We start from the raw sequence: 57,671 nt of genomic DNA, 5'->3' as shown, positions 1-57,671 counted from the left end.
GTCTGTGGCGATGTCCTGCGTAAAGGCGCTGCCTGCGCCGATAATCGATATTTTAGTCATGCAGTTTCTCCTCCTCATGGTCTCTTCTCTTTTTATTTCATGCCTGTCATCGTAAGTCCTTTAATAAACTGCTTCTGGAAAATCAGGAACACCACAATCACCGGCAGGGTGATGAGCACAGCCGCCGACATGACGACGTTATAGTTGACCATATGGGTTCCGTTAAAATAAACAAGGGCGAGCGGCACGGTCATTTTGCTCTCGTCGTTCAAAATAATGAGCGGCCATAAATAGTTGTTCCACGCATTCATAAACGTAAAAATACCAAGCGCCGACAGCATCGGCAGAATCAGAGGCGCAATGATCCGGACCATCAGCCGCATCTCGCCCGCCCCGTCGATCCTTGCGGCATCGAGCAGATCCTGGGGAATGTCCTCGATGAACTGCTTCGCCAGAAACACTCCGTAGGAGCTGACCAGATTGGGCAGGATAATCGCCAGCAAATGATTGACCAGCCCCAGTTTGGCCGTAATCAGATACGTCGGAATCATGACCACCTGAAACGGAATCATCATCGTTGCCAAGATCAGGATGAACAGCAGCTTCTGTCCCTTGAATTGATGCTTGGCGAAAATATACCCTGCCAAGGCGCTCGTAAATAACGTCGCGGCCGTAATGACGACCGACGTCATCGCGCTGTTCAAAAACCACCTTCCGAACGGCGCGTCCTCAAGGACGGTCCGGTACCCCTCCAGGCTCGGATGCTGCGGCAGAAGCGCATGCGAGCCGGACACGATTTCCATGTTGCTTTTTAAAGAAGACAAAACCATCCACAAATACGGCAGCAGCATCAGGCATCCGGCTGCGATCAGCACGACCATGACGATGCCATCGAACCATCTATTCCTCCGGTGCATCGAAAGTCCCCCTTGTCAGTACTCCCACTCGGTGCGCCCCCACTTCAGCTGCAGTAGGGTCACCACTAAAATAATGATCAGAAACACCGTGGCCATCGCGGACGCATATCCCATGTTGGAATTGGAGAACGCCTGCTCATAAATATGGAGGGCCAGCACCCGGGTCTCGTTAAACGGCTCACCCTTGGTCATGATCTGGAATTGGGCGAAAGCCTGAAAATAGGAGACGACCGTCGTCACCGAAACAAACAGCATCGTGCGCCGGAGCAGCGGCAGCGTCACATGCCAGAACGAATGCCAGCGGCTCGCCCCGTCCAGAATGGCCGCTTCATAATACATATCCGGAATGGAATCCAGACCGGCGATAAAGAGCACGATGTTATACCCGATATCAGCCCACAGCGTCATCAGAATGACCGAGTACAGCGCATAATGAGGATCGCTCAGCCACTGCACGGGAGCCATGTGGAGCTGGGTCAGCACGATATTAAACAGACCGTGATTGTAATTGAACATCGTGCTCCATACGATCGCCGTTCCCGCCAGCGGCGCGATCGTCGGCAGAAAAAAGACGGTGCGCATCAGGTTCCGCAGCCACCCCGTACGGATCCGCTGGATCGCGACGGCAAACATCAAGGTGATAAGGATGTTGACCGCAACGGCAATGACGACGAACTTAAAGGTGACCCACAGCGACTTGATAAATATGGAATCGCCCAGCATGCGGATATAATTGTCCGCCCCGACGAACAGCGCGCTTGCGCTGAGCGGATTATACTTAAATACCGATAGTCCCAAACTCCATCCAATAGGAATGAAAGCGAATACACCGAAAAGCAGCAGGATCGGCGCCAGCGATAAATAGATGAACCAGCGGCCCCTTCCTTTCTCCCCTCTGCGGTTCGGGATACCGGGGACGATCCCTGGACTGCTGCTTGCTGCAGCATCATGCTTCATGCGAACACCACTCCGATCATTTATGTTGATCCTGACTGTCGTTGATGGTTTTTTCGATCTGCTGCAGACCGCTTTCCACCGATTCCTGGCCGGTCGCCATCAATTGGAAATGATCATTGATCGTTTTAAAGAAAAAGTCCCGGTCGGCAATGGGCCCGATCCACTGACCCAGCTCCAAAATATCCAGCGATGTTTTCATATAAGGATTCGCTTTGACGTAATCGGGATTTTGCGCCACCGCTTTTTTGGCCGGAACCGTAAACGTTCCCTGGTTCCACTCGAGCAGATTTTCGTCGGATGACATGAATTTGATAAAATCGACGGCCGCTTCCTGATGCTTGCCCTTCTGGGACGCTACAAGGCCCCAGCCAGATTCGGCTGCATAAGAAGGTGGATTCGTCGTAAAGGAAGGAACGGGCACATACTCAAAGTCTTTCACCTTGTATGTATTCAGCCCTGCAGCAATCGTCCATGGACCCCGGTAGGTCATCGCCGAGCTGCCTTGAAAGAAGTAGTCTGAGGTGTCAAGTTCACCGCCAAACGTGGTGAGGTCCGCCACTTTATCGGTAGCGATCAAAGAGGTTAAGGCGGTCATCGCCTTTTGTGCTTCAGGGGTTTGAAAGTTCACATGGTCGTTATCGCCCCAATACTTGCCGTTTTGCTGCAGAATCAAGGAAAGAAACGTGAAGGTGATGTTGTCGCTGGAGACGAAATCGAATCCCTTCACCTTGATGCCGTTCGCATCCCGCACCGTCAGTTTCTTGGCGTCTTCGACCAGTTCGTCCCATGTGGCCGGAGGGGCCGCGATGCCCTGATCCTTCAGCATTTGCGGGTGAATCAGCATTCCGCCGTTCTCGATGTTAAATTCGAGCGGCAGTCCATACAGCTTGTCGTTCAACGTGTATCCTCCGAGAGGGGCTTCGTAGTACTCCTGTCGCAGCTGCTCGCCCCCCGGGATCTCCACAAGCGCCCCGTTTTTCGAATATTCCGGTACCCAGGTGCCGAACATTTCCGCAATGTCGGGCGGATTTTTGGCGGAGAAGGATGCCTTGAGCTTCTGATTGTACACGTCGTAAGGGAAAGTCTGGTAGGCGATCTCAATGTCGGGATGCAGGGATTGATACTTGGCGATCAGTGCTTTATAAGCGTTCATAATGGCATCTTCCTGATGACTCCAAAACACAAGTTTGGTTTTGCCTGTTGAACCGGCAGAGGTGGCGGAAGCATCAGAGCCGTCATTCTTTGCGCAACCAATCAGCAAAAATAACATGCAAATTAGAGCAAAAATAGAGAAACTTTTGAAATATCGCAATGACATAACCCCTTTCCCTTTACTTTTTTGCTTATATCACCTCAATCTCATGAAAATCATACCTCTGATGAAAAAGTTAGTCAATCAATTTTTGCAATTATTTTGCAATAATTTTATTATAATTTGCAAAACATTATCACCGTTTTTCAGTTGACCTGTGATTTTATTTTACTTAACATATAGAGTAAGCAATCCAAAAGACAGGTTTTGCAGAATCCTCATCTGACATTAAAGGCAGGTCATGACATGCCCACATTAAAAGATATTGCCGAACGCGTCGGCGTCTCCATATCGACCGTTTCCCGAGTACTGGCCGACGATTCGAACCGCTCCTCAAGCAGCGGAACCAAGAGGAAGATCTGGGACGCGGCGCAGGAGCTCGGATACATGGCGAAGGTGCCGCCTCAGGACCAGGCCGCAGTCAAAAAAATAGGATGCGTCGTATCCACCATGCAGGGACGGCGCTACCATCCCTATTTCTCGGTTATTTTTGAGGGAATTGAGAAGGAACTGGCCCGTCACGGATACCAGATCGCTTTTACCTACACGCAAGAAGATTTGCAAAAAAATGAAATTTTGCAGCAAATCTCCGGCAAAGATTCAATCGACGGTTTAATCGTGATCGAGGGCATTGAGCCCAAATTATACAGCTATCTCAAAAAACACGTTCCGCATGTCGTCGGAATCGACGTTTCCGACCCGAGCATCCCGACCATTTCGTACGACCGCGTCGAAGCGGCGTCGATTGCCGTCAAGCATTTGACCGGACAGGGCCACCGCGAGATTATGTTTATCGGGGGTACGGGCTTGTCCGGCCAGTTCGACCGGGAGAAAAGGTACCGGGGGTACAAGCAGGCTCTGGAGCAGGCCGGCTTGCCGGTTCAGCCGGAGTATGTGCTGAATGCCGAATGGGAGCCCGACCGGGCCTACCGCCTTATGCTGACCTTTTTGGAGGAGCATCAGGGTAAGCTCCCGACGGCGGTCTTCGCGGCCAGTGACATCATGGCGATGGCCGCCATGCGGGCCATTTCCGAGAAAGGCTACCGCATGCCCCAGGACTTCGCCGTCGTCGGCTTCGACGACAACGAACCGTCACGCTATACCGTTCCTCCGCTCTCCACCATTCATATTCCGACGTTTGAGATCGGCGTCATGGCCGCGCGAACGATCCTGCAGATCACCGGGGATCCCTTCCCGCTGCCGGTCAAAATCGTGCTGCCGTATGAACCGATTTTCCGCCAGTCCAGCATCTGGCAGGTGTAGTCGCAGCGCAAAAGGCCCCTCTTTCCGCTCTGAAGAAATGAACTTCAAGCGGTAAGAGAGGCCTTTTTTCGGCTGCCGGGGCTTCTTTGCCAATATAAAAAACCCCAAGTCAACTGATCCATGTTCGCTGCACAAAATCACTCGGGGAAAACTTCCAATGTATTTTTGCCATACCTCTTGTCGACCACCTTCATTAATTTATGTACTAGTCGATCCAGAAGTTCTTGACAAGGGGCATGGTTCAACATAATATATGGAATGACTGATCTATAATTTGACTGAACTGGAAAACCGATGGTTTTTCTATTCTTCTGTAGGGGATGTGTCGACAGATGATAACCTTTAGAGACAAAACATATCGCTGTACCTCGGAAATTATACTAAGCTTAGTTAGCGGTAAATGGAAGATATCCATATTAAACGAATTAGCTAATGGCCCGGTACGGTTTAATCAGCTGCAGCGGCTGCTTCCCGAAGCGACCCAACGCATGCTTACGATGCAGCTGCGGATGCTGGAAAACGACGGACTCATTATTCGCAAGGTTTACCCGGTTTCGCCACCAAAAGTGGAATACGGTTTGTCCGAGCTGGGCGAACAATTTGCTCCCATGCTCACGATGTTATGCGATTTTGGCACTACCTATATCGAAAGTTATCCCGATGAAGTATCCTACACCAGCCAAAAGCATGCCTAAACAGCCGCTTCGAATGTGGAAAACAGAGGTACCCTGGTTGGGTACCTCTTCATCTTATAATACCTGATCACGAACTTCCTTCGTATTGGTGCGCAGCCCATTTTTCTCACTAGATACGCTGCGTGTTCCACGATCTAAACGATAGGTGATCCAAGCCAGCACGGCTGCTAAAACAGCCATCATTCCCCCGGACCAGGAAAGATCAATGAGCTCCATATTCTTCGTAACGAAACCTCCCAAAGCGGATCCCATCGCGATCCCGACATTGATGGATACGGAAGTTAAGGAGGAAGCCAAGTCTTTGGCCTCAGGAACGTGCCGATCGGCCCAATTCATGAAATACAGCTGCATCGTCGAGTTCATAAGGTATACTGCGAGGGCGATCAATGAGATGCTGACGAGCCCCCCGGCAAGCGAGCCGGAAGATACATAAAGCGACGCGAGAATGACAGCCTGGGCCAGGAAAATATAGCGAATTTTTCCCATCCCGCCACCGACAGCCAGCTTCCCCCCGATTAAAGTGCTAAAAATGGACACGATACCATACAGCAAAAAGACTAGGCTAATATACCGTGCCGGCACAAAAAGCACATCCTCGAGCATAGGGGCTAAATACGTATAGACGCTGTACGTTGCCGCAATGCTAAATGCAGGAATAAAGAAAGCAAGCACAATTCTGGGATAGGTAAATAATCGAAGTTGGTTTTGGAGTGAACTCCGCGCCCCCTTCAGGCCCGTGGGTATCGTTGCAAAGCTTGCTATCAGTGAAACAATCCCCAATAGCGTCGTAAACCAGTAAGACATGTGCCACCCGCCCCATTGCCCGATGAAAGTTCCAAGGGGGACGCCAAGAACGCTGGCCACGGTGAAGCCCGTAAAGATGATCGAAATCACAGGCCCTCTTTTTTCCGGTGGCAGCGCTTCACTGGCCACAGCCATCGCAAGTGCAATCAGGACGCCAGTAACCACGGCGGTAATCACTCTGGAAAACAGAAGCAAACCATAGGATCCGGATATCGCCGTGATCATATTCCCGATAATAAATACGCCGATCAAAGCAAGGATGAGCGGGCGCTTGGAGAATCGGCTGAATAACGCCGTGAAGATCGGGGTACCGATGGCAAAAGAAAGGGCAAAGGCCGACACCAAGGAGCCTGCGATCGATATGGCGATCTTCATATCCGAGGCCACTTCGGTTAACAATCCGACCATCACAAATTCACTGGTTCCCAGGACAAAAGTCAATAAAAATAAATTCAAAGTCAGAAGCTTATGTTGTCTAGTCAATATCAATCCCCTCCTACTCCTATCTCTATGGACAGTGACGTTCTTATCTTTCAAAGTAAGCTAATATTTCTGCATACCTTCGCACCTCACCTGTGATTTAAACGACCGTACCGCCCGGCGAAATCTGGATCGATCGTTCTATATGTAAGATTATCAAGTTCCACTACGCCTGAATAGTACGCACTTTTTTGTATGGTCCGATCATTTTTGTAAGGTAGGATACTTTTTGATACTGGATTATGGGAGTCATCAAAGGCCATCGGCGAGAAAAAGAAAAAGGCCCGTGACGTTAAACGCCACGAGCCTTCGGACTATCAATCATTACTTTATCTACTCAAACTCACCGCTTCCTATGTCAATTAGACAAAAGCATCGGTGTTTCCTGCGCTGCAAGCTATTGCTTGGATTTATAAAATTCATGGTACAGCTTCATCAGGGCACGCTTCTCGATCCGCGACACGTAGCTGCGGCTGATACCCAGCTCCCTGGCAATTTCGCGTTGCGTCCGTTCTTCTCCGCCGTGCTCCAGGCCGAAGCGGCCTTTGATGACCTCCTGCTCGCGCTCATCGAGAATGTCCAGGTTCCGGTAAATTTTGCTCTTCTCGATCTTGAGCTGGACCATGTCGGCCACGTCGTCCGCTTCACTGCCCAAAATATCAATCAACGTGATTTCATTTCCCTCTTTATCGGTTCCGATCGGATCGTGCAGGGAAACGTCCTTCCTCGTTTTCTTCAAGGAACGCAAATGCATCAGGATTTCATTTTCGATGCAGCGGGCTGCGAACGTGGCCAGCTTCGTGCCTTTATTTGCCTGAAAGCTCTCAATAGCTTTGATGAGCCCGATGGTACCGATCGAGATCAGATCCTCCAGATCCTCGCCGGTATTATCGAATTTTTTCACAATGTGCGCCACCAGCCGCAGATTATGCTCGATCAGCATATTGCGGGCGTGGGCGTCTCCTTCCGCCATCAATTGAAGGTACTTACTTTCCTCTTTCTCTGTCAGCGGCTGCGGAAAGGCGTTGTTTTTGACGTACGATACCAGCAGCGTTAATTCTTTAATGAAAAGGGCGATAAAGCTGAAAAGTCCGGGCAAAGATGACACCTCCTGCTGAATGACTGGGCACCGCGAAAACATGGCTGCTGCTTCCTGCTGTTAGGCTGCGGTCTGTTCATTCTATGTGGGCGAAGGCCCATCTGTGCCTGTACGTATAAAGAAAATCCTGCCGCTTTAAGCCTCCCTTGCATGCGAGGATATGTCCCCGGCGGCGCCCTCTGCGGCTTCGCGCAGCTTCTCGAGGGTAAACCGCTGGACAAAGCGGCGGTAGGACTCCTTCCTTTTTCCATGTTCCTGAAACTGGGCAATGAGCCGGGTGACGGCCGGAATCAGCTGTTCCGCCTGAAGTCCCGTCAAGAGCAGCTTGGCCAATTCAGCCTTGATCCCTTTCGGCTCACCTCCGACATAGAGATCGTAGCTGTCTTTCATCTTGACAACGGCGATATCCTTCAACAGCGGTTCGCTCGTTCCGAGTGCGCAGCCGGCGTACCCGATCCTCAGCGGACTCGGTACCGCTATGCCCGCGATCGCCAAATCCAGAGCTCTCGCCACATCCAAACCGGCCTCTTCCGCTCCGCGGCAAAATTGGCAGGCGATCAGGCTCTTGGTCACAAAACCCGCCGGGTGAATTTGAAGCCCGGCGGCCTTGAGTTCCTGCTGAACCTCACTCAGACGTTCTTCTTCTGCCGTGACGTACAGCTGTTTGAAGCCGGTCATTTCCACGTCGACGACTCTGTCGGCAATGCCGCCGATCGCTGCAAGCTGTTTCGGGGAGAACACGGTTCCCCCGACCCCGAAGCCGGGGGTAACCGCAAATTTGCGCTGACCCAACCTTCCTCACTCCTTATCGCTTCGATGAATATACCTGGTACCTGGTGACAGCCGGCAGCAGATTACGGCACGTCCACGACGAAGGGAACGGTAATGACACGTCCGTCGCGCTGGAACTGCCCCCATATTTTATAGATGCCGGCGTGCGGGAAGGTCGTCATAAACTCGGCCTTTGGCCCGGAGCCTTTTTCATCCATCGGATGGACATGCAGATACTGCTCCGCATCTTCAGACAGGATGACCACGTGTCCGACGGCGCCCAGGTACGGCTGCAGATCGGTGACCGGTGCGCCGGTCCCGGCATCCTCGATCGTATACGTGAGCATCAGCTCCTGGTCTGCCGCAAGTCGGTCAAAATCCAGGGTCACCCGCAGTCGGTCCACCGTTTTGACCCGCTCTCCGTCCGGCTTCACGGGAGCAGCCGGCAGCAGTGCACCCTTGACCTGCAGCCACGCCGATTTATTCATCGCGCCTCCGCCTTCCGGAACAAAGTCGGCGATGAGCTTGTAATCTCCCCCTGCGGGGAAGCGGTTGTTCACTTCAAACACGCCGCCGCCCTGGTACTCCGGATGAATATGGTGAAAGTATGACAGATCTTTGCTGACGATAATGAGATGCTCTTTTTGTTCATGCGTCGTCTCGAAGGATTCAATCGCCTTGCCGTCATGCGTAAATGCCATGGTGATCTTCGTATCTACGCCGGCTTCCGGCGCTTGGCCATCTGCGTACGTCCAGCTGACGTTCACGTCCTTATCCTGAAGCCCTCCTGTTTGGCCGCCGCCGTGGTTATGCGTACTACCTTCTGCGCCGTTCGTCTTTGCCGGCCCATGGGCCGAGTGATGATCATGCGACATGTTCATTTGTTCTCCATCTCCTTTTATCGCTTTTGTTTCGGACTCGCAGGCGGTCAGCACCGCGAGTCCGAGCAGTGCGGCGAGTCCCAATGAACGTTTCATGCGGTCCGCTCTCCTTTCGGGTTCGTTTGCAGTTTCATCCGCTGCAGTCTAAGTGCGTTCAGGACGACCGAGACCGAACTGAGCGCCATCGCCGCCCCTGCTATCCAGGGAGCGAGCAGCCCGAGGGCCGCGACCGGGATGCCCAGCGTGTTGTAGCCAAGCGCCCAGAACAGGTTTTGGCGGATATTGCGCATCGTTTTCCGGCTCATTTCGATGGAATCGGCAATGCTGTTCAAATCGCCGCGCATCAGCGTCACGTCCGCCGCTTCCATGGCGACGTCCGTCCCTGTTCCGATGGCCATGCCGATGTCGGCTTGCGCCAAGGCCGGTGCATCGTTGATGCCGTCGCCGACCATCGCTACTTTTTTGCCAAGCGACTGCAGCTTTTTGACTTCGGCGGCTTTCCCTTCCGGCAGAACCTCCGCAAGCACCTCGTCAATGCCCGCCTGCCGGGCGATCGCTTGGGCGGTGCGTTCATTGTCACCGGTGATCATGACCACTTGAATGCCTAAGCCCCTCAACCGGCCGACCGCCGCCTTGGAGCTTTCCTTGATCGTATCCGCAACGGCGATCAATCCGGCGTACTGGCCGTCTACTGCGACGAGCATCGCCGTTTTGCCCTCTTCCTCCAGCTTCGTCATGCTGCTCTCGGCATCCCGGGCAAGGATGCCATGCTTCTCCATCAGCTTGCGGGTTCCGGCGAGCACCTCACGGCCGTCCACGACGGCCCGGATGCCGTAACCCGGGATCGCCTCGAATTCCCCGGCTTCGGTAAGCGCAATGCCGCGGGCCTTGATGCCGTCTACGATGGCCTCAGCGAGCGGATGCTCCGAAGGCTTCTCCGCCGAGCCGGCCAACCGCAGAAACTCGCGCTCATTCATCGATGCGGTGAGCACATCGGTCAGCTCCGGCTTCCCTTTCGTGACCGTGCCCGTTTTGTCCAGGATGACCGTATTGATGCGGTGCGTCGACTCCAGATACTCGCCGCCCTTAAACAGGACGCCCAGCTCGGCGGCGCGGCCCGACCCGGCCATAATCGACGTCGGTGTCGCGAGTCCGAGGGCACATGGGCAGGCGATAACCAGAACCGCAATTGCCTTCTCCAACGCACCGGCAAAGTCATACGGGGCAACCCAAAAGTACCAGACGACGAACGTCAGGAGGGCAATGCCGACCACGATCGGGACGAAGATGCCGGAGATGACGTCGGCTACCCGCTGGATCGGCGCCTTCGAGCCCTGCGCTTCCTCCACCACTTTGATAATTTGCGCGAGGGCCGTGTCCCGGCCGACCTTCGTCGCCTGAATTTTGAGCCGCCCATTTTTGTTGACGGTCGCTCCGAATACGGAATCCCCGGCCTTTTTCTCAACCGGTATGCTCTCGCCGGTCAGCATCGATTCGTTGACGGCCGACGCCCCTTCGAGCACGAGTCCGTCCACCGGAATTTTTTCGCCCGGCTTCACAAGGACGATGTCCCCGGCCAGAACCTCTTCGACCGGAACGGTGAGCTCTTCACCGTTTCTGATGACGACGGCGTTCTTCGCCTGCAGCCCCATCAGCGTTTTGATCGCTTCGGACGTCCGTCCTTTCGCAAGCAGCTCGAACAGCTTACCCATAATGACCAGCGTGATCAGCACGGCGCTTGTTTCATAATACATTTCCGGGCCGTGATGAAGGCTCCCGCCTCCGGCAGCCCACTCGATGGTTAGATACAGGCTGTAAAAGTAGGCGGCCGACGTGCCCAGGCTGACCAGAACGTCCATGTTGGCGCTTTTGTTGCGGAGGGCGTTGAACGCTCCTTTATAGAACTGCCTTCCGATATAAAACTGTACCGGGGTGGCGAGTGCGAGCTGGAACCACGGGTTCATGAACAGCTCCGGCATCCAGATCCAGGACAGGAAGGAGAAGTGGCTGACCATGGACCACAGCAGCGGCAGAGACAGGAGAGCGGAGATCAGCAGCTTGCGCTTCTGCTGCGTGATTACCCGGCTGCGCTGCTCCGCCGGATCGGCGATCTGTTCCCGCTTGGGAGTCGCCTTGTATCCCAGCTTGTCGATCCGCTTCTCCATGTCACCCGCGTTGACTTCCAGCGGGTTAAATTCCACTCTGGCCGTCTCCATCGCAAAATTGACGTTCGCGCTCTTTACCCCAGGCATCTTGTTGAGCGTTTTTTCAATTTTGACCGCACAGGCCGCGCAGTACATCCCGGTAATATCCAGATCGACCACTTCTTTGGCCGTATCGTACCCCAGCTTCTTGACGGCTTCCTCCATATGATCCATGCTGGTCCGTTCCGGATCATACGTAACCGTGGCGCGCTCCATCGCAAAATTCACATTGGCCTCAGACACGCCATCCAGCTTTTTCAGCCCCTTCTCAATCCGGTTGGCACATGCGGCACAAGTCATGCCTGTGATCTGCAAAGACGCTTGCTCCTGCTGCTTCAGCTGCTCCTGCTCCCTACCGTAAGTTTCCATTGCAACGACACCCCGTTTCATTTATTCGTTAGGCGACCTCATAGCCTTGATCTTCAATGGCTTCCTTAATGGATTGAAGCGACAGCTTTCCGTTGTCATACGCGACCGTGACGGTCCCTTCGGCCAAGTTGACCTTGCCGTCCGCACCCAGCGCCTTCATCGCGCCTTCGATGGAATTGACGCAGTGCATGCAGGACATGCCGTTAACCTGTAATGTAACTTGGTTCATATATCATCTCTCCTCGGATCGTTTTAGTTGGAAGATGGTATTGGCATGAGCCCGAAGCATCGATCACCATCTCCTTGTCACAAAGTATACCCCCCTACCCTATAATAAGTCAACCTTTATTTTAGTGTACCCCCCTAATCTATATTTTTGCCTACAAAAAAAGGATTCTTTCGAATCCTTAGGTCATCCGAGCCGTATCCGATTATTTCATCAATTTATTAATCGTGATGAGCAGCTCATCTATTACTTCATTCTCCCCGTCTTGAATGCGTTCGATCAGGCAGCTCTTCATATGATGCTCGAGCAGCAGCTTGCTGACCCCGTTCAAAGCGGATTGGACCGACGAAATCTGGTTCAGCACGTCGTCGCAGTACGTATCCTTTTCGATTAAGCCTTTAATGCCGCGGATCTGCCCCTCGATCCGGTTCAAGCGGCTGATCAGGTTGTTTTTCGTTTTAGGGGAATGGTGGCTCTTCCGTTCGCCTGTTCCGCAAGACTCGTGCTTGACGGATTCTTCCATGGTCTCTTCCACACGCATCCATCCTTTCTTACTGGCTATCTCTATTGTACCATCCATTTCCCCGATTGATGAGTCCGGATCGTGCATCCGGTGCCTGACTTCGTAAAGAGCCTTGATCAGCCGGGCATCGAAAGCCCGCCGGACCTTCAGGGAATATGAATCTAGAAGCGGACAGCCCACACGCAGACCGGTTTGGACACTTCGACCGAATGGCCTGTATACGTTAATTTGCCGGTCTCCTGGTCTACGGTGAAGAGCGTCAGGTTATTCGTATCCCGGTTAGCCGCGATCACATGCTTACCGCCGGGAACGATAGAAAAATGGCGCGGGTGCTGGCCTTCCGTCGACACGTGCTGCACCGTTGTCAACTTGCCGGATTCCGGATCGACCGCATAGACGACAATGCTGTCGTGACCGCGGTTTGAGCCGTACAGGAACCGGCCGTCGGCAGAAATCGTAATTTCCGCGCAGCCGTTAGCCCCCGTCCACTCAGCAGGCAGCGTCGGCACGGTTTCCAGCGTCTCGAGCGTTCCGTGTTCCGCATCGTAGTGAAAGGCCGTAACCGTCGAATTCAATTCATTGATGACATACGCGAATTTTCCGTTCGGATGGAAAGTCAGATGGCGCGGGCCGGCGCCTTTCTCCACCCGGGCGTCGCTCACGGGCACAAGCTTGCCTTCGGCTTCGTCGATCCGGTATGTACGGATGAGATCCAGACCAAGGTCGCACGCGAGCAAAAAGCGCTGATCCGGGCTGTAGAACGAGGAATGCAGATGCGGAGCCACTTCGCTGTAGTCGCCTTGTCCTACGTGCTGCTGGATATCGAGCACGCTTCCCACTTTGCCGCCGGCGGCAAGTTCCACCAGGCTGATTGTACCTTTATGATAGCTGGTCAGCGTCAAATATTTGTTGTTTGCGCTCCGCTGAATGTGGCATGCCGGACCGTTCAGTGCGTACGCCCGGCTGGCTTCGGTCAGCTTGCCTGTTGCCGGATCGATCGTATAAGCTGCGGCGTCGCTCGTCTTCGTTCCGTCTTCGGCTGCCGTTTCACTGATCGCGTACAGCAGGTTTCCCGCCTGATCCACGTTCAGGAACGTCGGATTTTTGTTGCCGTCCACCTTGTCGAGCAGCGTCAACTCGCCTTTCCCTTCATTCAATTCGTATACATAGATTCCGTCGGATGCCGCTTCGGCATATGAACCGACGAACACCAGCATGCGATCGTTTGCTGTCATGATCACTTCGCCTCTCTCTTTGTGTTTGTATAAATGATTGTATCATTGTTAGTGGAATACGGCAAAAGGGGCTCAGCCTTCTTTTTCACCCATCCATAAGGGAAAAGGACGGATCATCGGGTCCATGGTGTAATTATCCTCGGGAAGGAACATAGTAATACGGTCGGTGTTATTGGCGGATGCGTGTACCGGGGATTGCTGCATCACTGGCGGATCTGTTCAAACGTCATACAGTCATTATGGTACGGGCGACATCATCCTTAAACATAAGGAAAATCAGGGATTCCAGCCGGACGTAAAAATCATTACGGCGCTTCGGATAGAGCCATCGAACGCAAACAAACCCAACATCAGGAGGCTGATCAAACCTATGAAATTAGCGGATCATACGATTCTCGTCAATGGGGGCGCGGCGGGCATCGGCAGGGGGGTCGTTATGGCTCTCGCCAAAGAAGGCGCCAAGGTCGCCTTTTTCGACAGCAGCGAAGAAAAGGGACGCATCACGGAGAAGGAGGTTAGCGAAAGGGCGGAATGCATGTTTGTGAAAGTCAACCTGCTCGATAAAGATGAGGTCGCTCATGGCTTCAAGCAGGTTATCGGAAGGTTCAAAACGCTCCACGGATTGGTGAATTGCGCGCAGGCTTCAAGGAACGTGCCCTTTCTGGATACGACTGAAGAAGAGCTCAGGCTGGCGCTGCATACAGGCTTTCTGCCCGCTTTTCATCTGATGAAATGGAGCTACCCCTATTTAAAAGAAACACAGGGCTCGATCGTGAACTTTGCGTCCGGAGCGGCGCTCGAAGGCATGTCCACGCAAACCTCCTACGCAGCCGCCAAGGAAGCCCTGCGCGGCATTTCCCGCGTGGCGGCCAAGGAATGGGGACCGGATCAGATCAATGTCAACATCGTCTGCCCGATCGCAGCCTCCGAAGGCGTGCTGGAATGGAAAGAGAAGATGCCCGAAGCTTACGAGAAAATGGTCAACAACATCCCTTTGCGGCGGCTTGGCGACTGCGAGCATGACGTCGGCCGGGTCGTCTGCTTCCTGCTAAGCAGGGACGCCAAATTTATTACCGGGCAAACCATTATGGTTGACGGCGGCACCATGATGCTGCGGTAGCGTTCAAGCTTGATGGGGAAGCAGCATCCCGCTGCGTGGATTGGCGGCTCCCGGGCACAGCTGTGTAAGCAAATCGCCTGCTTGCCCATTGAGTCGTGACGCCCTCCATAGCTTCAGATATACTTGGGAGCAAAGGAGTGAGATGATGAATTCACACATTCAGCTAGGACATGATGTCCCGGAAGCCGAGGAGTATAACAAGCTGCGGGTAAAGGCCGGCCTCAGCCCCAAGGACATCGAGGCCTCCCGCAGAGGACTTCAGGGCTCCCTCTTCATCGTGACCCTCCGCCTGGAAGGGAAACTGATCGGCATGGGCCGAGTCATCGGGGATGGCGGCTGCATGTACCACGTCGTGGACATCGCCGTTGATCCCGATCATCAAGGCCAGGGCCTGGGCAAGCGGATCATGGCCGAAATCACCGGCTACCTGGACCATAACGCTCCGTCCACCGCCTATGTCAGCCTGATCGCCGATGTTCCGGCTGACCGGCTGTACCGGCAGTTCGGCTTCGAGGAAACGGCGCCGGCATCGGTCGGCATGTACAGGCGTTTCTAGGGCGGAGCGGCCATCGTGGCAGTCTCGGCCATGGTCTTAGTCCACCTTGGCGCCGTAGGCCCGGGCTACGCCGACCGCCTGCTCCAGGTCGATCCGCACCCCGGTGAGGTCGATCGACCGGAAGTCAAAGCGGTCCAGCTTCGCGCCCCGGAGGTCCGCACCGTTCAATGCGGCCTTTGCCAGCCGGACGCCGCTCAAATCCGCCTCGCGGAGATCCGCTTTTTGCAGATTGCATTCGGACAAGTCCGCCTCTACAAAACGGATACCCCGCAGCTGCTGCTTGACAAGATTGGCGTGACGCAGGTTCGTGTACGACCAGTCCCCGCCCTGGATTGTGATGCCGTCCAGCGATGCGCCGGAGAAGTCGCTGCCCGTCATTTTACAATCCTCAAACTTGCTTACGAACAAATTGGCTCCCGCAAAGCGGCAGTTTGTAAACGCCGACCGGGCATGGACAGAAGCGTTCAGCGTCGCTCCCCCAAAGTCGCATTCGATAAACCGGCAGCCGGTCGTCCAGACCTCATCCAGCGCGGCTCCGCGAAAGCTGCACTGATGGAAGGTGCATCCCTTCAGCTCCCCTTCCTTCAGATCGGCTTGACCAAAGTCCACCTTTACGTATTCCTCATCTATGTACTGATACATCCGCTCATCCCCCACGTTTTATTCAATAACCCTTAATTTCGTTTAGACGGTTTATGTTCTATCCTATCAAACATATGTTCCTTTCTCAATTGTTGTGAAGCCTTATGGTGCACCATTCCGATGCCCTCCCCTGAAAAAAAACAAAAACAGAAGGCCCGGGTCATATCTCGGGTCTTCTGTTCTTTTCCCCTGCGTAACCATTGCTGGGAATGGTCTGCTTCTAATCCTCTGTACAGCGCTCTGAGGTGCTGCAGCCTACTTACAGTGTCACCCGAATATGCGGCTCATCACGGATCACCGTCTGGCCGGCCCATTCGAGGATGACTTTCAGGCCGCCGGGATTCGCGATGTCGGCATGCAGCCGGCCCGCCTCGGAGCGGAGCTCCAGGTCGATCACTGCCTGGCCGATATGCAGCTGCTGAAGCGTCATCTTTTTTCCGTCCCAGACGGACGGAATCAGTGGCGCAATGTGCACGGTGTTCAGATGCGCATGCGGCTTGACGCCGAAGAAGTGGCGGATCAGCGGAACGGCCATCGCATACAGCGTCCATGCCTGGACTGCGCAGCCATAATCCGGCGACATCTCGTTCATCGAGCCCGGCAGCGCCATCGAGAACGTGCGCATCATCCGCCGGAGCAGATCAAGCGACTCATCGGCAAAGCCGTATACCGCCTCTGCAACGGCGTGCACGCCCGTAGATATCGTCATCGTTTCGGTCCGGTATACCCCCGAGAGGTATGTGCCATACGGACCGATGAATTCCTCCGTTCTCATGTTGCCGAGAGCACGGAGAGCCTTCTCCCGCTCCGCGATCCCGGTTTCCATCGGGGTCACGATCACCCAGTTTTTGTTCAGCAGCCAGCCGCAGTCTTCCTGCTCATCCTGCACCCGGTTCAGCACCCGGTTCAGAACGTCCCGGTAACCCTGGACGCCGTGCTTCTCCGCAACGGACACCAGATGGTCGACCTTCGGCATAATGTCGCTCTTCGGAGCGACCGCATCGGCGTATAGGCCGTCCTCCTCGGACCAGTATACCCGGTTGACGGCTTTCTTCATCCGGTCCGCCAGCGCTTCGTACGCCTCCGCCCGCTGCCTTTCGCCCAGCGCCACGCTCATGCTGGCGAGAGCTCCGGCCGCCTGAGCCGAATACACCGCAGTATCGATCAATTCCATATTCAAGCCGGAAATTTCAATGATGCCGTAGCCGGATGGGAACAAATCGCCGTCCGGGTCCATTTCATGCAGCAGCCAATCCATACCCTGCACGCAAATGTTGTAGTTCTCTCTGAGCATCTCCAGGTCACCGGTCCAGGTGAACAGATCCCAGATCATCGTGATGAAGTGGGCGGTTTCCTGCGTATTCCCCGGGTTGGCAACCACGCCCATTGTCGTAATTTCGTGAACGATGCGTCCGTTACCGTTGGCTTCCTGCGAAATGCTTCTGAGGATATCTACCGTATCCTTGGCGAGCCGAAAATCCCCCACAGCGGCAAGTCCCTGCACCGTATAGGAGTTGTCGCAGCCGAACCACCACGGATAATGCGGGGAGCCCGCGGTCAGGCCGCGCCCGATAAAATCGACCTTTTGCACGAGCCACTGTGTATTCCATTTGGTCCAGGAGAAGATTTCATTCAGCTCGTCTTCTCCTTCGATGCTCAGCTTGGATTTCTGATCGATGCTCTCCAACAGGCGCAGCTTTTGTTCAAACAGCCGTTCATGCTCCTGCTTGAGACGGTCGAACGTGGCGATGCATTCGTCCCGGGATGTGTAAGAGCCCGCGATAAAGGCGTGAAAAACAAAGGTTTCGCCTGGCGCAAGCTTCAGAGAAGCGGTGAGCGAAGCCCCGGAACCGCCGCCTGCGGTCCGCTCCGGGCCGAACAGGGAACGGTCTGTGGTCATCTGGACCGATCCGATGCCGGGCATTTCAGCCCCCACCATCACGTACCATTCGCTGCCGCTGTCTTTGGCGATCAAGGCCGACTCCGACACCGCTTCAAACCGGTCCTCGTCTCCGTCCTCGATACCGATTTGCTCCGAGTACCACACCGGGCGAAGATCGGAGCGAAAAAGCATTTCCAGCTCCAGCACCGTTTCCTCTGCCGCATAGTTCACGATTTCGTACCGGACGACCATGCCCTTTTCTTCGTCAGGCGCAAACTGGACGCGCTTCATCGAGACCGGGATATGACCGAGGCCATGATCGTAACGGAATTCCGCGCCCCAAGGATGATTGATGAACTCGTCCGCCTTGGACCAGACGGAAATGTTCCGGCGGTGATCGGTCAGCCGGAGCCAGAAGCCGTCCAGCAGCTTGATAGGATGAAGCCATACTCCTCCCATTTCACCGGCAACATGATGTCCAAAGTCCGGGAAATAGCCGTCCTGCGTACCGACCGCCTTGATATATTCACCCGCCGTCAAATAAATCGGGAATGGATGCCTGCTGCTTTGCTTTATCATTCGGAATCTCCTCTTCTTCTTGGGTATTGGTCTTTCGCGAAGGCTAGCCCTTCATCGCGGACGAGAGGGAAATCCCCTCGATGAAATACTTCTGCAGGAAGAAAAACACGATGATCGCCGGCAGCATGATCAGCACGGTAGCGGCCATCAGCATGTTCCATTCGACGTTATAGAGTCCCTTGAACATGGACAGCCCCAGGGCCAGCGTATATTTTTCGTTCGAATTCAAATAAATCAGCGGACCCTGGAAATCGTTCCACACGCCCATAAAGGTAAAAATCGATACCGCGATGAGCGGCGGTTTGCTCAGCGGAAGCATGATCCGCGTAAAAATGCTCCACCGGTTAGCCCCGTCCATATACGCGGCTTCATCGAGGTCCCGGGGGATCCCACGCATAAACTGCCGGATCAAAAAGATGTTGAAGGCGCCCCCGCCAAAAAAGGACGGAACGATCAGCGGCAGGAACGTATCGACCCAGCCCGCCTCCTTGAACATGATGAACATCGGAATCATCGTCACCTGGCCCGGAAGCATCATCGTCGCCAGCAGCACGAGAAACAGCCAGCGCTTGCCCTTGAATTTGAACCGGGCGAAGCCGTATGCGCACAGGGCCGAGGTAAACACCGTTCCGATCATGACCGGAATCAGGATCAGCACCGTGTTTTTCAAGAACAGAAAAAACGGCACCGCGGTCACTGCGTCCCGGTAGTTCCCCCATTTCCACGTTTTGGGGAAGAACGAATCCTGAAAGACCTCGGCCGGTGTTTTCAGCGAGGTGGATACGGTCCAGAGCAGCGGCACCAGTACGATCGCAGCGCCCGCAGTCAGCAGCAGCAGCGTCAGAATCCGGGACAAACTCCATTTTCGAATTGCCGTATGCATACGCGATCCCTCCTTTTAATCCCGGTCGTCATCGCCGTTGTAGTACACCCACATGGAGGAGCTGCGGATGACAATCAGCGTGAAGAACAGGATGATCGCAAATAAAATCCAGGATAAAGCCGAAGCATAGCCCATTTCGTAGTTCACGAACGCCTTGTTATATAAATACAGGTTGTAGAACAGCGTTGAGTTGAGCGGCCCGCCATTAGTCATGACAAAGGCCTGGGTGAAGTACTGAAAGCCCCCGATGATCCCCATGATCAAATTGAAAAAAATCGTCGGGGAAATCATCGGCATCGTCACGCTGAAAAAGCGGCGGATGCTTCCCGCACCGTCCAATTGCGCCGCCTCATGGAGCTCCTCGGGAACGCCCTGCAGCCCGGACAGGTAAATGATGATTGTGTTGCCGACGCCCCAGATGCCCATGACGATCAGCGCCCCAAGCGCATAGCTCGGATCCTGCAGCCAGGCCGGCCCCTGAATGCCGAACCACCCCAGCGCCCGGTTCAATATGCCGTATTCCGGATTGAAAATCATGATCCACATCATCGACACGGCGACGGCCGGAATGACCGACGGCATGAAGTAGATCAGGCGGAACAGCTTCATGCCCCGGGTCCGCATGTTCAGCAGCAGCGCGATGAGAAGAGAGACAATCTGATATAAAGGGACGGAAACGAGGGCAAAGATGAAGGTGACTTTCAGCGACTGGTAGAACAGCTCATCGTGAAAAATCGCCTTGAAGTTGTCCAGGCCGACGAATTCGATCGATCCGATGCCGGTAATGATGTCCCACTTGCTGAAGGACAGGACAAACGAGAAAAGCATCGGACCCAGCGTAAACAGCAGCAGGCCCAGAAACCAAGGAAGAATAAACAGGTATCCCGCCCTTTCCGATCGTGAATTCCGCATAAAGTAACCTCCTTGATGGTACGGATGGCCGCCCGGCTGATGCAGCACGGGCTGTTGCATCCGGATGTTCGACGAAGGAGGAAGCCATGAATCGGGGACTCATGGCTTCCAGTGTCATCCTTACTTCGCGATCTTGCTGTCCACATTTTTGGCCGCCTCATCCAGGGCGTCCTTCACCGTGGATTTATTCAGCAGCACCTTTTCAACCGCCTTATTGAATTCCTCCGTAAAGGTCGGCGCATTCGCTGAACGCATGGAAATCGGCTTTTTGGCATAATCCATCATTTCGATGACCGGTTTGTCGACCACTTCCGTGCTCTTGACCTGATCCAGCTCCGCAACGGTAGCCGGAAGCACCTGGCCCTTTTCGGAGCGGGCCTTTTGCGCCTCGGTGCCGGACAGCCATTTCATCAGCTCATACGCTTCCTTCTTGTGCTTGCCGTTTGCGTTCATCGCCCAGCCGGCGGCGGCAATAATGCTTGCGCGTTCTCCGCTTGCCCCTTTCGGGATCAATGCCGAACCGTACTGCACGTCGGATTTGTCGAGATCGCCCTTGACCCAACGTCCGGTAATCATCATGGCCAGCTTGTCGGTCATGAACATCGACGAGTCCCCTCCCAGCGTCTCGGTGTCCTGCGGCGTCGGGGATACGCGGTCGTCACCCTGTGCCAGCGCCACGTATTTTTCCATGGCTGCCACCGTCTTCTCGCTGTTCATGAAGCCTTCCGCTTTCGTGCCGTCTTCATTGCCGATGTCGGTTCCGTTCAGCCACAGGTATATGTAAATCGGATATTCCCATTTGGTTGCGTTAAAGCCGAATTCCTTGATTTTGCCGCTGCCGTCCTTCTGGGTCAGCTTCTTGGCCGCGCTGATCATGTCGTCCCAGGTCCAGTCGTCGGTCGGATAAGGGATCTTGGCGGCGTCGAACATGCGCTTGTTGTACCATAAAGCGAGCGGATTGAAGTCTTTCGGAAGGTAGTACAGCTTGCCGCCGATTTTGCCCATGTTCAGCAGATCCTGCTGGAACATATCCGTCTTGAAGGAGCTGTCCTGGCTGATGTACTCATCCAGAGGCTCCACCACGCCCTTGTCGACGTATTTGAAATAATCCCCTTCACCGATCAAAAAGACGTCCGGTGCCTGCCCCGCCGCCAGTGAAGTCGTCAGCTTCGTGGCATAGCCGTCTCCCGGAACCGGTTCAAACGTAACCTTGATGCCCGGGTGGGATGCATTGAACTCGTCGGCCAGCTTTTTCTCTACCGAATCGGCCGACAGTTCTCCCCAGGTCGTAAATTTAAGCTCAACCACCTTGCCGGACCCGCCGCCATCAGAGGAACCGCCCCCCTGGGCGCTGTCGTTCCCTTTGGAACCCGAGCCGGATGAGCAGGCGCTCAGGATGACGCTGAACAGCAGAACAAACGCTACACTTGCAGACCATTTTTTCATTGGATAGACCTCCCTGTTTTTTCGCTGGAAACGATGAAAGCCGTGCAACCCAATCACCTAAAAAATGAGTATTGATGCGGTCCCAAATCGATTTCGGAACCTTGAAAAAAATATTCACCCTCCCTGCAGGTTGGCCTGTCGGCTCCTGGTTGGCATGAAGGTGAAATGCATTCGTACACTTGATTCGAAATCGATTTCGATCTCCGTAAAAAAATATGAAAATTTGAAAGCGCTTCCGTGCAAATTATAGCATCGACGTCGTTTCTCTGTCAACCACCTGAAATGGAATTTTCAAATGTTTTCCGGTGCCGTTGTGCTCCAGCAGATGAATGACCTGCTCGAATGCCGTCATAGCCATCCGCTTAAAATCCTGCCTCACTGTGGTGAGCTTGGGTGAAGTGTAGCTGGAGAGCACGATATCGTCAAACCCGATCACGGACAGCTGCTCCGGTATGCGGACGTTCAGCTCGCGGCAGCGGTTCATGAAACCGATCGCCATCAGATCGCTTGCGAAGAAAACGGCCGTCACGTCCGGGTGATCCTGCAAATAGGACTCTGCCGAACCATAGGCATACTCCTCCGTATAATCGCCGTTAACGACCAGCGCTGGATCGAATTCGATGCCGTTTGCTTTCAATGCCTGTTGGTACCCCTTCAAACGCTCGTTGCTGACCACGGCAAAATTATGGCCGTTGACCATGCCGATCCGGCGGTGTCCCAGATCGACCAGATGCTGGATGGCCGCCTGGGCCGCCCCGACGTTATCCGTCATCACCGAACTGGTGTGGCTTCCCGTAATGTCAGCGTCGATCACGACGCACGGAAAATTACTGTCCACGATTTCCTGAAAATACGGATCGGTCGTCTTCAGTCCCGTTATGACCGCGCCCGATACCTTGTGCTCCTTGCAGAACTGCCAATAGGACTTGTCCTGCTGCTCCGACAGGTTCCGTGTGTACAGCAGCACCTCGTAATTGTAATGCGACGCCGCCTCGAAAATCCCTGTCATCATCTGAAACAGCACGCCGTCCTTGCCGCTCGAACCCTCAAAATTGGAGAAGATCAGCGCGATCGATTTCGTGACCTTTTGCTTTAGATTTTTGGCCAGCATGTTAGGGGAGTAATTCAGCTCCTCGACCGCCTTCAGCACCTTCTTCCGCGTCTCCTCGCTCACGTCCGAATACCCGTTCAGCGCCTTGGAGACGACCGTCGTCGATACGTTGGCATGCTTGGCCACATCCTTGATCGTTGCCATGTTTCTCTCACCTCCCGTCCCGGCTTAATATTTTCATATTAAAGCATAGAGCCGGGATCATGTCAAAATACGGCAATTCGGACGTTCCATTTTTGACTCGCACATTCCCCATATCCACAAATCCGCTTTTACAGTATAATTATTCCAGCATTATTACGCTTTTATGAACAAGGACCCTGGGTCCGGAAGCCTTACGGCATCGAACAAAAGACAGGGGGCATACCATGTACAAAGTATTCATCGTCGACGATGAAGCGGTTGTCCGCGACGGGCTGAAGCGAACGATCGGCTGGCAGGAGCTCGGCTTCGAGCTGATCGGCGATTATGCCAACGGCCGCGAGGCGCTGGAGGCGATCGATCTGAACATGCCGGATCTCATCATTTCGGACATCTCCATGCCGTTTATGGACGGTCTTGCGCTGACGGCCGCTGCAGGCTCCAAATATCCGCATATCAAAATGATCATCCTGACCGGTTACGACGAGTTCGAATACGCGCAGCAGGCCATTCGCCTCAAGGTTTCCGATTTTATTTTGAAACCGATTACTGCCCAGGAAATCCGCGAGCTGCTTCTGAAGGTCAAGGCAGAGATGGACGAAGAGACCCGCAGGCGCGAGGATTTCAGCCGGCTCTACAGCCAGCTAAAGCAGAGCCTGCCTCTCCTGAAGGAGCGCTTCCTGGAGCGGCTCGTCGTTACCGGGATGAAAGCGGAGGAAGCACAGGAGCGCTTCCGCTATTTCGGCCTGACACCGCTGGCTTCGCCATGCCTGGCCATGGTGGCTGATATCGACGATTTCGGCTCCCGCCCCCTGCAAAGGGAGAGCGGGCAGGACACGGAAATTCTACGCTACGCCGCTTACAACCTGTTCGAGGAAATCGCCCTCCGTGAGGACCTGCTGCTGTTCCGCACACGCGAGGAGCGCATCGCCCTGATCGTCTCGGACGGCGCCGAGGATACCGATGTGTACGAAAAGGCGTTCCGGGTGGCCGAAGAAGCCCGCTTCTACATTCACAAATATTTAAAGTTCACCGTTACCATCGGCGTCGGACAAGCTGTACAGGCAGTGCAGCAGCTTCCCGCATCGTACACAAGCGCCCTTTCCGCGCTGGATTACCGCTTTTTGCTCGGCAAAAACCGGGTGATCAGCCTGCTGGACATGGAGAGCCGGCCTGCCCTCGCCGAGACGCTCCGCCCGGATTGGGACCGCCAATTGGCATCCGCCGTCAAGACCGGCTCCCTGGAGGAAATCCGCCAGCTGATTCGGGAATTCGTCTGCGACCTGAAACAGGGCATGGCACCGATGGATTCGTGCATTTTTCACATCCAAAAGGTCATCCTTTCCCTCATGAACACCATTCAGGAGCTGGGCTTGCACGAACCACGCTCGATCCTGCTGACCGACGTCTACAAATACAAAACGCTCGACGAAATCGAAGCCTGGCTCACGCAGACGGTCACCTCCGTCATGAACGCCGTTGCCGAAAACCGCCATCATTTGACCCGTATGCAGATCCGCAAGGCCGTCGACTACATTGAGACGCATTATGCCGACGAAGACATCTCGCTGCAGCACCTGTGCCGCCACGTCCTGATGAGCACCAGCTACTTCAGCCTCGTCTTCAAGCAGCATACAGGCGAAACCTTCGTCGAGTACCTGACCCGGACCCGAATGGACAAAGCCAAGGAGCTGCTGGCACACACCGGACTCAAATTTTACGAAATCGCCGGTCAGGTCGGCTACAATGACCCGAACTATTTCAGCATCCTTTTCAAAAAGCATGCGGGCATGACGCCGCGGGAATTCCGCGACAGGCAGGCCAAGGAGCACCCGCAGCCATGACCAGACAGCGCGCCTCCCTCCTTCCTTTTTTGCCGTTTAAAAGCATTCAGTCGAGCATCTTTTTCACCTTCTCCTGCCTGATCCTGATTACCGTCCTGGTCATCAGCCTGAACAGCTACAACCTGTCGGTCGCCGCGATGGAGACCAATTCGGAGAGCTACGTCCAGGAAATCATCACGCAGGTCAACTCCAACATCCAGTCTTACATCGACAACATGGAAAATATCAGCCTCTTGGCCATGACCAACAAAGACGTCAAGTATTACATCTCCAACAACACGTTTATCAGCACAAGCGACCGGCGGCCGTACGAAAAACGCATCTCCGACCTGTTCCAGGCCATCCTGTACTCGCGCAAGGACATCTCGGCCATCATGGTGTTCGGCTATAACGGCCATTACGTGTCCGACCGCCGGATTACCCTGCTCAACCCGAACACCAAGCTGGAGGACCAGTCCTGGTACAAGGGAGCAAAGAGCAAGGGCGGACAATCCGTCATTTCGCCGCCTCACGTGCAGAACGTCATCCAGAACGAATACCGGTGGGTCGTCTCCCTCAGCCGCGAATTGAAGAGCACGGACGGGATCCGGGGCGAGGGTATTTTTCTCGTGGACCTGAACCTGAGCATCATCAACGATATTTGCAGCAAAATTAACCTGGGTAAAAAGGGCTACGTGTTTATCGTCGACCAGAACGGGAACATCATTTACCACCCGCAGCAGCAGCTGATCTACAGCAACCTGCGCACGGAGCAGATCGCCAAGGTCACCGGTGCCAAGAGCGGTACCTCCTTCACGATCAACGACGACAAGGGCAAGCGCGTCTACTCGGTTCATGACACGAACTTCGGTTGGAAAATCGTCGGCGTGGCCTACGCGGACGACCTGATCGCGAACGAAGGCACGATCCGCAGGTCCATCCTGCTGTACGCCATCATGGGCATCCTCTTCTCCCTGCTGCTGTCGCTCGTGCTGTCATACCGCATGTCCAAGCCGATCCGCATTCTGCAGCGGGATATGAAAAAGGTCGAGCGCGGCAACTTCAATATCCGCACGAAGATCGACCAGCCGAACGAAATCGGCCAGCTCGGACGGTCGTTTAATCTGATGCTGGCCCAGATCAAGAACCTGATGCAGGAAATCATCCACAACCAGGAGAACAAACGAAAAAGCGAGCTGATGCTGCTCCAATCGCAGATCAATCCGCATTTCCTGTACAACACGCTCGATTCGATCGTATGGATGGGCGAGCAAAAGAAGCACGAGGAAGTCGTCCTGATGACTTCGGCTTTGGCCAAACTGTTCCGCGCCAGCATTACGAAGGACAAGGAGCTGGTGCCGATCAAGGTGGAGGTCGAGCATATCACCAATTACCTGCTTATACAGAAGATGAGGTACAACGAGCAGCTGGAATACGACATCGACGTGCCGGAGGAAATCAGAGGTTTCATGACGCTCAAAATTTTGCTGCAGCCCTTTGTGGAAAACGCCATTTATCACGGCATCCGCAACAAGCCCGAACCGGGAAAAATCGTCATAAGGGCCCGCGACCTGGGCCAGATGATCCAATTTGAAGTGGAGGACGACGGACTGGGCATGACGGAGGAGCAAATCGGGCAGATCTGGAACCCGCCGGAGGGCAAGACTTCCGGCCCGACGAAATCCGGCGGCATCGGGATTGCCAACGTCAACGAGCGCGTGAAGCTTTACTTCGGCGACGTCTACGGCATCCAAATCCGCAGCGAGCTGGAAGAAGGGACCTGCGTCACCATCACCATCCCCAAAATGAAGGAGTAGCACCCATGCGCATACAACGTGCCACGCTGCTGTTGGCCATCATTTTTGTCATATCCTGCGTCTACATCATCCTATACTTCAAGCTGTTTATTCCGACGCCCCCTCAGGAGCGAAGCGTGACGGTGATCCTCAAGGAGCACAACATCCGCTCCGAATTCTGGCAGACGGTGAGCGCCGGGGCCGAAGCGGCCGCCAAGGAGGCCGGGGCCAGCATCAGCATCACCGGCCCGCTGCAGGAGACGGACGCCGAGTCGCAGCTCCAGCTGCTGAAGGGCGTCCTCAAGCAGAAGCCGCAGGCCGTCGTCGTCGCCCCGATCAACGACGACCGCATCATGGACGAGCTCAAGAACATCCAGGATGAGGACATCCCGCTCGTCATTATCGATACGCCACTCAGCCTGAAATCGCCGCCGGCCTTCGTGTCGAACGATCATGTCACTGCCGGCGTCCAGGCCGGCAAAGTGGCGCTGGAGCAGACCGGCGGTTCGCTAAGGGCGGTGATCATCAGCGATTTCGTGACGTCCGGCGTATCGGCCGAGCGGGAAAAGGGCATCCGCCAAGCGCTTGAGGCCTCGTCCTCGGCGATCTATGGCACGTTTTACTGCTCCGATTCCGAGGATCGTTCGTACCTGATCGCCAAGACGCTGATCCGGGACCACCGCGACATGAACGCCATCATCGCGCTGAACGAATCCGCGGCCCTCGGCGCCGCCAAAGCGGTCAAGGAAGCCCATCGGACCGGGCTTGTCCAGCTGATCGGCTTCGACACGTCCGCCAGTGAAATCCGGCTGCTCGAGGAAGGCACCCTGAACGCGACCGTCGTGCAGCAGCCTTTTAACATCGGATATTTGGGCGTACAGACCGTGCTCGACCTCATCAACGGCAAAAAGGTCAAGCCGGAAACCTACACCAATTCGATCGTCGTCACCAAGGCCAACATGTATTCCCCGGAAAATCAGAAACTCCTCTTTCCATTTATCGATAAATAAACAATAACCATCGAAAGGTGCGAGAGCCGATGACTTCCCGTTTTCTGGCCCGGCTTGCCGGGATCTCCCTCTGCCTGCTGGGCATTCCGGCGCTCCTTCTCTCCTGCTCCGGCCCGCAAGATGCCAAACCGGTGATGAAGCCGCAGGAGGAGCAGACTGCGCTCATCAATTTTGTCGCCTCCGAGTACAGCTCGGAGACGCGGCCCCTGCTCGAAAGCCTGGTGCAGGACTTCATGCTGAAGAACCCGTCGATCGTCATCAATTTGCAGGTGGCCAACTGGGACATCCTCGACGGCATCTATACTACGATGATCAGTAAAAATCAGCCGCCGGACCTGCTGAACACGAACGTGTACACACATTTTGCGAAGGACGGCCTCCTGAACGACATGGACGAGATCATTTCGCCGGAGCTGAAGCGGAAATTTTATCCGGACCTGATGAAGCTCGACCAGTGGGACAGCAAGCAGTATGCCATTCCGTACGTTTCGTCCACCCGGAATATGTATTACAATCGGGACCTGTTCGAGGCGGCTGGCATATCCGCAGCACCGGCCACCTGGTCGGAGCTGAAAAAGGACGCCCTCAAAATCAAAAACACCGGCAAGGCCCACGGCTTCGGCGTCGATTTGAGCGATAACGAAATCCAGGCCTATCTCTCTTATTTCTTCCTGGGGGCAGGCGGCGGATGGTTCCGTGACGGGAAATGGACGATCAATTCGCCGGAAAACGTCGAGGGCCTGGCCTTTCTGAAGAACCTGTACGACGAAGGATTAACCGATCCCGAGCCGACCGTCACCACCCGGGACGAGAAGCAGCGCATTGTTGGGGACGGAAAACTGGGGATGATGATTTCGGGCAATTATTTCGGCACCGTCATGCCGAGGGAGTTCCCGAATCTGAAGTGGGGCACCGGCCCTATTCCCGTCAAGGACGGCCGCAAGCCGCTCCTGTTCGGCGTGCATGATAACCTGGTCTCGTTCAAAACAGACCATACCAACAAGGAGGCGCTCTCCGCGTTCCTGGATTATCTGTATTCCAGCCCGGTGTATGAGGAAATCATCGCGCAGGAAGGCTTCCTGCCCGTGACGGAGGAGGCCGGAGCCAAGCTGTCGGCAGCGGATCCCATGGTGAAGCAGCGTCTGGCGGAGCTGCGGAAATCCAGCTTTTATCCGATCCAGCAGCCGGAATGGCAGTCGATCATGGATACCGCTCGGAAAATGGGCGACGCGGTCCTGCACGACCACGTCTCGCCGAAGGAGGCGCTGGACGAGCTGCAGCGTTACGCCGAGAAGGTGCAGAAGGAGGTCCATGGATCGTAGTAAGGGGAAGGCGGCAGCGGCGCAGCAGCACTGCGACGGGGACGCTCCACAACCTCACATTTTCCCGCCTCATCCCAAGTAGAAGATTATCCCTCCTTTTTTCCCCACGAACAGAAAATAACAAAGAATTCATGGAAGATATTCAATAGAGCCTCTCCCCCCGAATCCTTATGATGGTTTTAGGCGCTGTAATCCAAAATAGACAACCACTATGGCGTTGCACCATCACTTAAGGAGGGTTAGCTTTTATGATGTTCAAGAGACATTTGGCGGCACTCAGCCTTGCGGCTTTGATGATCGTCGCCCCGCTGGCCGGATGCGGCTCCAAGGACTCGTCCACTTCGACGAAAACCGAAGACGCGTCCTCCTCAACGACCGCCACAACGACCAACACCGATTCCAGCTCGAACACGACGACCGATGACAGCACCAAAAAACTGACCGGAGACTTTGAAATCCAGTACTTCGTCGGCGGCTACGGCGACAAGTGGTGGAAAAAGGTCATCGCCGACTTTAAAGCGGCCAACCCCGATTTGAACGTTAAAGAAAGCGGCGGGCCGAAAATCAACGACCAGATGAAGCCCCGCTGGGTCGGCGGCAATCCGCCGGACTTCGTGTATATTGACGGACCGAACCTGAACGACCGCCAAATGGTGGAGGACGGCCAGCTGGAGGACCTGACGGATTGGATGAAGGACGCCACGAACATCGACGGCACCAAAATCAGCGACATTCTGGCGCAGCCGCCGCAGCTGTTTGACGGCAAGGTCTACGACATCCCGCTCGTTTTGAACTCCTGGGGCGTGTTCTGGGACAAAGCCCTCTTCCAGGAAAAAGGCTGGGAAGAGCCCAAAGACTGGCAGGCCTTCTTGGCCGTCAGCGACAAAATCAAAGCAGCGGGCGTGACTCCGTTTATCCATACCGGCAAATATCCGTACTACATCAACGGTGCGATTTTGTACCCAGCGATCGTATCCGCCAACAACAACGATATTTCCATTCTGCAGGACATGGCCGATTCCAAAGTGGAAGCCTTTCAGCAGCCCGCCGTGCTGACCGCACTGAACAAAATCGTCGAGCTTCGCGACAAAGGCTTTATCGACAAAGCCTCCATCCAGATCAACCATACGGATTCGCAAATGCTGTTCCTGCAGCACAAAGACGCCTTCATCCCGAACGGCCTCTGGCTGCCAAACGAAATGGCCAAAGACGTCCCGGGCGGATTCTCCTTCGGCTTCATTCCATCAGTGACGCAGGATTCAGGCGGCAAAGTCGTCGCCAACACTTCCACCGCCAACGTGGCGATCGCCAAGAACGCCAAAAACAAGGAAGCGGCCAAAGCATTCCTTCAGTTCATCTTCTCCGAAGCCCAGGCTTCGCAGTGGGCCGAGCTGAGCGGCGCTCCGTCCAACATCAAAGGCGACATCAGCAGCTCCAGCGCGCCAAGCCATGTTAAAGATGCAGCGCGGTATTTAACCGATTCCAACACTGTCGTCGTTCCGTCCATTACCTTTAACGCGGACGTGGATAAGGCGATGCAGGATGCCACGGATGCCTTGACCATCGGCAAAATCACGCCGGAAGAGTGGGTACAGCGCGTCGTGGACGTCGCCAAGAAAGTGAAAAAATAATGCGATAGACCGGCAGGAAACGCGGAGGATGACGGGGATGAACGCTCTCTGTTATCCTCCGTACATTTTAGGTGAAAGGCAGGGAGAACGAAGATGAAATTGGGGACGAACGCCTGGCAGCGCAACCTGTTTATCGCAACCTTCATCATTCCCACGTTCCTGTTCTTCTGCGTGTTTACGGTATACCCCGTACTGCAGGCGATGTATTACTCGCTGTATGACTGGTCCGGCTCCTCGGACAATAAAACGTTTATCGGCCTGGACAATTTCAAGGAGATGCTTCACGACCCCATCATCTGGATCGGGATGGGCAACGACTATTTTCTCGTCGCGGGCAAAATTATCGGCATCATGATTCTGGCGACGTTTTTTGCGGTCGCTCTGACCCGCTTCAAATTTCGGCTCGCCAATTTCTTTCGCTCGATTTTTTTCATTCCGAACGTCATTTCCGTCGTCGTCATCGGCGTCCTCTGGAATTTTATCTATAATCCGCAAATCGGCTTTCTGAACTCCTTCCTGTCCTTGTTCACCAAAGACAAAGTGGACATTACGTGGCTCGGCTTCACCAGTCACACGATCTGGATGCTGCTTCCGCCCGCCATCTGGGCCGGCATCGGCTTCTATATGATTCTCCTGATCGCCGCGATTCAGGGGATACCGGAATCCTACTACGAGGCCTCAAGCCTTGAAGGCGCTGGCCAGTGGCATCAATTCCGCCATATCACGCTGCCGCTGATCTGGGAACAGATGAAGGTGTCCATCCTCAACATTATGATGACCACGCTCAACGGCTCTTTTGTCATCGTGATGATTATGACGAACGGCGGGCCGGACAACACCACCCAGGTCATGGGGTCCTACTTGTATCAAATGGCCTTCACGCAGTACCACTTTGGCTATGGTGCGGCCATTGGCGTGCTGATTCTGGTCTTATCGATGATCACGACGGTCATCCTGCAGCGGCTCATGCGCCAGGAAACGATCGAAATCAGCTGATTTTTCTAGGCACAGGAGGAACAAATAATGAAATCAGGCCTTTCCAATCCGATGGTCAAAATCGTGTTTTACGCCATCCTGATCCTGTGGGGCATATCGGTGATTTATCCGCTGCTGTGGACCCTGCTGGACTCGCTGAAAAACAACGACCAATTTTTCCGCAAAATGCCCTGGTCCCTGCCGGACTTTCCGCTGCTGTGGAGCAACTTCAGCTACGTATGGCGGGAGTTCAGCTTCGGCGATTACTTCCTGAACTCCGTCGTGGTGACGATCAGTTCAACACTGCTCGGGCTGCTGCTGTCGGCCACCACCGCCTACGTTCTGGCCCGCTACCCCTTCCGGGGAAGCACGGCGCTGTTCCTGCTTTACATTGCCTCCATGATGATCCCGTTCAGCCTGGCGCTCATCCCGCTCTTTTTCCTGATGAACTCCATGCATCTGACAAATTCGTCTTTGGGGCTGATCCTGGTGTATGCCTCTACGCTGATTGCGTTTGGCATTTTCGTGCTCGTCGGATTTTTCAAAAGCCTGCCCAAAGAGCTGGAGGAAGCCGCCGCCATGGACGGAGCGTCCTACTTCGGCATCTTCTTCCGGGTGATGCTGCCGCTCTCGCAGCCGGGGCTCATTACCGTGGGCATCGTCAACGTCCTGAACATCTGGAACGAATACATTATCGGCACGATTCTGGTCAACGATCCGAAGCACTATACCCTGCCCGTCGGCATCGCAATGATGCAGGCCCAGATGCAGTACCGTACCGAATGGGGCCCCCTTTTCGCCGGTCTGCTCATCACCATCGTCCCCGTCCTGATCATGTACATGTTCTTCCAGCGGCAGATCGCCAGCGGAATAACGGCCGGGGCCATCAAGTGATCACGGGTTTTGCCGGGTTACATCGCTCACAGACGTACACAAAAAAGCCCGGAATCCCCGGGCTTTGTTTTGGTCCTGCACGGCAGCAAGCTATGCGGTTGTATCCGTGCTCACGCTGGCACCGGATGCCGGCAGCCACCACGAGCCGCCAGTCGCTTCCCGCCCTAGCACTCTTTCAGCGTCACTTCCGGCCCCAGCGTAATCTCAAACGCCCGCTCCCAAATGAATGCCGGATTGTCGTAGTCCAGAGACGCGCAAGCATACGTCGCATACGACCATCCGGACGGATTGATCCGCCATACGTTCTGCGACACGCCGAGCTCGAATGCCTTTCTGGCAGCCAGCGTCTTCGTGTTCGCCTGCATGCGTTCGCGAAGCATCTCGACCAGAACCTTATAGTCTGCCGGCGAGTTAAACAGGCGAATGTTTTGGTCCGCATACGGTACGTTGGAGTATAGGGTGTGTGCCCGCGAATACGTCCGGATTTCGGCAATCGTGATCTTCTTATAGTAGTAGTCCTTGAGGAATCGCTTGAACAGCAGCGATCCGTGTGCATTCACTGCCTCCTTCAGCGCTGGCGGCCGCTTCTCCGTGCCAAGGTATACGAATCGGGCCTGGGCCATGCCGAGGGCCATGCCGATTTTGTTGCCGGCCGTGTTCCACGCGCTGTATCCCAGAAGCTGTCCGGTGGACACGCTGTCGAGCAGCGCTTCGGTTACGGTCGCATCGGCGGCGCCTCCCCCGACAAAATCAATCACCAGCGTCGGGATCCGGCCGGCGCTGTTCGCTTCCATCCGGCTCACGGCGGCGCCGATCTCGCTGGCGCTGGTAACCGCCACAATTTCGATGTCATAGGCTGCCGTGTCAACGAACTCCCCGCCGACGATGTCCACATGATGCCGGATATTATCGTGCACGCTCATATACTCGTAAGGATTGACGATGGTCGACCCGTCCGGCCCAAAATATTTGACGCCGTATTTCGGACGGGAGCTGTACCGGTGAAGCTCCTTCGCCATCCGGCCCAGCAGCGAATATCCCAGCGCATCGGCATCGGGGAGAATGATCGCTTTGTCCGGATTCTGGCCATCGGTGCCGCCCAAATGCTCATTCACAAAGGCTTCCAGGTAAGCAATTTCGTTGGCCTGTACTCCCTGGGTATAGGAGTCATCCACCCCCACAGCGAGAAAATCCACGTATCCTTCACGGACGAGGCGTTCAATGATATACCGGTTGGTCTTGAATTTATGCCTTCTGGCATTATAGTACTGCTCTTTGTCAAAAAGGGTTGGCTCTCCAAACGAAGTGCCGTCGGGCTTTGTGTCATACCCTTCCAAAATGCCCTCGAACGTGGTTGCGGCCGCCCGCGGCTGCTGGGCAAAGGCTCTGGCTTCATCGTATGCTGCCTGGGTCAGGCCTTCCACAAACACCGTGGTCGCCAGCCGCATGATCGTATCCAGCACATAGACCGGCTTACGCGGGTAAGCCCGCTTCACTTCCCGAACGACGTCCAGCAGTTTGGTAGTCTCAGGGTCGTAATCAGGATAGTCGCCGCCCGCGCTTGAACGAAGCCGTCTGCTGCCGATTAACCCGCCGTAGGCCAGCATATCCGTCGAAATGATAAATCCGTCTGCCTGAGCGGCGTGTTCCCTGATAAATCGGCGGATATTCCGCGTCTTTCCGTACGTGGGCGATGAGGTGCTCACCAATTGGCCGTCTTCGGCCACGGCCTTGGAATCGAGGCGATTGGCAATATCCTCCCTGTCGGGGACAATCAGCTGAATTCCTGCGGATCTCCCCTGCACGATCACATCATCAAAATTGGCAGGACGGTCGTCCAGCGGTACATAAAGCACTTTTTTCATAAGAGAACATCTCCTTTGCATGCTTGATTTGTCGTATTACGCGGCGCTGCTGAATACGGTTAAACTCAAGATGGCTTATCATGCCGAAGGAAAGCTTACTCCATGGACAGCCGTATCGGATTTCCGGATATCCGACGCTGCCGCATCGTTCTTAAAGAGTAGGCACCTTCCATCTTCGGCTGATTCGGATCCGTGAACCCATAATATCATATACCGTTACGATACGCAATATAATATTTGGTTTTTTATTCCTCCATCGAGAAGGATAGCCACCCTCTAAATTTTGCAAGCAGACGGAGCATTTACCAGTATTTCTCCGATTCATTCTCATCTATAGGCCGCATCGAAATTGACTCTTTCAGCTAAGCTATTAGGAATCCTCCGGTTACTTACTATACTTTCAAGTTGACTATGTATGCCCTGTTCATCTACAATATATAAGGTAAATTTACAAGAACAGGTGAAGAAGCAATGACAACGAAGCAAGAATACCGTATTTTGTTATATTATAAATTCGTCAACATCCCTGATCCTGAGCAGTTCACTGCGGAGCATCTGCAGTATTGCAAAGATCTGGGCGTCAAAGGCCGCATTCTGATCGCCTCTGAAGGCATCAACGGCACGCTGTCCGGCACCGTGGAACAAACCGAGAAGTATATGAACGACCTGAAAGCGAATCCGCTGTTCTCTGATATCGTCTTCAAGATCGATGAGTCGGAAGGCCATGCGTTCAAGAAAATTTTTGTCCGTCACAAGAAGGAGCTCGTCACGTTCCGTTACGAGGAGCCGCTTGATCCCAACGTCATCGGCGGGAAGCGTCTGTCTCCGGAAGAGTTCCATGAGCTGCTTCAGCAGGATGACGTCATCGTCCTGGACGGCCGCAACAGCTATGAATACGAAATCGGACATTTCCGTGGCGCCATCCGTCCGGATGTCGAGTCGTTCCGCGAATTTCCGGAATGGATTCGCAACAATATGAGCCAGTTCAAGGACAAGAAAATTCTGACCTACTGCACTGGCGGCATCCGCTGCGAGAAGCTGACCGGCTTCATGATCAAAGAAGGCTTTCAGGATGTTGCCCAGCTTGAGGGCGGCATCGTAACATACGGCAAGGACCCTAAAGTCAAAGGACATTTGTGGGACGGCAAATGCTACGTCTTTGACGAGCGCATTTCGGTGCCGATCAACCGTACGGAAGAAGATGTCGTGATCGCCAAGTGCATCCACTGCGGCAAAACGCATGACCGCTATATCAACTGCGCCAACCCGACCTGCAACAAACAGCATGTTTGCTGCGAAGAGTGCGAAGAGATTCATCAGTCCTTCTGCTCCGACGAGTGCCGGGACGTCATCATGGCGGCCAAGACCAACTGATCGGGTCCGCCTATCCAAAAAAACGGCAGTTCCTCTCTCTAAGAGGAGCTTGCCGTTTTTTTGTTAATACCTAGCGGGCGGAAAGCCGCTTTCTTCCATCCTCCAGGCATAAAAACAGCCCGTCCCTCGAATGCCAGGGAACGGGCTGCAGCGGATTTACGTGGTAATCTCAATCGTTACCGTTATTCCTTGGGCGGTGCAGTTGGACGATTTGGCGTATGCTAGAACGCGCCGGTTCCCCCGCCTCCGCCTCCTCCCCCGCCGTCACTGAAGCTGGACGAGGAACTGCTGCTGCTTCCTCCGATGCCCATCGGCTTCAGAAGCAGGTGATTTTGCGTATAATTCAAGGATTCCATAATTTCCACGCTGAATAATGCGGGCACGGCTGCGGCCAAGGCGGCGCCTGACGTTCCGGTCTGCTTACGGTGTTTAATGTACCGCGGAACGGTGCCAAGCAGGGCGGCATACTCCGCGGCCTGCTCTGTTTCCAGCGGTTCGCCTGCGTAGGACATCTCTCCTTTTCCGAGCGTACTCCGAAGTGCCTTGAGTGCATAACGATAGCGATGCGTCTCCCAGGACAGCACATGAACGGGAATGCTCCATACAAACAGGGCAGAACATACCGTCAGGATCAGATAGTCGCCCGAAATATCATGCACGATTTGGGAGCCCATAATAAAGCATGCGAGCAGATACAGGAAGATCCACAGTTTATTCCGGAAACGGATGGACGCCCATACCCCTCCTGCACCAAGCAGCACGGCGGTCAGCACGATCATGAGCGTGGACGCCGCGTCGGTGTACAGCAGATACAGCAGCAGGCCGTAATTCACCGCAGCCGTCAGCGGAATGAACAGCTTCAGCAGCGGATTGGGCCGGACCTGCCCCGAATAAGGCTGGGTACGCGACAGCAGCCTGATCCACTTCATCAGCCGGTCGGCATGCTTAACCGACTTTGCCCGGTACTGCTTGACGATCCTTGCGCTCTGCCGCTCCTTAAACGTTGGTCCCGCCAAGGAATCCAGCTTGAAGATCAGACTGCCGTTGATTTCTTCGAACAGCCAGCCGACAAGATGCTTCTCCGCCGGGTTGAGCTGGTCCATCCTGCCCGTAAAGGTGAACAGCAGCGTGAATTCGGGAGCCGTCGGCTCTTCCTGGAAGCGTTTGGAAGCCGGGACCTGCTTCACGGTCACGTAACCCTTCTGCCGCAGCGATAACAATCCGGCCATGAAATCTTCCCTTTTTAACCGGCCTTTGCGCAGCATATACATGAGAAGCAGCGGATCCGCTTCATCGATGTCCTGCCGGGTGATGTCCCCGCGCCGCAGCCAGGCCGAAATTTTTCTCCACGACAAAGCGTACAGCAGCGCACCTACAATGAAAACAGCCATGCCGACTTGCACAACCGGACGGATGGCGTTCATTCGATCGTCACGGGCGGCAAGCCGGTCCTGGTATTTCTGCTCGGCAGACAGCTGCTTTTGCAAAGAAACCTGTTCCTCGGAAGCCGTCATTTGGGATAGCTGATCCGGTGGAAAATAGACCACCATATGCGCCGTGCCGTCACTCTTCAAATCATCGGTTTCATAGTGAACCGCTGGCGGGCCTTCGCTTGTAATCTTCCCGCCCGAACGGTCATGCAAATAGGCATGAACGTCTCCGTTCTTATAATCGCCGGGCATAAACAAGTCGACGGACACCTGGTGAAGATCCTCTTGGTTATTTTTGAAGAAGCTCCATTCCAGCTTGCCCGTTTCGCCATACCTGACCGCCGCATGGTCAATCCGGTAGCGGTAATAGACCTGTTTCGTTTCGTTCTGCGCGGCATCGTATATGTAATACGTATCATTGTCGTCGTCCCATTGGACATCCAGCCGCTGCAAGTTTTCGTAGGAGAAACTGCCTAGCTTCGGATGTTCCGGGGGTACATAAGCTTCAAAAAATTCAACCCCCTTCTGATCCGCCCGATCAATCGCACGCGTCATTCCATTAAAGCTGCCCTTAAAGGTATACGTAAACAGTTCTTCGACATACAAGTCTCCATCCGGCCCGAGGTAAGCCCTGGATTCCACGCGGTCCATCGAGTAGCTCTTCTTGTCTCCGCAGCCGGTTATCCCAAGGACCAGGACTAGGCTGCCCAGCAGTAGCCACCATCTCCTCATGCGCTCACTCCCATCTCCATACTTCTTACTCTCTCTACTGACTATGCATAGATTCAAAATGCCGCTTCCCTGTCATTCAAAGATCTGTATTCTTCGGTTACAGCGGCTGCCATAGACGTTTTCTATTATATTAACAAATGCCCCCTAGTGGAAAACAAGTGCATATGGTACCAAAATATGAGTTTTTTCGCCATTTATTGTTGAAATATACGTCTTCCGTCGCATACTTTCAGCGTCTTCCGGTATGTGTTCATTGGAGGACAGAGCGCTCATTTTATGCGTTTATAACCTAAAAAAGACTGCCTCGGATGATCAACCGACACAAAAGGTCGGTCACCCAAAGGCAGCCTACAGTAAATGAACATGCTGATTATAGAAGGTCGTCAACCGGTTCAAAACCGGTACCGGGGTCGTACTCCATCCGGTGAGAGCAGTGCAGCAGTGCTTCCAGGCAGCGTTCACGTCCTGCATGATAGCCGGCAAAAAATTTCCGCTCGATGCGGATCGACAGCACCGTAATGTACTCCTCCTGCCCGGTCTTTCCGTTCAGTTTGGTGTCCCTCGCCTGCACGACGACCGACTCCAGCGGGAGCAGGGCAAACAGCTCGCCTGCAATCCGGAGGACGGAGCCGCAGATGTATTTCAGCTCCAGGTCATTGCGTTCGGGGACGGACAGTTCAGGCGAAGCGACTCCCGCCTCGGTGCGGACTTTCGCCTCGCGCGGGATCACCTGCTGGGAATTGACATCCAGTTCCACTTCCACCTCGGAGCTGCTTCGGACGCTGAACTCGAGGCCGCTCCCCAGCATCGTCAATTCCTGCAGCGGGGCCATCTCTTCCAGAACCCGCAAATAGGCGGTACGGTTGCCGTCCAGGATGTCGTGTGCAAAATCGTTGGCTGCTTTCCATGCCAGATAGTCTTTACGATCCTCTTCCCGGGCCAGCTGAACCTGCCTTTCGAGCTCCTCCCGGATCATGGCGTCCTGCTTGAGGAGCTTCTGGATTCGGGTCGGCTGGAACGCAGCTAAATTCTCCTCAGCCAGCTTCTCTTTCGGTCCCTGTTCCCCTCTCGGGAACGGAGGAGCCATGGCAGCAAGAACATCCCAGAATACCGGCTCCCCGTAAGTTTGATCGATCGTCGCGATCCACTCCAGCTGATTGTCGTACCAATCGGCCTCAAACGCTAATTTTTCCGCCTCGTTCCAGGCGGTCTGCCCCTGCTGCCGGTTTATAAGTTCACGGCGCTTAAGATAAGCGCTGCTGTAGGTCGGTGTGGTAGAAAAAAGAGAGGCTATAGAGTCTGCTGCCGCTGACGCAGCCGCATGTTCGTCACGAGGCATATATCCGCTGACAGGCGGCGAATCTGTGCCCTGTTCGCGGCTTCCCCCTGTATCCATGCTGTACAGATGAGGCCCTGAATTGGTTAGGATACCGTAATTGTATCGATTTCGCATACATTCTTCTCCTCATTCCCAAGTCCGTGAATGGATCACAAGTAATAGGTCATTTATACTAAACCATAGAGGTAAATTTCGCCATTGCCGTTCATATTCCTGCATCCTTTTCTTGAAAATTTATCGGGATCAAAAGGAGCTCAGCCGGTTCTCGCAGCTGGACAAGAAAAAAACCGGCCCCTCCCAGGTCCGGTTCATGGTACTTCCATGAAATAAAACGGCTCTCTATAAGGCAAGCAGCTCGCGGATTTCCTGCTCAGTCAAGGTCGTGACCGAATCATCCGCCGACTCCATCACTTCGCGGATCAGATCCTTCTTCCGCTGCTGCAGCTCCAGCATCTTTTCCTCCACGGTGCCCTTCGTCACCAGGCGAATCACCTGAACCACGTTTTTCTGCCCCATCCGGTGGGCGCGTCCCGCGGCCTGCTCTTCCACCGCCGGATTCCACCACAAATCGTACAGGATGACCGTGTCCGCTCCGGTCAAGTTCAGCCCCGTCCCGCCCGCTTTGAGCGAGATCAGGAATACGTCGTTCTCTCCCTGGTTAAACCGCGAGCAGGTGTCCACCCTCTCCTTGGCCGGAGTCTGCCCGTCCAGATAAAAGACCGGAATCCCCCGCTGGCCCAGCTCGCTGCGAATGATCCGAAGCATGCTCGTAAACTGGGAAAAGATCAGGATCCGCCGCCCGCTGCTGAGGCATTCGTCGACCACGTCCAGCAGCTGGGAGAGCTTGCCGGCAGGACCTTCGTACCCGTCCACAAACAGCGAGGGATGGCAGCACAGCTGACGGAGCCTCGTGATGCCGGCCAATATTTTCATCCGGCTCTTCTGGAACCCCTCCATCTCCAGGTCACGGATCGTCTCTTCCTTGAATTCCTCAAGGTAAGCGGCGTACAGCTTCTTCTGCTCAAGGCTGAGCTCCGAGCGCTGAACGGTCTCGATCCGTTCCGGCAGCTCGTCCAGCACATCGGCCCTTAGCCGGCGTAAAATGAACGGCTGCACTATCCGGGAGATCTGGCCGCGGGTCAGGCCGCGGAAAGCTTTCTGACCCGTAAAAAGACCCGGGAATACCGCCTCGAAAATCGACCACAGCTCATCCACCGCATTTTCGATCGGCGTGCCCGTCAGCGCAAACCGCCGCTCCGCACGGATTTCCCGCACCGCTTGGGCGGTCTGCGTCGCGTAATTTTTGATCATCTGGGCTTCGTCAAGAAACAGGGTGCTGAAGCCCATCTCCCGGTACAGCCGGATATCCTTGCGGAGGGACGGATAAGAGGTGATAATTACGTCCGCTTGCTGCGCAGCAAGGCTGTTAGGAGATTCGGTCTCTGCACCCGCAGCCGCTATGCGAAGCAGGGAATCGCTGCGCTCCTTCCGCGCGCCAAGAGCCACATGAACCTGAACGGACGGAGTGAATTTTTGGAACTCGCTCTCCCAGTTATATACGAGCGATGCAGGGGATACGATCAGGACCGGAAGGTGCCCGCCTTCCTTCTCCCTGCGTTCGGACACAATGTACGCAATGCTTTGCAGCGTTTTGCCCAGCCCCATGTCGTCGGCCAGAATTCCGCCGAACCGGTAATGGCCGAGCGTCTTCAGCCACTGGAAACCGTCCCGCTGGTAATCCCGGAGCACATCGGCAAGCTCCTCAGGAACATCGAAGTCCATCTGCTCGGGATGCGTCATATGATCAATCAGCTGCCGCAGCGATTTCCCCATCTGGACTCCATAAGCCCGGCCTTCCTTGTCACGGAGCTGCAGACCCTTGACCAGAGGAAGATGGATGCGGCTGCCGGTAATATCGCCTTTTTTCATCCCGAGCTCGTCATACAGCTCGCCGAAGGTTTGGAAGGCTTCCTTTTCCAGGGACACATACGCACCGCCAGGAAGACGATAATACTTCCGCTTCTCGATCACGCTCAGCAGCAGCTTGCGGATTTCTTTGTCGCTCACATGGTCCAGCTCAAAGTTGATCTCGAGCCAGTTGGTCGTATGGTCCGTGTCCGCCTTGATTTTCGGAGGCTTGTTCGGATTGTGCATCAGCTGCTTGACGGCGGGAGTGGCGTATACTTGGACCCATTTCTCCAGCCTCGGCAGCAAATGAAACAGGATGTCGTATACGCTGTCTTCTTCCGACAGGTCCAGTACCATTTCGCGTCCGCTCTGCACAAAGTCTGTCCCTTTTAACGCCTCGATCATCCGCCGCTCCTTATCCGTATCCCGGACCAGAATAAAATCGCCGTCTTTCCGGGCATCCGTATCGGCAAACGCATCGATCACAACCCCGTCGTACACGAATTCCAGCCTTGCTGTCAGCTCGGTTTCGTCCCGGTCCAAATACAGCTTGGCCACGAGATCCGGCTGCACCAGCTGATCCCGGACGCTGGCATCCATGTCGACCTTTCCGATGCGCCGCAGGCCGGGAACCACCTTCTCCATCAGTGCGTCCATCTGATGCGGTGATATGTTAATCCGCTTATGGTCATAGCGGTATATCAAGGTTTTCATCTCTGACAGCAGGAGCAGGTCGCGCACCGGCAGCCGGTATATCGTGCCGTCAACAGCTGCGCAGCCGTACGCGGTCATCACGACGACCCGCTTCAGCCCGTTGATTTCCAGGTGATAGGCGTCGTTGCTATCGATGCTGCCCACATGGAACGACAGCGGTATCTGGCCTTCACCCAGCTGAATCGGCTGAGGCGAAGCATACTCGCGCTCCATCGCGGCCCCGGCCTTGACCAGCAAAGGCAGCAGCTCGTTCCAGCCCAGCGGCGGGATCGTCAACATCCGCTGGCTGCCCGAGGCTGCGTAGCCGGGAATGGAGCGGCCTGCTTCATCATACGCGAACTCGCTGCCGCAAATCCGGATCAGCATGTCGATGACCGCCCAGTCCTCGGGCCGGAACGTGTGCTGCTTCGGGCTGTATGTGAACAGCTTGGTAAAGGGCAGGCTTCTCCCTTCCTCGATGTGAAGCAGAAACTGCCTGATATTTTGCACGACGTACAGCCGGTTCGGTCCGACCTTCATCTCGATCCGGAATTTCGGTTCCGGCTGATACTCGTCCGTCACTTTGCAGATCCATTCCACAGCCAGCGTTTCCTTAAGCACGCTCGCCGCTTTCTGGCCGGTCTTCAGCCGTTCGCTGTCCGCCATCTGCTCAAACAGCTCAATCAGTCCGCTGGTGAGCCGCACGTCCCTGGATGATACCGCGGGCGTCGGAATCGGGACGACTTCCCCCCGCGGCTGCAGCCGGTCCGCCCCGCCTTTTTCTTCTTCCAGCAGATAGATCAAGACGCCGGCGATATGCTTGCAGTAAGGATAATATCCGCCGAAGCCCGCACAGTGGCAGGTTGCGCTGAAGTCCGCTCCGTCGATATCGACCTCCACCCGGTATATATCCTCGTCCTGCACTACCGCCTCAATGTAACGGTTGTCATCATCGCGTTCCACGATCATGACCTGACCGTAGGCGCAGTATTCCTCACCCCGTTTAAAGGCGGATGCGCCGCATAATGATCTGATTCTTTGTGAAGTAAAAGCCAGCATGTCTTCCGTCCTTTCCGGTCTCCTGTCCCAAAATCTCGTGTACTCAATATACCATAGTTCGGCTCAGAAAGCGAAAAATTAAGAACTCTTGTTCTCTATCCGTTCAGGTAAAATAAGGTTCTTTCCCTTGGTGAAGACTGCCTTTAACGGTGCTTTGCGGTTTCTTTGATCAGCTTGAATACTTCCGCAAGCGCGTCCGTCTTTTGGCCGCTCGCCATGGCCGATACGTAGGCATCCCGATGGGCATGCAATGCCCGAACCCGCTCGAGCAGCGTTTGCGGAGACAGACCTTCCTCTTCCAGCACTTCGGCATAACCCGCTTTTTCGAACGAATGCGCGTTAAGGATTTGATCGCCCCGGCTTTGCTGCCGGGTCAATGGGATGAGAAGCATCGGCTTTCGCAAGGAAAGAAACTCAAAGATCGAATTGGAGCCGGCACGGGTGATCACCAGGTCCGACATCGCCAGCACATCCGGCAGTTCATCGCGAATGTATTCGAATTGACAATAGCCGGGAACCGTCAGCGCCGGATCAAGCTGCCCTTTCCCGCATAAGTGCACGACTTGAAAAGCTTCCGTCAGCTCAGGCAGCGCCTGGCGCACCGCCCGGTTAATGCTCTGCGCGCCAAGACTGCCGCCCATCACCAGCAGAACGGGCTTCCCAGGGCTGAACCCGCACAGCTTCCGTCCGGCGGCAGCGCTGCCCTGTTTCAGCTCATTCCGGATGACGGCGCCGACATGGCGGCCCTTGCCCTTGCCGATATGGGCAGCCGCTTCCGGGAACGTCGTGCACACCGCTTCAGCCATCGGGATGGCAATCCGGTTGGCAAGCCCCGGCGTGATGTCCGACTCGTGAATGATAACCGGCACCCGGTTCAGCCAGGCACCGATGACAACGGGCACCGATACAAACCCGCCTTTGGAAAATACAATATCCGGTTTCCGGCGGCGGATGAGACGGTACGCCTGATAGACGCCCTTGGCGATCCGGAACGGATCCTTGGCGTTTTGCCAGTCCAAATACCGGCGCAGCTTGCCTGTCGATATCGGAAAATACGCCACGTCCGGCAGCGGCGACACCAGCTCCCGCTCGATCCCATTGACAGAGCCTATGTATTCCACCGTCCAGCCTTCCTGCCGGAACAGCGGGATCAGCGCCAGGTTGACCGTGACATGTCCGGCGGACCCTCCGCCGGTAAACATTATTTTTTTCTTCATAGGCCCCTCCCACTCGTTTCAACCACTGCATCTTATTGTATTATAATGCCGGTCTGGAGATAAATGCCCGTCCCGCTATTACAAATCAGCCGTAACACCGACACCCTTTCGACAGCCCGAAGCCGAATTGGGACCACACATCCAAAGCCTGTTGAGGGTTCTGATCAGGGTTATATGGCCATTTTCATAAAATGATTCATCCATTGCTTGCTTTTAGCACTCGTTGTGGATACAATAAAGCTAACTTTTTTAACAGGGAGGTGAGGTAGAAGTGGAACGCAATTTTGGAAACGACCGGATCAATCAACTGCCGATGATCTTGTCCGGCATTTTTTACAGAGTTCCCGTTAACGGGATCCGTCTGTCCATTTTTAACAACCCGGTTGTTTTACAAAATTGCGAAATGCCGCTCCTACCTTAACTTCAACGGATAAGCGTTGAACGTTCAAGCCGCAGGGACATTTCCCTGCGGTTTTTTTCTGTAGATGCGGCATCTATGGAGGAAAATACGATGATGATTCAATGCAAAAACATACAAAAATACCATGGTGCCCAGCTCGTTCTGTCCGATGTATCCTTTGAAATCCGCGAAGGGGAAAAAGCGGCCCTGATCGGCCGCAACGGCTGCGGAAAAACGACGATGCTCCACTTGCTGAACGGCGGAGACAAGCCGGACCAAGGCGAAATCTCCATTTCGCGGGGCGCCAAGCTTGGCTTCCTCGCCCAAATTCCCCAAGCCGGAGACGGCGAAACGGTGTATGACATCCTGCTGCGCGCCTTTGCGGCGCCGCTTGAATGGCAGCGGCGGATGCGTGAGCTGGAGGCGCTGATGTCCGGCTCCTCCGCTTCCGGCGGCAAAGAGCAGGAGCAGTGGCTCGCCGAATACGGCAGGCTGCAGGAACGCTTTGAAGCAGCCGGCGGATATGAAATGGAAGCGACCATTGACCGCATCGCCGGCGGCCTTGGCATCCCGGCGGGCCAGTACAGCCGCCCCTTCGCCTCCCTCTCCGGCGGAGAGAAAACCAAAATCGGGCTCGCCTCCCTGCTGCTTGAGCAGCCTGATGTGCTGCTGCTGGACGAACCGACCAACCACCTGGACATGGCGGCGATCGAATGGCTGGAGCAGTTCCTGAAGGAATACCGCGGCACCGTGCTTACGATATCGCATGACCGTTACTTTCTCGACAAGCTCGTGACCAAGGTGGTCGAGATTGAAGACGGGGAAGCTTTTACCTACCACACCGACTACAGCGGTTATCAGAAGGAAAAGGAAGAGCGGCTCCTGCAGCAGTTTGCCGATTACCAGGAACAGCAGAAAAAAATCAAAAAGATGCAGGAAAGCATCAAGCAGCTGATCGAGTGGGGCAACCGGTCCAACCCGCCGAACGCCGGGTTCCACCGTCGTGCCGCCTCCATGCAGAAGGCGCTCGACCGTATGGTGAAGCTGAAGCGGCCGGTGCTTGAACGAAAGACGATGGATTTGTCGCTGCAGCAGGAAGACCGCTCCGGCAAGCAGGTGCTCGTGTTCGAGGAGCTGGGCAAATCGTACGGCACGCGCACCTTGTTCAAAGGCGTAAACGAAACGCTCCGGTACGGGGAAACCGTCATGCTGCTCGGCGGCAACGGAAGCGGCAAGAGCACGCTGATCAAGCTGGCCCTGGGCGAGCTCGAACCGACCGAGGGGAGCGTGGCCGTCGGCTCGCGCGTCAGCATCGGTTACCTCGCACAAGAGGAAACGCCGGAATCCGTCAAGCAGAACGTGCTTCAGTACTACCGGGAGCAGGCCGGCATCGAGGAAGGTGAAGCCCGCGGCCGACTGGCGCGATTTCTGTTCTACGGCGCCGATGTATTCAAAGACATCCGCAGCCTCTCCGGCGGGGAGTGGACGCGGCTGCGCTTCGCCATCCTGATGGAGCAGAAGCCGAATTTGCTGATTCTGGACGAACCGACCAACCATTTGGACATTGACGCCAGGGAAGCGCTGGAAGAGGCGCTCGAGGAGTTCCCCGGCACCATCTTCGGCGTATCCCACGACCGGTATTTTATCAACAGGCTGGCGGCCAGAATTTGGAGCCTGGATCACGGGCGGGTCCGTTCCTTCATCGGTAACTTCGAGGATTACAAACAGGAAATCCGCAAGCTGAGCGAAGCCGAAACGGCGGCGCAGGCACGGAAGGCAGAGGCGGCTGGCTCAAAGGCCGCGGCAGCCGGCAGCCAGGGCAAGGAGCCGGTATCCAAGCCGGCTGCTGCGCGCGCCGATAACGGCGAGCGGCGTTCCCGGAAAAGCGATGCCTCTGCTTCCATTTCACTCGAGCAGTCGATCAAGGAGCTTGAGGCCCGTCTGGGGCAGATCGACGCCGACATGCTGGAGGAAAGCACCGCCTCGGATCTGGGGCGCCTGCAGCAGCTTCATGCGGAGAGGGAGCAGCTCCAGGCACAACTGGACGCGGCGTATGAGGAGTGGCTGGAGCTGCAGGACGCATAAACAGGTGATACGTATACGAGTGAAACGTACAAAGGCGATTGGCAGTACACAAACAACCGTGCACTCACTTCACCAAGTGGGTATACGGGCAGTGCATCTCACACATGCCTCATGCAAAGAAACCCCTGGTCGTGAACGACCAGGGGTTTTCCTGTACAAGCATGTATATGATAAGATGTTTTATTCGTTGTTGTTTTCTGCAGCGGTTTCCGCCGCTTCTTCTCCCTCCGCTGCCACGGATTCGTCCGCAGCCTGGGCCTCCGTCGCCATGCGGGATGCCGTTACGGAAGCAACCAGCTCTTCCGGTGAGGCTACGAGCGTTACGCCGGATGGCAGCTGGATGTCTCCGGCTACCAGCTTGTCGCCGATTTCCATATGCGATACGTCCACGGTGATCGCGGATGGCAGATTTGCAGGAAGCGCCTCGACTTCAAGCTCGGTCTCCTGATGCTGAAGCACGCCGCCCACCTTGGTGCCGGCAGCCGTACCTTGGAAGTCGATCGGAACGCGAACCTTGATCGGCTTGTTGGCAGAGATGTGCATGAAGTCCACATGCATCCACTCACCGGCTTTGCGCTGGTAATCCTTGATGATCACGTCCAGATCCGACGAGCCTTCCACCTTCAGCTTGAACACTTCGGACCGGCCTGTTCTGGCAACTTTGGCCAGCTCCTTCGCATCGACGCTGACCGGCATGCTCTCGGTCTGTGTCCCGTAGACCACCGCCGGAATGCGTCCGCTTTGTCTCAAGCTGCGCAGGCTCGAATGCTTCGTGTCGGTTCTTCGTTCTGCTGTAAGAGAATGAGATGTCATCTTTTACAACCTCCTCTGATATTTAATCTGTCCCCTGCAGTACACAGGCATATCTATGTATTACCCATTTTTGGCGAAATCAAAACCTTGCAGCGCAAAACAGCCGGCTGCATCTGAAGCAAACGGAGTACGCTGCTTAGCCCGGAGTACACCGAAGGAAGGAGCAGTATATCTAAACAAAACGTCTAACAGCGTCCTTTGAAGGAAGCTAGACGGTTTTTAACTGTAGCTTGACTCTAACGCTATAAAAATGCCCGGCTCCTGAACGTTATCCTTTCCAATATCACAAAAAATCCCGCATCGGTCATTGCAACCGTGAGGGATTTGGGCTGGCCCGGCGTAGCGGGACATGCCGCTGCCGAAGGTTTTATTTTCCGGATATCATCGTAAAATCGTCAAAATGAAAGCCTGGGGAAACGACGCAGGAGACGAACACCGGCTCGTCGCCCAGCGGCTTGGCCGCCTGCCAGACATTAGCCGGAACGAGCGCCTGCGGCACCTGGCCGTTCTCGACGTCCATTCCCAAAATGATTTTGGTCTCCCCGCCCGGCTGTTCCCCATCGCCTCCGAGCAGCAGCTCGAGCGGACTGCCGGAATGCCACAGCCACAATTCATCGGAATAAACGCGGTGCCACGCGGAGGATTCCTCCGGATGCAGCAGGAAATAAATCGAAGTCGCCGAAGGGCGCGAACCCGAATACTTGGGATCCAGCACGTCTTTCGGGATTTCAAAGGACGCCTTCCATAACTCCTTGTACCACCCGCCCTCGGGATGGGGCAGCATGTCAAAGGTTTTCACCAGAGGCGACAGCAGTTTCTCGGTCATCGTAAGCCTTCTTTCTCCTGTTATATATCACCCTATCCAAGGGAATCTCACTTTACTTTATAGGAATCACCCGTTTTTGTAAAATGCATGCATCCCTATCCCCGGATACAGAAAAAGAAAGCTCCCTATTTCCGTCATACCGTCGCCCCAAGCTTCTAGGCCTTCTAAACTTCTCAGCTTGCAAGCTTCTAATGCGGCCAAACCTTCCAACCTGTGAAGCTGCTCCATTCCCAGGTTGCCGTACGCTCCAGCCAGCTCCCTTTCACAGCCGGCCGCACTCCTCCCGGCATCCGGGCGTCAGCTGATCTTCTTCCAGTCGTCCGATCCGCTCCGGACAAGCACCTTCAGCTTGCTGTGATGCCATCCAAGCTTGATAAACCGGTCCTGGTCGCAGTCCTTCGCCTCCCACTCGTTCAGCCGCACAATATATCCGATTTCCTGCACGTTCAGCGGGACATATATCGTCGCCACAGCGCGTCCGTCCTCCATCCGGTCAAAATCGACCCGGCGTTCCCGCATGCCGCTGCCCCATACCCATAAGTTCCAGCCGTCATATTTGCGGTCCTGGCGCTCATAATGCAGCTCCACCGTCTTGAGCGGGCGCGGACGGCCGCCTTCTTCCTCATACAGAACCATGACCGACAGGCCTGGAACGCTCACCGTTTCGTCGACGATCATCTCCAGCGCACCGTTCCGGGCCTGAAGATTTTTGACGGCCACCTTCCAGCCGGTGATGGAAAACGGAATGTCGACCTGCGCCTCCCGAACGTTTCCGTTATAGATGACGATGATATTTTTCCACGTATCGCCGTTGGCATGATCCTTCAGCCGGTAAGCGACGACATTGCCGTCGCAGCGCATGACCTCCATGCTCCGTTTGATCTGCTCCTTGTCGGTCATACGGAACGCCCGGTGGGCGCGGCGCAGCGCGATCAGCCCCTGGTAATATTCGAATACCGGCAGGAACCGGGACTTGTTGCTCCAGCGGATGGCGTTGATCGCATCCCCGCTCCGGTAGCTGTTGTGGTCGCCGAATTTGCTGCGGAGCATCTCGTCACCCGCATGAATGAGCGGAATCCCCTGAGAGGTCAGCACGATGCCGTTGGCCAGCAGCGCCCTCCGGACGCTTTCATTCTCCAGCAGCCGGTCCTGGTCGATGCTCCGGTAAGGATCGGTGGCTGCGACAGCTTCTTCGAGGCTCCCCCCTCCGGCAAGTTGGCCGTTATCGATACCCCGGATCAGATCACCTCCCAATCCCTGCGTAATCAGTACTTTATCCCACAGGTTAAGGTTGTCGTGGACCGTCACATAGTTGATCGTCTCCGTAGGTGATCCGGTGAAATCGTCGATTGCCCCTTGAACGCCGGCCAATACCGCCGCTTCCTTGCCGGGCTGCCCCGTGGCAAAGCCCTTTCCTGCACCGTCGCTGTCTCCCTTGATGGCCCCCCGGAAATTGTCGTTGAAAACGGCAAAGCCTTTGCCCCTTTGGGATCCTTTCAAGGTTTGCTGCTTCAGCGGCGTTTCACCGCCTGTCCAAGGCTCCCCGTAAATCAGCAGTCCCGGATGCTCGCGGCGGAGCTCCTCGGTGATCTGCGCGATCGTGTCCGTGTCGATCAGACCCATCAGGTCAAAACGGAACCCGTCGATATGGTATTCTTCCGCCCAATAGCGCAGGGAATCCTTGATATATTTGCGGACCATCGGGCGCTCGGTTGCCAGCTCGTTCCCGACGCCGGAGCCGTTGCTGAACCGCCCTGACGCATCGGTCCGGTAAAAATAACCCGGCACAAGCTTCTCAAACAGGCCGTCCCCCGCAGAATAGGTATGATTGTACACCACATCCATCACGACCCGGATTCCTTTGCGGTGCAGCGCCATGATCATCTCTTTGCACTCCCGGATCCGGACTTCGGGGCTTGACGGGTCGGTCGCGTAGGAGCCTTCTGGCACATTGTAATGCTGGGGATCATAACCCCAGTTGAATTTCGGTTCCGCCGAGTCCGGATCATCGACCGTCAGCTCGTTCACCGTCGCATAATCAAAAATCGGAAGCAGATGGACATGTGTCACGCCGAGTTCGGCCAAATGATCGATGCCGAGCCGGCTGCCGGCTGCGTCCCGCACACCTGTCTCCGTAAACGCCTTGAACTTGCCTTTATACTGGAGCCCGGAATCCGGGCTGATCGAAAAATCCCTGACATGCAGTTCATAGAGTACCGAGTCTTCCACCCCCAGCAGACCGGGAGCTTCATCCTCTTCCCAGCCCTCCGGGCTTGCGGCCTTCACGTCGACGATCGCCGTCCGCTGCCCGTTGGCACTGACCGCCCGGGCGTAAGGATCGGCCGCATAAACTGCCCGTCCGTCCGGATGCTCCACCTTGTACATATAATATTTTCCGGCTAAATCGCCTCTGAAATGAAGTGACCATACGCCGCCTTCCCCGCGTCTCATGCCGATTTCGAACCCTCCGGCGTGATCGGTAAGCGCTCCGCCGTCATAAGTTCCCGCGTCGTCGTACAAGGCGAGGGTTACCTTCGCCGCCGTCGGCGCCCAAACTTTGAATATACTTTCAAGATGCGTATAATGACATCCCAGGTCGCCGCCTTCATATATTTCCACGTTATCCATCATCATTCATCTCACCACCATGGTTTACCTGAATAAATGCCTCAATAAATCGCTTTCACTACATCCTATGTTACTTTCTTGCCATTTGTAAGGGGTTCTATAAGCTTTTCCCTGCCCAAATTTACGGGACAGCTGTGACTGCATGGTTAAATCATTATATGCTTGTACGCTAGCATTTACCCCATAGTTGCACGGTTCTTTCAAATCATAGAATAATAGATGCATTGCAGCTTCCATTTAGCGGCGTATGTACCCACCTCTTATTCTTGTTATCGACAAACCGAACCCTGGTCATAAATAAGCTGGCTTGAAGGATTAGTTAAGAAAATAGCCCGCCGCAGGTGCAATAAGCTGTGCCGGGATAACGGGCCGTCGTATAAAATCAAAGAGGCCGCGGCACGATGTGCCCCAGCCCCCTGTCCCGATATCGTTATTATTCGTTCAAAAATTGCTCATACTGCTCTGCCGTTAGCAGCGATTGCAGCTGCTCGTCCAAATCTCCCTCAACCTCTACCTCGATCATCCAGCCTCCGTCGTACGGCTCGCTGTTGACGAGCTCCGGCTCGCTTTCCAGCGCATCGTTGATTTTGGTCACTTTGCCGCTCACCGGACTGAACAGATCCGACACGGTTTTGACCGACTCGATCGTTCCGATGCTCTCTTCGGCCGCTACGTCGGCGCCGGCTTCCGGCAGCTCCACAAACACGATATCCCCCAGCTGGTGCTGGGCGAAGTCACTGATCCCGATGCGGACTACATATCCGCCTGCCTTTTCCACCCATTCATGATCCTTGCTGTACCAACGGTTCTCCTTCACATTGCTCATCGATTTCGCGTCTCCTTTGATTTCAATTTTGGGACTGCCGTTAATAGGTTAGTCTTCCTTGGCAGGCGCTTTGGCTTCTTTGGCCTTTCTGCGCCGCTGTTCCACCAGTTCCTTGGTCAGCTTGCGGCCAGTTGGCGTCTGGGCGAGTCCGCCCTTCCCGGTCTCGCGGTGCTTGGCCGGCATGGCGCTTCCGACCTCCAGCATGACGCCGATCACTTCATCGGCCGGGATAACGCTGCCAACGCCGGCAAGAGCCATGTCCGAAGCCGCCAGGGCGGTGACGGCCCCCAGCCCGTTCCGGACGATGCAGGGAATCTCCACCAGCCCGGCGACCGGATCGCAGATCAGGCCGAGGCAGTTCTTCAGCGCCAGGCCAACAGCATGAACGGCCTGCTGGGCCGTGCCGCCGCGCAGCTCGACCATCGCACCCGCGGCCATGCCGATCGCCGAACCGACTTCCGCCTGGCAGCCGCCTTCCGCCCCCGAGATCGAGGCGTTGTTGGCTATAACATAACCTATGGCGCCGGCACAGAACAAGCCCTTGACCAAATGTTCGTCTTCCCAGCCGAAGCGTTCCTGGGCGCTGACGAATACGCCGGGGATGATTCCGCAAGAGCCAGCCGTCGGCGTCGCGATAATGCGTCCCATCGAGGCGTTCACTTCCGACACCGCCAGCGCGTAGGCCATCGCCTCGGCCGCAGGGCCGCCGAGCGATGTTTCCCCCTGCTGCATATAATCGGACACCTTTTTGGCATCGCCCCCGGTGAGCCCGCTCCGCGACTTGGTGTTGCCGGTGAGGCCCTGGCGCACCGCTTCCTTCATCACACCGTAATATTCGGCCATTTGCCGGAATACTTCCTCGCGGGAGACGCCCGTTTCGCGCGCCTGATCCTCAAGCATAACCTCGGCAATCGTCTTGTTCTCCTGGCGGCAAATGTCCGCCAGCTGTTCGAGGGTCTCGAATCTCATATGATGGTTAGCTCCTTTTGGTCAAATCGATCATCGTGACTTCCTTGATGTGGGGAAGCTTGCGGATGGCCTGAATCGTGCTCTCCTCCGGAGCGGAATCCAGCTCGAACACAGTCATCGCATCCCCGCTGCGTCCCTTGCGGTCCACATCCATATATCCGATATTATATCCGTCCCGGCTGAGCAGCGCGGTCATGTTGGCCAGAACGCCCTGGCTGTCCGAATGCTTCACCGCCAGGGTCGGGTATTCGCCCGTGATCTGCACGTCAAAACCGTTCAGCGAATATACCGCGATCGTCCCGCCGCCAATCGAGGCGGCTACGATTTCGGCGGTCCGGCCGCCTCCGGTCAGCTGGATTTTGACCGAGTTCGGATGAGGTCCGTTGCCCCGGCCCTGAACCCATTCCAGGGTCATGCCGGCTTCTTCGGCCAGCACGTCCGCCTGCGGAATCCGCTGATCATCCGTTTCATTATCCATCAGCCCGGCGGTCAGCGCCAAATCGGTTCCATGTCCCCAATACGTCTCTGCAAAAGAACCGAACAGCGTCATCTTGGCCGTCTCCGGCTGGCTGCCCAGCAGCTGACGCGCCACTCTGCCGATACGTACCGCTCCTGCGGTGTGCGAGCTGGAAGGCCCCACCATGGAGGGACCGATGATGGAAAACACATTTTTAAATCTCACTTCGTTCTACGCTCCCCGTTAGCTATTTTCGACGCGCTTTGCGATGAATTAGACAGAAAAAAAGGACAGCAAAAAAGGCGTCAGCACCTTTTCTCTGTCCCTTGTACCTGAGAGTTTGTGCGGCATCGTGCGCCGCGTTCCCCTTGGGTGGCCGTATAGCTCTCTCCAGAGCCGCGTCCCGCGGCGGTTCCTTGTACCTGAGAGATTAGCTGCCTGCATGTGCCTACCTGCAGCTTGCTCCTTCGGTGCCGCCCTTATTCGATGGGCAGTCTCTCCCGCGCGCGTTCATCCGCTGAATATTCAATTACTTTCCAGGCATCCGCTCTACTTTTCTAAACTCTGAACTAAGAATAAAGCAGAGCGAATACGGGTGTCAATATAACATATGCGGCCTCGTCTAAAACTCCATCCCTGTACGCAAAAATTGCATCGCCCCGAGCGCCGCAATCCGCTTGCCGTCTTTCGGGGATGCGAAGGAGCACGCTTGGAACATGTCCGGCAGCGTATGCTTCTCGGCCGTCCGCAATGCGCTGTCCATATATCCTGGATAGGTGGAGGTGCTGCCACCGATCACCAGTACGTCCGGGTTAAAAAGGTGCAGCACGTTGGTGATGGCCAGCCCGCAGTAAAAGCCGGCACGTTCCAGCAAGGCCAACGAATCGCCGTCTCCATCCCGGATTTTGGCGAGGAAGGCGTCGATATCGCAGCCAGCCTTATCGAGAATTCCTATGCCGCCCGCCAATTCGTCCACCTTGCACGGCCCGGCTTCAGTCGCAATAACGGTGTAGCCCAGCTCCCCGGCAAACCCGCCTGCGCCGGTATACATCCGCTGTTTGGAGTAGACCCCAAGCGCCAGCCCCGAGCCGGCCATCATCACCGCGACCGTATCCTTTTCCGGATAATTAGCCGTCTCGGCAACCGTCGCCGCTTTCACGTCATTGATCAGACGGCAGCGGAAGCGCCCTTTGGCAAAATCGTCAGCCGTCACCCCGCACAGCGCGCGGATATCGGAAAACTGCAGGCGGCGGTCTCCCTCTACGAGTCCCGGAAGCGCGATTCCCAGCCCCTCCGGCTCATACGGGAGCCCTGCTATAAAACGTTCAATCTCCCCCGCCAAATATTCCAGCGAACAATCCAGCCCGGTAGGGACCTTCCGCTCGACAAGCTGTCCATCGACCTCGGCAACCATCAGCATTTTCGTACATCCCATATCGACACCTACTACGTTCTTCATCATTACAGCTCCTTCCAAACATCCTGATTCGCTTCACCTTCGGCGGACTGCTCCGGGACGATGCTGTCCCCTCAGAGTACCGCTTGGACCAAAATACCCAAAATCGAACATTATCATCATAATTCCATTGTAATATTCGTAAATAGGCATTATGATAATGTTGTTGACACCGGTTTGTACTTTGAGTATTAATAATATATAGAACGAACTCGAACATTTGATTCGAGCTTTATGATGTCGTGAACAAACAATCGTATAGCGGATGATGGTAATGGGAGAGATTACTGCAAGCAGTAACGCCGAAGGAGTAAGCCCGGACCCGGGTGAATCTCTCAGGCAAAAGGACGATTACCGGACGCATCTCTGGAGAGAATTCTGAACGTAAGAATCACCCAAGGGGAAACTTGCTTGTTGCCCGGGGTTGATGTGGAGCCCGAATTTCGCCTGTGAAGTCCCGGGCCGCTCCATTCACCGGCATCCGTAAGGTAACTCTCAGGTACCAAGGACAGAGCTTGAAAGAAAGTATGCGAGCACGCATGCTTATTCTTTCGCCCTGTCCTTTTTGTGCTGCTTGAAAGAACTTTTATGATGAAAAGCCTAAACAATCCGTGGTAACACGTGAAAACCGAGGTGACTCATGTCCGAATTGAAAAGAACACCGCTTTTTCCGCTCTATGCACAGGTTCCCGGCGTCCGCTGCATCGATTTTGGCGGCTGGGAGCTTCCCGTCCAGTTCAGCGGCATCCACAAAGAGCATGAGGCGGTCCGCGAGGCCGCCGGGCTCTTCGACGTTTCCCACATGGGCGAATTCAAGGTGGACGGCCCGGGATCGGAGAATTTTCTCCAGCTCGTGACCGTCAATGACGTATCGGTTCTCGAGCCGGGTCAGGCGCAGTACAGCGCTTTGTGCTATCCGGACGGGGGCGTTGTCGACGACCTGCTCGTCTACAAGCTGGGTGTGGAGTCCTACATGCTTGTTGTGAACGCCTCCAATATCGACAAGGATTGGGCCTGGCTTCAGGAGCACCGGCCGGACGGCGTGAACATGGTGAACGAGTCCGATGGAACTGCGCTGCTGGCTCTCCAGGGGCCGAAGGCTGAAGCGGTGCTGCAGCCGCTCGTCGATGCCGATCTGGGGCAGCTCTCCCCCTTTCATTTTATCCAAAATGTGAAGCTGTTCGGCGCTAGCACGCTGATTTCCCGTACCGGTTATACGGGGGAAGACGGCTTTGAGATCTACCTTGCCGCACAGGATGCTCCTGCCGTCTGGAGCGGATTGCTCGAGCAAGGCGAGAGTGCGGGCCTGATTCCGGCAGGGCTCGGCGCCCGCGACACGCTTCGCTTTGAAGCGAAGCTGCCGCTGTACGGACAGGAGCTGTCCAAGGACATCTCCCCGCTCGAAGGCGGCATCGGCTTCTTCGTCAAGCTGGGCAAAGCGGCCGATTTTATCGGCAAGGCGGCCCTTCAGCAGCAGAAAGAAGCCGGCGTGCCGCGCAAACTGGTCGGCATCGAAATGATCGACCGGGGCATCCCCCGCTCCCATTATCCCGTATATGCGGGAGATGAGCAGATCGGCGAAGTGACGACGGGAACCCAGTCCCCGACGCTGAAGCGTAATCTTGGTCTCGCGCTCGTGCAAAGCGGCTATTCCGCCCTTGGAACCGAAGTGGAAGTCGACGTCCGGGGCAAGCGGCTCAAAGCCAAGGTCGTAAGTACCCCTTTCTACAAACGCGAGCGCAAATAAATAGCAGGCTAACAGCATGATACGATTTTCAACCTAATCTAAAGGAGCTGACTCCACTTGAAACACCGTTATCTGCCTATGACCGAACAGGACCAGCAGGAAATGCTGGATACGATCGGCGTCTCCTCTCTGGAGGACCTGTTCAAGGACATTCCTGAAGAAATCCGTTTCAAAGGGGACTTGCCCGTATCCACGGGACTGAATGAATACGCGCTGACGACGCACTTGTCGGAGCTTGCCGCTAAAAATGCCAATACGGACCAATATGCCAGCTTTCTGGGCGCGGGAATTTATGATCACCACATTCCTTCGGTCATCAACCATGTCGTGTCCCGTTCCGAATTTTACACGGCCTACACGCCGTATCAGCCGGAAATCAGCCAAGGCGAGCTGCAGGCGATCTTCGAGTTTCAGTCTTACATTTGCGAGCTGACCGGCATGGCCGTCGCCAATGCGAGTATGTATGACGGGGCCACCGCCCTCGCTGAAGCCGGCTCCCTGGCCAGCGCCGCCACAAAGCGCAAGCAGCTGCTCGTGTCCAGCACGGTGCATCCGGAGGCACGTCAGGTTGTCCGCACGTATGCCAAAGGGCTCGGTCTCGACGTCGTGGAGGTCCCTTCCGCAAACGGCGTCACCAACCTGGCCGAGCTGGCTGAAGCCGTGACCGATCAAACGGCCGCCGTACTCGTGCAGAGCCCGAACTTCTTCGGAGCGATCGAGGATTTGGCCGCCATCGGCGACCTCATCCATGCCAGCAAAGGGCTGATGGTCGTCAGCACCAACCCGATCTCCCTTGGCATTCTCGAAGCGCCGGGCAAGCTCGGAGCCGACATCGTCGTCGGCGACGCGCAGCCGCTCGGCATCTCATCTTCCTTGGGAGGGCCAACCTGCGGATTCTTTGCCGTATCACAGGACCATATGCGCCGCATGCCCGGACGGATCGTAGGCCAGACGGTCGACCGGAACGGCAAGCGCGGCTTCGTTCTGACGCTGCAGGCCCGCGAGCAGCATATCCGCCGCGAGAAAGCGACGTCCAACATCTGCTCCAACCAGGCGCTGCTCGCCCTCTGCGCATCCGTATACCTGTCGGTCATGGGCAAGCAGGGCATGATCGAGGTCGGCCAGCTGAATCTGCAGAAGAGCCATTACGCCGCACGCCGGCTGGGCAGCATTTCAGGGGTAAGCTTGCCGTTCACGTCCCCGTATTTTAACGAATTTGTCATTAAGCTGCCGGAAGGAACCCGCGTGGCCGAAGTCAATGCGAAGCTGCTGCAGAAAGGCATCCTTGGCGGCTACGACCTCGGCAGAGCTTATTCCGAACTGGAAGGACATATGCTGATTGCTGTCACAGAACGCCGCACCAAAGAACAGATCGACCAATTCGCTGA

Annotated in this window: 46 protein-coding genes and 2 riboswitches (2 of these 48 cut by a window edge); of the genes, 16 read left to right on the top strand and 30 right to left on the bottom strand. The window is 55.3% G+C overall.

Annotated elements, in window-relative coordinates; all coding sequences use genetic code 11:
• The 4 genes in view from melA to C7820_RS00785 are tightly spaced (at most 32 nt apart) and all read right to left on the bottom strand, a layout consistent with a single transcriptional unit that may run on beyond the window.
• Positions 1–60, bottom strand: the 5' end (the start) of a protein-coding gene (gene melA, locus C7820_RS00800) for an alpha-galactosidase (protein ID WP_116229447.1). Its footprint begins 1,242 nt before the window's first position; 60 of the gene's 1,302 nt are visible here — the first part of the coding sequence; it begins with the start codon at positions 58–60; the stop codon falls past the left edge of the window.
• Positions 61–92: 32 nt separating this feature from the next.
• Entirely contained in the window at positions 93–917 is an 825-nt protein-coding gene (locus tag C7820_RS00795) for a carbohydrate ABC transporter permease (protein ID WP_116229446.1), read from the bottom strand.
• A gap of 15 nt (positions 918–932) precedes the next feature.
• Positions 933–1,874 (bottom strand): carbohydrate ABC transporter permease, encoded by a 942-nt coding sequence (locus C7820_RS00790; protein ID WP_116229445.1) that lies wholly within the window; start codon positions 1,872–1,874, stop codon positions 933–935.
• A 16-nt stretch (positions 1,875–1,890) separates the two neighbouring features.
• Positions 1,891–3,027 (bottom strand): ABC transporter substrate-binding protein, encoded by a 1,137-nt coding sequence (locus C7820_RS00785; RefSeq protein WP_116229444.1) that lies wholly within the window; start codon positions 3,025–3,027, stop codon positions 1,891–1,893.
• A gap of 405 nt (positions 3,028–3,432) precedes the next feature.
• Between C7820_RS00785 and C7820_RS00780 the strand changes: the two genes are divergently transcribed.
• Both C7820_RS00780 and C7820_RS00775 read left to right on the top strand, forming a co-directional pair.
• A complete protein-coding gene (locus C7820_RS00780) occupies positions 3,433–4,449 on the top strand; it encodes a LacI family DNA-binding transcriptional regulator (RefSeq protein ID WP_089548270.1) in 1,017 nt (338 codons plus the stop codon).
• Between the two features lie 332 nt (positions 4,450–4,781).
• Positions 4,782–5,144 (top strand): winged helix-turn-helix transcriptional regulator, encoded by a 363-nt coding sequence (locus tag C7820_RS00775; protein WP_116229443.1) that lies wholly within the window; start codon positions 4,782–4,784, stop codon positions 5,142–5,144.
• 54 nt (positions 5,145–5,198) lie between these two features.
• On the opposite strand, the gene C7820_RS00770 is transcribed toward C7820_RS00775, so the two are convergent.
• The 8 genes from C7820_RS00770 to C7820_RS00735 all read right to left on the bottom strand — a co-directional run bounded on the left by C7820_RS00770 (position 5,199) and on the right by C7820_RS00735 (position 13,736).
• Positions 5,199–6,431: an MFS transporter gene (locus C7820_RS00770; protein WP_116229442.1), complete on the bottom strand. Its 1,233-nt coding sequence runs from the start codon at positions 6,429–6,431 to the stop codon at positions 5,199–5,201.
• Positions 6,432–6,825: 394 nt separating this feature from the next.
• The gene (gene sigK, locus C7820_RS00765) at positions 6,826–7,527 is read right to left on the bottom strand and encodes an RNA polymerase sporulation sigma factor SigK (RefSeq protein WP_076169711.1); all 702 of its coding nucleotides are present in this window, start codon (positions 7,525–7,527) and stop codon (positions 6,826–6,828) included.
• A gap of 135 nt (positions 7,528–7,662) precedes the next feature.
• The gene (locus C7820_RS00760; protein WP_116229441.1) at positions 7,663–8,319 is read right to left on the bottom strand and encodes an NAD(P)/FAD-dependent oxidoreductase; all 657 of its coding nucleotides are present in this window, start codon (positions 8,317–8,319) and stop codon (positions 7,663–7,665) included.
• Positions 8,320–8,381: 62 nt separating this feature from the next.
• Positions 8,382–9,275 (bottom strand): hypothetical protein, encoded by an 894-nt coding sequence (locus C7820_RS00755; RefSeq protein ID WP_116229440.1) that lies wholly within the window; start codon positions 9,273–9,275, stop codon positions 8,382–8,384.
• Positions 9,272–11,752, bottom strand: coding sequence for a heavy metal translocating P-type ATPase (locus tag C7820_RS00750; protein ID WP_116229439.1), 2,481 nt, complete (start codon positions 11,750–11,752; stop codon positions 9,272–9,274). The genes C7820_RS00755 and C7820_RS00750 overlap by 4 nt, the downstream gene beginning before the upstream one ends.
• Before the next feature lie 28 nt (positions 11,753–11,780).
• Positions 11,781–11,981, bottom strand: a complete 201-nt coding sequence (locus C7820_RS00745; RefSeq protein ID WP_116229438.1) for a cation transporter — start codon at positions 11,979–11,981, stop codon at positions 11,781–11,783.
• 202 nt (positions 11,982–12,183) lie between these two features.
• Positions 12,184–12,501: a metal-sensitive transcriptional regulator gene (locus tag C7820_RS00740; RefSeq protein ID WP_089550326.1), complete on the bottom strand. Its 318-nt coding sequence runs from the start codon at positions 12,499–12,501 to the stop codon at positions 12,184–12,186.
• A gap of 161 nt (positions 12,502–12,662) precedes the next feature.
• Positions 12,663–13,736 (bottom strand): lactonase family protein, encoded by a 1,074-nt coding sequence (locus C7820_RS00735; RefSeq protein ID WP_116231570.1) that lies wholly within the window; start codon positions 13,734–13,736, stop codon positions 12,663–12,665.
• 370 nt (positions 13,737–14,106) lie between these two features.
• On the opposite strand from C7820_RS00735, the gene C7820_RS00730 reads away from it, so the two are divergent.
• Together C7820_RS00730 and C7820_RS00725 are read left to right on the top strand one after the other, a co-directional pair.
• The gene (locus C7820_RS00730) at positions 14,107–14,856 is read left to right on the top strand and encodes an SDR family NAD(P)-dependent oxidoreductase (protein ID WP_116229437.1); all 750 of its coding nucleotides are present in this window, start codon (positions 14,107–14,109) and stop codon (positions 14,854–14,856) included.
• A gap of 145 nt (positions 14,857–15,001) precedes the next feature.
• Positions 15,002–15,412, top strand: a complete 411-nt coding sequence (locus C7820_RS00725) for a GNAT family N-acetyltransferase (RefSeq protein ID WP_116229436.1) — start codon at positions 15,002–15,004, stop codon at positions 15,410–15,412.
• 36 nt (positions 15,413–15,448) lie between these two features.
• Here the strand turns inward: C7820_RS00725 and C7820_RS00720 are convergent, their stop codons facing one another.
• The 6 genes from C7820_RS00720 to C7820_RS00695 all read right to left on the bottom strand — a co-directional run bounded on the left by C7820_RS00720 (position 15,449) and on the right by C7820_RS00695 (position 23,011).
• Positions 15,449–16,054, bottom strand: a complete 606-nt coding sequence (locus C7820_RS00720; protein ID WP_076169703.1) for a pentapeptide repeat-containing protein — start codon at positions 16,052–16,054, stop codon at positions 15,449–15,451.
• A gap of 259 nt (positions 16,055–16,313) precedes the next feature.
• A complete protein-coding gene (locus C7820_RS00715) occupies positions 16,314–18,515 on the bottom strand; it encodes an alpha-L-rhamnosidase-related protein (RefSeq protein ID WP_116229435.1) in 2,202 nt (733 codons plus the stop codon).
• A gap of 43 nt (positions 18,516–18,558) precedes the next feature.
• Entirely contained in the window at positions 18,559–19,398 is an 840-nt protein-coding gene (locus C7820_RS00710; protein ID WP_076169701.1) for a carbohydrate ABC transporter permease, read from the bottom strand.
• A gap of 15 nt (positions 19,399–19,413) precedes the next feature.
• Positions 19,414–20,310 carry a carbohydrate ABC transporter permease gene (locus tag C7820_RS00705; protein WP_076169700.1) on the bottom strand — a complete coding sequence of 299 codons (897 nt, stop codon included), beginning with the start codon at positions 20,308–20,310 and terminating at the stop codon, positions 19,414–19,416.
• A gap of 120 nt (positions 20,311–20,430) precedes the next feature.
• Positions 20,431–21,756 carry an ABC transporter substrate-binding protein gene (locus C7820_RS00700; protein WP_116229434.1) on the bottom strand — a complete coding sequence of 442 codons (1,326 nt, stop codon included), beginning with the start codon at positions 21,754–21,756 and terminating at the stop codon, positions 20,431–20,433.
• A 244-nt stretch (positions 21,757–22,000) separates the two neighbouring features.
• Positions 22,001–23,011 (bottom strand): LacI family DNA-binding transcriptional regulator, encoded by a 1,011-nt coding sequence (locus tag C7820_RS00695; protein ID WP_116229433.1) that lies wholly within the window; start codon positions 23,009–23,011, stop codon positions 22,001–22,003.
• A gap of 224 nt (positions 23,012–23,235) precedes the next feature.
• Between C7820_RS00695 and C7820_RS00690 the strand changes: the two genes are divergently transcribed.
• The 7 genes from C7820_RS00690 to C7820_RS00660 all read left to right on the top strand — a co-directional run bounded on the left by C7820_RS00690 (position 23,236) and on the right by C7820_RS00660 (position 32,459).
• The gene (locus C7820_RS00690) at positions 23,236–24,852 is read left to right on the top strand and encodes a response regulator (protein ID WP_116229432.1); all 1,617 of its coding nucleotides are present in this window, start codon (positions 23,236–23,238) and stop codon (positions 24,850–24,852) included.
• Entirely contained in the window at positions 24,849–26,648 is a 1,800-nt protein-coding gene (locus C7820_RS00685) for a cache domain-containing sensor histidine kinase (protein ID WP_116229431.1), read from the top strand. The genes C7820_RS00690 and C7820_RS00685 overlap by 4 nt, the downstream gene beginning before the upstream one ends.
• 5 nt (positions 26,649–26,653) lie before the next feature.
• The gene (locus tag C7820_RS00680; RefSeq protein WP_116229430.1) at positions 26,654–27,637 is read left to right on the top strand and encodes a substrate-binding domain-containing protein; all 984 of its coding nucleotides are present in this window, start codon (positions 26,654–26,656) and stop codon (positions 27,635–27,637) included.
• Between the two features lie 29 nt (positions 27,638–27,666).
• Positions 27,667–28,959: an extracellular solute-binding protein gene (locus C7820_RS00675; protein WP_116229429.1), complete on the top strand. Its 1,293-nt coding sequence runs from the start codon at positions 27,667–27,669 to the stop codon at positions 28,957–28,959.
• 248 nt (positions 28,960–29,207) lie between these two features.
• Positions 29,208–30,590, top strand: a complete 1,383-nt coding sequence (locus C7820_RS00670) for an ABC transporter substrate-binding protein (RefSeq protein ID WP_116229428.1) — start codon at positions 29,208–29,210, stop codon at positions 30,588–30,590.
• Positions 30,591–30,683: 93 nt separating this feature from the next.
• The gene (locus C7820_RS00665; protein ID WP_105444443.1) at positions 30,684–31,586 is read left to right on the top strand and encodes a carbohydrate ABC transporter permease; all 903 of its coding nucleotides are present in this window, start codon (positions 30,684–30,686) and stop codon (positions 31,584–31,586) included.
• A 27-nt stretch (positions 31,587–31,613) separates the two neighbouring features.
• Positions 31,614–32,459, top strand: a complete 846-nt coding sequence (locus C7820_RS00660; protein WP_116229427.1) for a carbohydrate ABC transporter permease — start codon at positions 31,614–31,616, stop codon at positions 32,457–32,459.
• 164 nt (positions 32,460–32,623) lie between these two features.
• Here the strand turns inward: C7820_RS00660 and C7820_RS00655 are convergent, their stop codons facing one another.
• Complete coding sequence (locus C7820_RS00655) at positions 32,624–34,324, bottom strand: DUF4127 family protein (RefSeq protein ID WP_116229426.1); 1,701 nt, start codon at positions 34,322–34,324, stop codon at positions 32,624–32,626.
• Between the two features lie 471 nt (positions 34,325–34,795).
• Between C7820_RS00655 and trhO the strand changes: the two genes are divergently transcribed.
• Complete coding sequence (trhO, locus tag C7820_RS00650; protein WP_116229425.1) at positions 34,796–35,698, top strand: oxygen-dependent tRNA uridine(34) hydroxylase TrhO; 903 nt, start codon at positions 34,796–34,798, stop codon at positions 35,696–35,698.
• Between the two features lie 221 nt (positions 35,699–35,919).
• On the opposite strand, the gene C7820_RS00645 is transcribed toward trhO, so the two are convergent.
• The 4 genes from C7820_RS00645 to C7820_RS00630 all read right to left on the bottom strand — a co-directional run bounded on the left by C7820_RS00645 (position 35,920) and on the right by C7820_RS00630 (position 44,076).
• Positions 35,920–37,860: a DUF2207 domain-containing protein gene (locus tag C7820_RS00645; RefSeq protein ID WP_116229424.1), complete on the bottom strand. Its 1,941-nt coding sequence runs from the start codon at positions 37,858–37,860 to the stop codon at positions 35,920–35,922.
• A 370-nt stretch (positions 37,861–38,230) separates the two neighbouring features.
• The gene (locus C7820_RS00640) at positions 38,231–39,313 is read right to left on the bottom strand and encodes a hypothetical protein (RefSeq protein ID WP_116229423.1); all 1,083 of its coding nucleotides are present in this window, start codon (positions 39,311–39,313) and stop codon (positions 38,231–38,233) included.
• A 225-nt stretch (positions 39,314–39,538) separates the two neighbouring features.
• Entirely contained in the window at positions 39,539–42,859 is a 3,321-nt protein-coding gene (locus tag C7820_RS00635) for a DEAD/DEAH box helicase (RefSeq protein ID WP_116229422.1), read from the bottom strand.
• A 143-nt stretch (positions 42,860–43,002) separates the two neighbouring features.
• Positions 43,003–44,076 carry an undecaprenyldiphospho-muramoylpentapeptide beta-N-acetylglucosaminyltransferase gene (locus C7820_RS00630; protein ID WP_116229421.1) on the bottom strand — a complete coding sequence of 358 codons (1,074 nt, stop codon included), beginning with the start codon at positions 44,074–44,076 and terminating at the stop codon, positions 43,003–43,005.
• Between the two features lie 271 nt (positions 44,077–44,347).
• Between C7820_RS00630 and C7820_RS34000 the strand changes: the two genes are divergently transcribed.
• Together C7820_RS34000 and abc-f are read left to right on the top strand one after the other, a co-directional pair.
• Entirely contained in the window at positions 44,348–44,497 is a 150-nt protein-coding gene (locus C7820_RS34000) for an RAxF-45 family protein (protein WP_309545729.1), read from the top strand.
• 90 nt (positions 44,498–44,587) lie between these two features.
• Complete coding sequence (gene abc-f / locus C7820_RS00625) at positions 44,588–46,561, top strand: ribosomal protection-like ABC-F family protein (protein ID WP_116229420.1); 1,974 nt, start codon at positions 44,588–44,590, stop codon at positions 46,559–46,561.
• A gap of 180 nt (positions 46,562–46,741) precedes the next feature.
• Here the strand turns inward: abc-f and C7820_RS00620 are convergent, their stop codons facing one another.
• The 7 genes from C7820_RS00620 to C7820_RS00590 all read right to left on the bottom strand — a co-directional run bounded on the left by C7820_RS00620 (position 46,742) and on the right by C7820_RS00590 (position 54,542).
• On the bottom strand, positions 46,742–47,374 hold the full coding sequence (locus C7820_RS00620; protein ID WP_116229419.1) for a 50S ribosomal protein L25: 633 nt from the start codon (positions 47,372–47,374) through the stop codon (positions 46,742–46,744).
• A 367-nt stretch (positions 47,375–47,741) separates the two neighbouring features.
• The gene (locus tag C7820_RS00615) at positions 47,742–48,200 is read right to left on the bottom strand and encodes a cupin domain-containing protein (RefSeq protein WP_076169683.1); all 459 of its coding nucleotides are present in this window, start codon (positions 48,198–48,200) and stop codon (positions 47,742–47,744) included.
• 297 nt (positions 48,201–48,497) lie between these two features.
• Entirely contained in the window at positions 48,498–50,834 is a 2,337-nt protein-coding gene (gene pulA / locus C7820_RS00610; protein ID WP_116229418.1) for a type I pullulanase, read from the bottom strand.
• 427 nt (positions 50,835–51,261) lie between these two features.
• A complete protein-coding gene (gene gcvH / locus C7820_RS00605; RefSeq protein ID WP_116229417.1) occupies positions 51,262–51,654 on the bottom strand; it encodes a glycine cleavage system protein GcvH in 393 nt (130 codons plus the stop codon).
• A 48-nt stretch (positions 51,655–51,702) separates the two neighbouring features.
• Complete coding sequence (gene sdaAA / locus C7820_RS00600; RefSeq protein WP_076169680.1) at positions 51,703–52,623, bottom strand: L-serine ammonia-lyase, iron-sulfur-dependent, subunit alpha; 921 nt, start codon at positions 52,621–52,623, stop codon at positions 51,703–51,705.
• Positions 52,624–52,630: 7 nt separating this feature from the next.
• The gene (sdaAB, locus tag C7820_RS00595; RefSeq protein WP_116229416.1) at positions 52,631–53,305 is read right to left on the bottom strand and encodes an L-serine ammonia-lyase, iron-sulfur-dependent subunit beta; all 675 of its coding nucleotides are present in this window, start codon (positions 53,303–53,305) and stop codon (positions 52,631–52,633) included.
• Between the two features lie 174 nt (positions 53,306–53,479).
• Positions 53,480–53,592, bottom strand: a riboswitch (glycine riboswitch).
• Between the two features lie 110 nt (positions 53,593–53,702).
• On the bottom strand, positions 53,703–54,542 hold the full coding sequence (locus C7820_RS00590; RefSeq protein WP_116229415.1) for an ROK family protein: 840 nt from the start codon (positions 54,540–54,542) through the stop codon (positions 53,703–53,705).
• Between the two features lie 259 nt (positions 54,543–54,801).
• Positions 54,802–54,897, top strand: a riboswitch (glycine riboswitch).
• A gap of 279 nt (positions 54,898–55,176) precedes the next feature.
• Here C7820_RS00590 and gcvT point away from each other — a divergent pair.
• Positions 55,177–56,283 (top strand): glycine cleavage system aminomethyltransferase GcvT, encoded by a 1,107-nt coding sequence (gene gcvT / locus C7820_RS00585; RefSeq protein WP_116229414.1) that lies wholly within the window; start codon positions 55,177–55,179, stop codon positions 56,281–56,283.
• Between the two features lie 57 nt (positions 56,284–56,340).
• On the top strand, positions 56,341–57,671 hold the 5' portion of the coding sequence (gene gcvPA, locus C7820_RS00580; RefSeq protein WP_181908915.1) for an aminomethyl-transferring glycine dehydrogenase subunit GcvPA. Its footprint extends 22 nt past the window's final position; only the first 1,331 of its 1,353 coding nucleotides appear in the window; its start codon is at positions 56,341–56,343; its stop codon lies off the right edge, out of view.

The organism is Paenibacillus sp. VMFN-D1, from assembly GCF_003386155.1.
GTDB lineage: Bacteria > Bacillota > Bacilli > Paenibacillales > Paenibacillaceae > Paenibacillus_AQ > Paenibacillus_AQ favisporus.
This window is presented reverse-complemented; position numbering and strand designations above follow the sequence as displayed.

Coding starts and splice junctions, on each gene's coding strand:
- C7820_RS00795 (WP_116229446.1), bottom strand. CDS start 917: ATGCACCGGAGGAATAGATGGTTCGATGGCATCGTCATGGTCGTGCTG.
- C7820_RS00790 (WP_116229445.1), bottom strand. CDS start 1,874: ATGAAGCATGATGCTGCAGCAAGCAGCAGTCCAGGGATCGTCCCCGGT.
- C7820_RS00785 (WP_116229444.1), bottom strand. CDS start 3,027: ATGAACGCTTATAAAGCACTGATCGCCAAGTATCAATCCCTGCATCCC.
- C7820_RS00780 (WP_089548270.1), top strand. CDS start 3,433: ATGCCCACATTAAAAGATATTGCCGAACGCGTCGGCGTCTCCATATCG.
- C7820_RS00775 (WP_116229443.1), top strand. CDS start 4,782: ATGATAACCTTTAGAGACAAAACATATCGCTGTACCTCGGAAATTATA.
- C7820_RS00755 (WP_116229440.1), bottom strand. CDS start 9,275: ATGAAACGTTCATTGGGACTCGCCGCACTGCTCGGACTCGCGGTGCTG.
- C7820_RS00750 (WP_116229439.1), bottom strand. CDS start 11,752: ATGGAAACTTACGGTAGGGAGCAGGAGCAGCTGAAGCAGCAGGAGCAA.
- C7820_RS00745 (WP_116229438.1), bottom strand. CDS start 11,981: ATGAACCAAGTTACATTACAGGTTAACGGCATGTCCTGCATGCACTGC.
- C7820_RS00740 (WP_089550326.1), bottom strand. CDS start 12,501: ATGGAAGAATCCGTCAAGCACGAGTCTTGCGGAACAGGCGAACGGAAG.
- C7820_RS00735 (WP_116231570.1), bottom strand. CDS start 13,736: ATGACAGCAAACGATCGCATGCTGGTGTTCGTCGGTTCATATGCCGAA.
- C7820_RS00730 (WP_116229437.1), top strand. CDS start 14,107: ATGAAATTAGCGGATCATACGATTCTCGTCAATGGGGGCGCGGCGGGC.
- C7820_RS00725 (WP_116229436.1), top strand. CDS start 15,002: ATGAATTCACACATTCAGCTAGGACATGATGTCCCGGAAGCCGAGGAG.
- C7820_RS00720 (WP_076169703.1), bottom strand. CDS start 16,054: ATGTATCAGTACATAGATGAGGAATACGTAAAGGTGGACTTTGGTCAA.
- C7820_RS00715 (WP_116229435.1), bottom strand. CDS start 18,515: ATGATAAAGCAAAGCAGCAGGCATCCATTCCCGATTTATTTGACGGCG.
- C7820_RS00710 (WP_076169701.1), bottom strand. CDS start 19,398: ATGCATACGGCAATTCGAAAATGGAGTTTGTCCCGGATTCTGACGCTG.
- C7820_RS00705 (WP_076169700.1), bottom strand. CDS start 20,310: ATGCGGAATTCACGATCGGAAAGGGCGGGATACCTGTTTATTCTTCCT.
- C7820_RS00700 (WP_116229434.1), bottom strand. CDS start 21,756: ATGAAAAAATGGTCTGCAAGTGTAGCGTTTGTTCTGCTGTTCAGCGTC.
- C7820_RS00695 (WP_116229433.1), bottom strand. CDS start 23,011: ATGGCAACGATCAAGGATGTGGCCAAGCATGCCAACGTATCGACGACG.
- C7820_RS00690 (WP_116229432.1), top strand. CDS start 23,236: ATGTACAAAGTATTCATCGTCGACGATGAAGCGGTTGTCCGCGACGGG.
- C7820_RS00685 (WP_116229431.1), top strand. CDS start 24,849: ATGACCAGACAGCGCGCCTCCCTCCTTCCTTTTTTGCCGTTTAAAAGC.
- C7820_RS00680 (WP_116229430.1), top strand. CDS start 26,654: ATGCGCATACAACGTGCCACGCTGCTGTTGGCCATCATTTTTGTCATA.
- C7820_RS00675 (WP_116229429.1), top strand. CDS start 27,667: ATGACTTCCCGTTTTCTGGCCCGGCTTGCCGGGATCTCCCTCTGCCTG.
- C7820_RS00670 (WP_116229428.1), top strand. CDS start 29,208: ATGATGTTCAAGAGACATTTGGCGGCACTCAGCCTTGCGGCTTTGATG.
- C7820_RS00665 (WP_105444443.1), top strand. CDS start 30,684: ATGAAATTGGGGACGAACGCCTGGCAGCGCAACCTGTTTATCGCAACC.
- C7820_RS00660 (WP_116229427.1), top strand. CDS start 31,614: ATGAAATCAGGCCTTTCCAATCCGATGGTCAAAATCGTGTTTTACGCC.
- C7820_RS00655 (WP_116229426.1), bottom strand. CDS start 34,324: ATGAAAAAAGTGCTTTATGTACCGCTGGACGACCGTCCTGCCAATTTT.
- trhO (WP_116229425.1), top strand. CDS start 34,796: ATGACAACGAAGCAAGAATACCGTATTTTGTTATATTATAAATTCGTC.
- C7820_RS00645 (WP_116229424.1), bottom strand. CDS start 37,860: ATGAGGAGATGGTGGCTACTGCTGGGCAGCCTAGTCCTGGTCCTTGGG.
- C7820_RS00640 (WP_116229423.1), bottom strand. CDS start 39,313: ATGCGAAATCGATACAATTACGGTATCCTAACCAATTCAGGGCCTCAT.
- C7820_RS00635 (WP_116229422.1), bottom strand. CDS start 42,859: ATGCTGGCTTTTACTTCACAAAGAATCAGATCATTATGCGGCGCATCC.
- C7820_RS00630 (WP_116229421.1), bottom strand. CDS start 44,076: ATGAAGAAAAAAATAATGTTTACCGGCGGAGGGTCCGCCGGACATGTC.
- abc-f (WP_116229420.1), top strand. CDS start 44,588: ATGATGATTCAATGCAAAAACATACAAAAATACCATGGTGCCCAGCTC.
- C7820_RS00620 (WP_116229419.1), bottom strand. CDS start 47,374: ATGACATCTCATTCTCTTACAGCAGAACGAAGAACCGACACGAAGCAT.
- C7820_RS00615 (WP_076169683.1), bottom strand. CDS start 48,200: ATGACCGAGAAACTGCTGTCGCCTCTGGTGAAAACCTTTGACATGCTG.
- pulA (WP_116229418.1), bottom strand. CDS start 50,834: ATGATGATGGATAACGTGGAAATATATGAAGGCGGCGACCTGGGATGT.
- gcvH (WP_116229417.1), bottom strand. CDS start 51,654: ATGAGCAATGTGAAGGAGAACCGTTGGTACAGCAAGGATCATGAATGG.
- sdaAA (WP_076169680.1), bottom strand. CDS start 52,623: ATGAGATTCGAGACCCTCGAACAGCTGGCGGACATTTGCCGCCAGGAG.
- C7820_RS00590 (WP_116229415.1), bottom strand. CDS start 54,542: ATGATGAAGAACGTAGTAGGTGTCGATATGGGATGTACGAAAATGCTG.
- gcvT (WP_116229414.1), top strand. CDS start 55,177: ATGTCCGAATTGAAAAGAACACCGCTTTTTCCGCTCTATGCACAGGTT.